The 56,035-nt window shown below is 67.3% G+C and carries 53 protein-coding genes and 1 tRNA gene (1 of these 54 cut by a window edge); 38 read left to right on the top strand and 16 right to left on the bottom strand.

Translation table 11 applies throughout. The annotated features are described in order from the left end of the window. On the top strand, positions 1–1,097 hold the 3' portion of the coding sequence (locus A3ES_RS0133490) for an MFS transporter (RefSeq protein ID WP_020391217.1). The gene continues 55 nt to the left of window position 1, outside the view; 1,097 of the gene's 1,152 nt are visible here — the last part of the coding sequence; the start codon falls outside the window, past its left edge; the stop codon is at positions 1,095–1,097. A gap of 27 nt (positions 1,098–1,124) precedes the next feature. On the opposite strand, the gene A3ES_RS0133485 is transcribed toward A3ES_RS0133490, so the two are convergent. Genes A3ES_RS0133485 through A3ES_RS51780 form a run of 7 tightly spaced genes read right to left on the bottom strand, consistent with a single transcriptional unit; the run spans position 1,125 to position 9,277 of the window. After that, a complete protein-coding gene (locus A3ES_RS0133485) occupies positions 1,125–3,311 on the bottom strand; it encodes a putative PEP-binding protein (protein ID WP_157630886.1) in 2,187 nt (728 codons plus the stop codon). Beyond that, on the bottom strand, positions 3,304–4,593 hold the full coding sequence (locus tag A3ES_RS0133480; RefSeq protein WP_020391215.1) for a methyltransferase domain-containing protein: 1,290 nt from the start codon (positions 4,591–4,593) through the stop codon (positions 3,304–3,306). The genes A3ES_RS0133485 and A3ES_RS0133480 overlap by 8 nt, the downstream gene beginning before the upstream one ends. Next, positions 4,590–5,234, bottom strand: a complete 645-nt coding sequence (locus tag A3ES_RS0133475; RefSeq protein WP_157630885.1) for a dTMP kinase — start codon at positions 5,232–5,234, stop codon at positions 4,590–4,592. Before A3ES_RS0133475 ends, A3ES_RS0133480 begins: the two co-directional genes overlap by 4 nt. Positions 5,235–5,241: 7 nt before the next feature. Next, the gene (locus A3ES_RS49320) at positions 5,242–6,435 is read right to left on the bottom strand and encodes a cysteine desulfurase family protein (RefSeq protein WP_020391213.1); all 1,194 of its coding nucleotides are present in this window, start codon (positions 6,433–6,435) and stop codon (positions 5,242–5,244) included. Next, positions 6,422–7,333 (bottom strand): hypothetical protein, encoded by a 912-nt coding sequence (locus A3ES_RS49315; RefSeq protein ID WP_020391212.1) that lies wholly within the window; start codon positions 7,331–7,333, stop codon positions 6,422–6,424. Before A3ES_RS49315 ends, A3ES_RS49320 begins: the two co-directional genes overlap by 14 nt. Beyond that, positions 7,320–7,958 (bottom strand): hypothetical protein, encoded by a 639-nt coding sequence (locus A3ES_RS0133460; protein ID WP_020391211.1) that lies wholly within the window; start codon positions 7,956–7,958, stop codon positions 7,320–7,322. Before A3ES_RS0133460 ends, A3ES_RS49315 begins: the two co-directional genes overlap by 14 nt. Beyond that, positions 7,955–9,277, bottom strand: a complete 1,323-nt coding sequence (locus A3ES_RS51780) for a YqcI/YcgG family protein (RefSeq protein WP_020391210.1) — start codon at positions 9,275–9,277, stop codon at positions 7,955–7,957. Before A3ES_RS51780 ends, A3ES_RS0133460 begins: the two co-directional genes overlap by 4 nt. A 608-nt stretch (positions 9,278–9,885) precedes the next feature. Here A3ES_RS51780 and A3ES_RS0133450 point away from each other — a divergent pair. Next, the gene (locus A3ES_RS0133450) at positions 9,886–10,554 is read left to right on the top strand and encodes a dTMP kinase (protein WP_020391209.1); all 669 of its coding nucleotides are present in this window, start codon (positions 9,886–9,888) and stop codon (positions 10,552–10,554) included. Between the two features lie 10 nt (positions 10,555–10,564). Next, positions 10,565–11,761, top strand: coding sequence for a hypothetical protein (locus tag A3ES_RS0133445; RefSeq protein WP_020391208.1), 1,197 nt, complete (start codon positions 10,565–10,567; stop codon positions 11,759–11,761). Between the two features lie 6 nt (positions 11,762–11,767). Here A3ES_RS0133445 and A3ES_RS0133440 read toward each other — a convergent pair whose 3' ends face one another. Next, entirely contained in the window at positions 11,768–14,023 is a 2,256-nt protein-coding gene (locus A3ES_RS0133440; protein WP_020391207.1) for an FdhF/YdeP family oxidoreductase, read from the bottom strand. 165 nt (positions 14,024–14,188) lie between these two features. Between A3ES_RS0133440 and A3ES_RS56835 the strand changes: the two genes are divergently transcribed. The 15 genes from A3ES_RS56835 to A3ES_RS0133365 all read left to right on the top strand — a co-directional run bounded on the left by A3ES_RS56835 (position 14,189) and on the right by A3ES_RS0133365 (position 31,678). Further along, the gene (locus tag A3ES_RS56835) at positions 14,189–16,462 is read left to right on the top strand and encodes a rhamnogalacturonan lyase (RefSeq protein ID WP_020391206.1); all 2,274 of its coding nucleotides are present in this window, start codon (positions 14,189–14,191) and stop codon (positions 16,460–16,462) included. A 75-nt stretch (positions 16,463–16,537) separates the two neighbouring features. Further along, entirely contained in the window at positions 16,538–17,266 is a 729-nt protein-coding gene (locus A3ES_RS0133430; protein ID WP_020391205.1) for an SDR family NAD(P)-dependent oxidoreductase, read from the top strand. Between the two features lie 14 nt (positions 17,267–17,280). Continuing rightward, positions 17,281–18,585: an MFS transporter gene (locus A3ES_RS0133425; protein WP_020391204.1), complete on the top strand. Its 1,305-nt coding sequence runs from the start codon at positions 17,281–17,283 to the stop codon at positions 18,583–18,585. A 27-nt stretch (positions 18,586–18,612) separates the two neighbouring features. Continuing rightward, positions 18,613–20,433, top strand: a complete 1,821-nt coding sequence (locus A3ES_RS0133420; RefSeq protein ID WP_020391203.1) for a helix-turn-helix domain-containing protein — start codon at positions 18,613–18,615, stop codon at positions 20,431–20,433. Positions 20,434–20,623: 190 nt separating this feature from the next. Continuing rightward, positions 20,624–21,385, top strand: a complete 762-nt coding sequence (locus A3ES_RS49305; RefSeq protein WP_020391202.1) for a CpaE/TadZ family protein — start codon at positions 20,624–20,626, stop codon at positions 21,383–21,385. A 52-nt stretch (positions 21,386–21,437) separates the two neighbouring features. Further along, complete coding sequence (locus A3ES_RS51775) at positions 21,438–21,788, top strand: type II secretion system protein (protein ID WP_020391201.1); 351 nt, start codon at positions 21,438–21,440, stop codon at positions 21,786–21,788. A 90-nt stretch (positions 21,789–21,878) separates the two neighbouring features. Next, entirely contained in the window at positions 21,879–22,973 is a 1,095-nt protein-coding gene (locus A3ES_RS0133405) for a type IV pilus twitching motility protein PilT (protein WP_020391200.1), read from the top strand. Further along, on the top strand, positions 22,970–24,607 hold the full coding sequence (locus A3ES_RS0133400) for a GspE/PulE family protein (protein WP_020391199.1): 1,638 nt from the start codon (positions 22,970–22,972) through the stop codon (positions 24,605–24,607). The genes A3ES_RS0133405 and A3ES_RS0133400 overlap by 4 nt, the downstream gene beginning before the upstream one ends. Position 24,608: 1 nt before the next feature. Continuing rightward, a complete protein-coding gene (locus tag A3ES_RS0133395) occupies positions 24,609–25,814 on the top strand; it encodes a type II secretion system F family protein (RefSeq protein WP_020391198.1) in 1,206 nt (401 codons plus the stop codon). Beyond that, positions 25,814–26,278: a type IV pilus modification PilV family protein gene (locus A3ES_RS0133390; protein ID WP_020391197.1), complete on the top strand. Its 465-nt coding sequence runs from the start codon at positions 25,814–25,816 to the stop codon at positions 26,276–26,278. Before A3ES_RS0133395 ends, A3ES_RS0133390 begins: the two co-directional genes overlap by 1 nt. Further along, positions 26,275–26,898, top strand: a complete 624-nt coding sequence (locus A3ES_RS0133385; protein WP_020391196.1) for a PulJ/GspJ family protein — start codon at positions 26,275–26,277, stop codon at positions 26,896–26,898. Before A3ES_RS0133390 ends, A3ES_RS0133385 begins: the two co-directional genes overlap by 4 nt. Next, positions 26,895–28,979: a pilus assembly PilX family protein gene (locus A3ES_RS0133380; RefSeq protein ID WP_020391195.1), complete on the top strand. Its 2,085-nt coding sequence runs from the start codon at positions 26,895–26,897 to the stop codon at positions 28,977–28,979. The genes A3ES_RS0133385 and A3ES_RS0133380 overlap by 4 nt, the downstream gene beginning before the upstream one ends. Before the next feature lie 163 nt (positions 28,980–29,142). Next, complete coding sequence (locus A3ES_RS0133375) at positions 29,143–29,796, top strand: response regulator transcription factor (protein ID WP_020391194.1); 654 nt, start codon at positions 29,143–29,145, stop codon at positions 29,794–29,796. A gap of 265 nt (positions 29,797–30,061) precedes the next feature. Continuing rightward, positions 30,062–30,475 (top strand): type II secretion system protein, encoded by a 414-nt coding sequence (locus tag A3ES_RS49295; RefSeq protein WP_020391193.1) that lies wholly within the window; start codon positions 30,062–30,064, stop codon positions 30,473–30,475. Between the two features lie 108 nt (positions 30,476–30,583). Further along, a complete protein-coding gene (locus tag A3ES_RS0133365) occupies positions 30,584–31,678 on the top strand; it encodes a type IV pilus twitching motility protein PilT (RefSeq protein WP_040456173.1) in 1,095 nt (364 codons plus the stop codon). Positions 31,679–31,714: 36 nt separating this feature from the next. Here A3ES_RS0133365 and A3ES_RS0133360 read toward each other — a convergent pair whose 3' ends face one another. Further along, positions 31,715–32,911 (bottom strand): RNA-guided endonuclease InsQ/TnpB family protein, encoded by a 1,197-nt coding sequence (locus tag A3ES_RS0133360; protein WP_020391191.1) that lies wholly within the window; start codon positions 32,909–32,911, stop codon positions 31,715–31,717. A gap of 104 nt (positions 32,912–33,015) precedes the next feature. Between A3ES_RS0133360 and A3ES_RS0133355 the strand changes: the two genes are divergently transcribed. From A3ES_RS0133355 to A3ES_RS0133325, 7 genes are read left to right on the top strand one after another with little or no spacing between them, the layout of a single operon-like run. Further along, positions 33,016–34,338, top strand: a complete 1,323-nt coding sequence (locus A3ES_RS0133355) for a GspE/PulE family protein (RefSeq protein WP_020391190.1) — start codon at positions 33,016–33,018, stop codon at positions 34,336–34,338. Then, on the top strand, positions 34,335–35,540 hold the full coding sequence (locus A3ES_RS0133350) for a type II secretion system F family protein (RefSeq protein WP_020391189.1): 1,206 nt from the start codon (positions 34,335–34,337) through the stop codon (positions 35,538–35,540). The genes A3ES_RS0133355 and A3ES_RS0133350 overlap by 4 nt, the downstream gene beginning before the upstream one ends. Then, the gene (locus tag A3ES_RS0133345) at positions 35,540–35,989 is read left to right on the top strand and encodes a type IV pilus modification PilV family protein (RefSeq protein ID WP_020391188.1); all 450 of its coding nucleotides are present in this window, start codon (positions 35,540–35,542) and stop codon (positions 35,987–35,989) included. Before A3ES_RS0133350 ends, A3ES_RS0133345 begins: the two co-directional genes overlap by 1 nt. Next, entirely contained in the window at positions 35,980–36,612 is a 633-nt protein-coding gene (locus tag A3ES_RS0133340; RefSeq protein ID WP_020391187.1) for a PulJ/GspJ family protein, read from the top strand. Before A3ES_RS0133345 ends, A3ES_RS0133340 begins: the two co-directional genes overlap by 10 nt. Continuing rightward, positions 36,609–38,540, top strand: coding sequence for a hypothetical protein (locus tag A3ES_RS0133335; RefSeq protein WP_026163445.1), 1,932 nt, complete (start codon positions 36,609–36,611; stop codon positions 38,538–38,540). Before A3ES_RS0133340 ends, A3ES_RS0133335 begins: the two co-directional genes overlap by 4 nt. A gap of 46 nt (positions 38,541–38,586) precedes the next feature. Further along, a complete protein-coding gene (locus tag A3ES_RS0133330; protein WP_020391185.1) occupies positions 38,587–39,225 on the top strand; it encodes a response regulator transcription factor in 639 nt (212 codons plus the stop codon). 58 nt (positions 39,226–39,283) lie between these two features. Continuing rightward, positions 39,284–39,895 carry a DUF2064 domain-containing protein gene (locus tag A3ES_RS0133325; RefSeq protein WP_040456172.1) on the top strand — a complete coding sequence of 204 codons (612 nt, stop codon included), beginning with the start codon at positions 39,284–39,286 and terminating at the stop codon, positions 39,893–39,895. Positions 39,896–40,071: 176 nt separating this feature from the next. Here A3ES_RS0133325 and A3ES_RS0133320 read toward each other — a convergent pair whose 3' ends face one another. Together A3ES_RS0133320 and A3ES_RS0133315 are read right to left on the bottom strand one after the other, a co-directional pair. After that, positions 40,072–40,614, bottom strand: coding sequence for an NUDIX hydrolase (locus tag A3ES_RS0133320; protein ID WP_020391183.1), 543 nt, complete (start codon positions 40,612–40,614; stop codon positions 40,072–40,074). Further along, positions 40,611–41,906 carry a zinc-dependent metalloprotease gene (locus A3ES_RS0133315; protein ID WP_020391182.1) on the bottom strand — a complete coding sequence of 432 codons (1,296 nt, stop codon included), beginning with the start codon at positions 41,904–41,906 and terminating at the stop codon, positions 40,611–40,613. Before A3ES_RS0133315 ends, A3ES_RS0133320 begins: the two co-directional genes overlap by 4 nt. A gap of 161 nt (positions 41,907–42,067) precedes the next feature. Between A3ES_RS0133315 and A3ES_RS0133310 the strand changes: the two genes are divergently transcribed. The 6 genes from A3ES_RS0133310 (at position 42,068) to A3ES_RS0133285 (ending at position 48,140) form a co-directional block, all read left to right on the top strand. Beyond that, positions 42,068–42,493, top strand: a complete 426-nt coding sequence (locus tag A3ES_RS0133310) for a molybdenum cofactor biosynthesis protein MoaE (RefSeq protein WP_020391181.1) — start codon at positions 42,068–42,070, stop codon at positions 42,491–42,493. Positions 42,494–42,523: 30 nt separating this feature from the next. Then, positions 42,524–42,763, top strand: coding sequence for a hypothetical protein (locus A3ES_RS0133305; protein WP_020391180.1), 240 nt, complete (start codon positions 42,524–42,526; stop codon positions 42,761–42,763). Continuing rightward, positions 42,760–43,797 (top strand): YlbL family protein, encoded by a 1,038-nt coding sequence (locus A3ES_RS0133300; RefSeq protein WP_020391179.1) that lies wholly within the window; start codon positions 42,760–42,762, stop codon positions 43,795–43,797. Before A3ES_RS0133305 ends, A3ES_RS0133300 begins: the two co-directional genes overlap by 4 nt. Next, positions 43,785–44,396, top strand: coding sequence for a PPA1309 family protein (locus A3ES_RS49290; protein WP_020391178.1), 612 nt, complete (start codon positions 43,785–43,787; stop codon positions 44,394–44,396). The genes A3ES_RS0133300 and A3ES_RS49290 overlap by 13 nt, the downstream gene beginning before the upstream one ends. Next, a complete protein-coding gene (locus tag A3ES_RS0133290; RefSeq protein ID WP_020391177.1) occupies positions 44,393–47,344 on the top strand; it encodes a UPF0182 family membrane protein in 2,952 nt (983 codons plus the stop codon). The genes A3ES_RS49290 and A3ES_RS0133290 overlap by 4 nt, the downstream gene beginning before the upstream one ends. Positions 47,345–47,540: 196 nt before the next feature. Then, the gene (locus A3ES_RS0133285; protein ID WP_020391176.1) at positions 47,541–48,140 is read left to right on the top strand and encodes a hypothetical protein; all 600 of its coding nucleotides are present in this window, start codon (positions 47,541–47,543) and stop codon (positions 48,138–48,140) included. Positions 48,141–48,360: 220 nt separating this feature from the next. Here A3ES_RS0133285 and A3ES_RS49285 read toward each other — a convergent pair whose 3' ends face one another. After that, complete coding sequence (locus A3ES_RS49285) at positions 48,361–49,425, bottom strand: hypothetical protein (protein ID WP_020391175.1); 1,065 nt, start codon at positions 49,423–49,425, stop codon at positions 48,361–48,363. Between the two features lie 103 nt (positions 49,426–49,528). Continuing rightward, a complete protein-coding gene (locus tag A3ES_RS0133275; protein ID WP_063746026.1) occupies positions 49,529–50,494 on the bottom strand; it encodes a GNAT family N-acetyltransferase in 966 nt (321 codons plus the stop codon). Positions 50,495–50,598: 104 nt separating this feature from the next. Between A3ES_RS0133275 and A3ES_RS0133270 the strand changes: the two genes are divergently transcribed. Together A3ES_RS0133270 and A3ES_RS0133265 are read left to right on the top strand one after the other, a co-directional pair. Continuing rightward, a tRNA-Met gene (locus tag A3ES_RS0133270) sits at positions 50,599–50,672 on the top strand. Positions 50,673–50,993: 321 nt separating this feature from the next. Then, the gene (locus tag A3ES_RS0133265; protein ID WP_020391173.1) at positions 50,994–51,359 is read left to right on the top strand and encodes an alkylmercury lyase family protein; all 366 of its coding nucleotides are present in this window, start codon (positions 50,994–50,996) and stop codon (positions 51,357–51,359) included. Positions 51,360–51,371: 12 nt separating this feature from the next. Here A3ES_RS0133265 and A3ES_RS0133260 read toward each other — a convergent pair whose 3' ends face one another. Further along, entirely contained in the window at positions 51,372–51,671 is a 300-nt protein-coding gene (locus A3ES_RS0133260; RefSeq protein ID WP_020391172.1) for a hypothetical protein, read from the bottom strand. 62 nt (positions 51,672–51,733) lie between these two features. On the opposite strand from A3ES_RS0133260, the gene A3ES_RS0133255 reads away from it, so the two are divergent. The 4 genes from A3ES_RS0133255 to A3ES_RS0133240 are packed head-to-tail and all read left to right on the top strand — an operon-like array spanning position 51,734 to position 53,837. Then, complete coding sequence (locus tag A3ES_RS0133255) at positions 51,734–52,075, top strand: ArsR/SmtB family transcription factor (protein ID WP_026163443.1); 342 nt, start codon at positions 51,734–51,736, stop codon at positions 52,073–52,075. A gap of 57 nt (positions 52,076–52,132) precedes the next feature. Then, complete coding sequence (locus A3ES_RS0133250) at positions 52,133–52,489, top strand: rhodanese-like domain-containing protein (RefSeq protein ID WP_020391170.1); 357 nt, start codon at positions 52,133–52,135, stop codon at positions 52,487–52,489. Then, positions 52,480–52,806, top strand: a complete 327-nt coding sequence (locus tag A3ES_RS0133245) for an ArsR/SmtB family transcription factor (protein WP_020391169.1) — start codon at positions 52,480–52,482, stop codon at positions 52,804–52,806. The genes A3ES_RS0133250 and A3ES_RS0133245 overlap by 10 nt, the downstream gene beginning before the upstream one ends. A gap of 14 nt (positions 52,807–52,820) precedes the next feature. After that, positions 52,821–53,837, top strand: coding sequence for a permease (locus A3ES_RS0133240; protein ID WP_202806651.1), 1,017 nt, complete (start codon positions 52,821–52,823; stop codon positions 53,835–53,837). Positions 53,838–53,847: 10 nt separating this feature from the next. Here the strand turns inward: A3ES_RS0133240 and A3ES_RS0133235 are convergent, their stop codons facing one another. Both A3ES_RS0133235 and A3ES_RS49280 read right to left on the bottom strand, forming a co-directional pair. After that, positions 53,848–54,645, bottom strand: a complete 798-nt coding sequence (locus A3ES_RS0133235) for an ABC transporter permease (protein WP_020391167.1) — start codon at positions 54,643–54,645, stop codon at positions 53,848–53,850. Beyond that, positions 54,645–55,628 carry a daunorubicin resistance protein DrrA family ABC transporter ATP-binding protein gene (locus A3ES_RS49280; protein ID WP_020391166.1) on the bottom strand — a complete coding sequence of 328 codons (984 nt, stop codon included), beginning with the start codon at positions 55,626–55,628 and terminating at the stop codon, positions 54,645–54,647. Before A3ES_RS49280 ends, A3ES_RS0133235 begins: the two co-directional genes overlap by 1 nt. 58 nt (positions 55,629–55,686) lie before the next feature. On the opposite strand from A3ES_RS49280, the gene A3ES_RS0133225 reads away from it, so the two are divergent. Continuing rightward, positions 55,687–56,031 carry a PadR family transcriptional regulator gene (locus A3ES_RS0133225; protein ID WP_020391165.1) on the top strand — a complete coding sequence of 115 codons (345 nt, stop codon included), beginning with the start codon at positions 55,687–55,689 and terminating at the stop codon, positions 56,029–56,031. Positions 56,032–56,035: the final 4 nt, after the last annotated feature.

Here is a 56,035-nt window from a genome sequence, read left to right as displayed (position 1 = left end):
TGGCGGTGCTGGCCGCGACCGGCTCTGTCGCAAGTTCCATCTTCACGGTGGCTTTGCGCGGCGTGGCCTACGCCGGGTCACCCTTGATCGGCTCAATGATCGACCGCTTCGACCGGCGGACGGTGTACTTCGCCTCCCAGGTGCAGCAGGGCACGTGTATCGCCGTCGCGGCGGTGTTTCTCGATCAGCAACTTGTCGTGGCGCTGATGCTGCTGCTGTCCGGGTTCGGTGGTGTCGCCAGCACGATCACCGGACAGTTCGTACTGATCCCGCAGTTGGTCAGCAGCGAGCGACGGACCGAGGCTGTGGCCAGCGTCGCCTCGGCGATCGAGTTCGCCAAGGTGGCCGGTTTTCTCGGGGCGGGCGCGGCACTGACCGCCGTACGGCCGGGGATCTCGGCCGGACTGGTCGCCGCGACCTACTTCGCCGCCGGGCTCATCAGCCTCCTGCTGCCGACCGTGCGGCTGCAGCGGGATCGTAGTGGGGTCTGGGCAGACCTGAAGATCGGCTTCGCCTGGCTGGCCAAGCCCGATATCGCCTGGCTGGTCACCACCATGGCCGTGTCCAACCTCGCTCTGGGCGGGCTCGGTTCGGTCCTGGTGACGACGATGGGCGATGACGGCGCAGAGCCGCTGACCATCTCAGTGACGCTGACGCTCGGCTTGCTGCTGGGTGCCTTCGGTGCCAAGTTGGCCCCGCGCACGCTGGCCGGTTGGAGCCTGCGGCAGCGGATCCTGGTCTTCCAGGTGGCGGCCGGCATCGGTTTCGCCGTCATCACACTGGAGCTGGGGCACTGGGTGCTGATCGCCGCCTACGCCGTGATGTCCTATGCGCTGGGCCTCAGCAACGTGGTGTCGATCTCGTTCCGGCAGGACGTCATCCCCTTGCCGCTGGCCGGTCGCGTCAACAGCGTGATCCGGATGTTCATCGCGGGTGCGAACCCCCTGTCCGGCCTCATCTACGCGTTCGCCGTGAAGAATCAGCTCTGGATCTGGCTGCCCGCCCTGGTGCTGGAGATCGCCAGCCTGCTGATCTGGGCCGCCTACACGATGATGAACCGGAACGAGCACGAGGACGTATCGCAGCCGAGTCAGTGACCGCGCACCCGGCCGGTCACTGACCGATCAGCTGCGATCCGCGGCGGACTGGTTGCCGTACCAGATCACCTGCTCCGTGAACCCTCCACGCCGGCTGCGCTTGTCGGCCGCGATGGCCAGCAGCGCGTCCCGGTCGACGCCTTGCTGGTCTGCCGCGGCGAAACAGACCTCGACGAGATCTGCCAGTTCCTCGACCTTGCCGGACTCGAGGAACTCACCGAGTTCTTCGGAGAGTTTCGCCTCGAGATAGCCGCGGTAGCGATCTCCAGCCACCTTCTCGGTCAACGGCTCCAAACCGGCCTTCCGGATGATGGCCGGAATGTGGTCGCGGACCAGCTTGCCGGTGGTGGGTGGCGCAGCTACAGGCGTGGTAGCAAGGATCGCCTGCCGTCCGGCGACGAACCGCGCCACCGCCACTGCGTGCGGCGAGCAGGACACATAGGTCAGGCCGAGCTCGAGCAACGCCGCCAGGGATCCGGGATCACCCGTGTGCTCACCGCAGACCGCGATAGGAATGTCTGGACGAGCCGTCCGGGCCAGCTCGACGCAGAGCCGGATCAGGCGGCCGACTCCGGCGTCGTCGAAGTCGACGAAGGGGTCGGTGCCGAGGATGCCCTCCTGGCGGTAGTGCTCGAGGAAGCCGGCGTGGCCGTCGTCGCGGGACAGGGCAAGGGTGAACTGGGTGAGATCGTTGCTGCCGATGCAGAGGAAGTCGGCGTCGGTGGCCAGTTCGGCCGCGCCAAGGGCGGCGCGAGGGATCTCGATCATCGCGCCGATGGCCGGACGCGTGCCGTGGCCACCGGTCTCGTCGGACCAGGCGTTCTCGATCAGTTTCCGCGCCCGCCGGAACTCTTCCGGGAACGAGATCATCGGTACCAGAATGTTGGGCGGGTTCGTCGGTGATCCCGCCCTGATGATGGCCCGTACCTGAGCGCTGCCCAGGTCGCGGTCCACCAGCAGGTCACGCACCCCCCGGGCACCCATCACCGGGTTCACCTCCGGGCCGTCGCCCGGCCGGCCGGCGCGGTCGTCCTTGGGATCCAGCAGTTCGTGCTGAGCGATGTCGAGGAGCCGGATCGTCACGGGCTTGCCGCCCGCGGCGGCGACAACCTCGCGCAGTCGGTCCGTGAGTACATCGGTCAGCTCGCCGATCAGCGCTGTGCGCTCCGACGGGTCGGTCGCCGCGGAGACCCGGCGCAGCAACGGGAGATGGCCACCCGTGGTCAGCACATGCTCGATCCGGCAAAGCCCGACGCCGGCGGCACCCGCCCGCATCGCCGTGGCCACCTGATCGCCGCTGTCGGCGTTGGCCAGCACGGCCACGTCCGCGGCTGCGTCCGCCCATTCCAGTAGATCGTCGAGAACTGGCAGCTCCTGGGTCGTGACGGCGACCTCACCCGCTAGCAAGAGGCCGCCGCGGCCGTCCATGGTGATCCGGTCATGTCGGGCCACCGCCGTGTCGTTGATCCACAGCACTCCGGCGGCCGGATCCAATCGGGCATCACGCAACCCGGCGATCATGGGGATGCCCAGTCCCTTGGCCACCACCGCGGCGTGCGATGTCGCCCCGCCTCGCAGGGAGATCAGACCGGTGAGCTGCAGACTCACCGCGATGTCCTCCGGCCGGAGATCGTCGACGACCAGGATGCACAGCTCGCCTTCAGCGCTGACCCGGGCCGCCTCCTCGGCGTGGAACACCACCTTTCCCCGACCGATTCCTGCCGAGACGCCCAGGCCGGTACCGAGCACGGTGTGTGCGGTGGGGTCCAGAGTCGGCACCAGGCAGGCTTCCACCTCTGCCGGATGGACGGCCCGCATCGCCTCGACCGTGGTGATGACCCCCTGCCCGGCGAGGGACTGAACAGCGACCAGATGTGCCCGCGGCTGAAGCCGGGCCGGTCGGGCGCGAACCACCCGTACCTTCCCGTCGGTCGCCTCGAACAGAAATTCAACTGGAGCGCTGTGTTCGGTCTGCAGCTCGACAGCGGCGTCGACCAGCCCCTGCCACAGGCCGGGGGCCCGGGTAGACAGCCCGTGCAGAGGTGCTGCCTCGTGCCAGCCGGCGACGTCCTCGCTGAACGGAGCAGCCAACCAGCGCCCGGTGAGCCCGGCCGCCCCGGTTTCGACGTCGTGACTGGCACACCAACCGCTGATCATGACAAAGCCTTCATCCGACGACTTCTCCTCTGGTGTGGGTGGGAATGTCTCAGCCACGGAACGCACTCTGCCGGCTCACCAACAAGGCCGAGGCGCCCGCAGTACGCGGCGGTGTGGGCCCGTCCGTCACCGGGACCAGGCCGGCGCAGGCCGCTAGGTGCCGAAGTTCCTCGCTGTCGATGCCGCGCTGGAAGGTGCGGCGGCCCGGATGGGACCAGTAGCCATCACCGACCGGGGCCCAACTCTTCGCCTTGGCTTTGGCCTCGATCTCAGCCACCGATCTGGTGACGAGCAGCAGCAGTCCGTCGCCGGCGAGCCGCTCGGCCGCCCGCCGGACTGCTTCGAGGCGTTGAGCCGCACCGGTGATCGTGTTGAGGACGAAGACCATCGTGACGATAGCGAACTCTCCGGCCGGAGCCGTGGCCGCGCCGAACTCGGGTGCCGGGTCGTAACCGACGGCGGGAACGTTGCCGGCAGCGTAGTACCGGACGTCCTCGCCGTGTCCACAGCCGAAGTCGAGGATCGGCCCCGGCCGGTCCGGGCCGATCAGGTCGTTTCGTACCCACCGGGCCCACGGGGAAGCGGTGCGGCGCCGGATTGCTGTGCGGGCAGGTATTGCCGTCGGCGCGACGTCCGACGCGACACCTCCGGCCGGCCCGGTCAACGGCACGCTGACGACGACAGCAGAATGATCGGTGAAGGCTGCCCGCGGCCGGTGGTCGTAGGTCGCGAAGGTCCAGCCGGCTCGCTTCCGCTCGACCAGCGCGAGGTCGCAGCGGAAGGCAGACCGACCGGCCGGCAGTTGCCGCTCGAAGGTGAACTCCGGCGGATCCGTCGCCAGCAGGTCGACCAGATCGGCCTTGCCCAGGAGTCCGGCCAGCGCGGCTCGCTCAGCAGCGCTGGTGAACTTGCTCGGTTGGTCGCCATAGCGGCCGTCAGCCGGTCGAGGAGCCAGATTGAAATCGCCCATCACCACATCGGCTCCCGGTGCCGCCGTCATCGCCGCCAGTTGCCGGGCCCGCTCCTGACCGGACGACGGGGCGAGGTGGACGTTGCGCAGCCTGGTTCCGCGTACGTCGACCGTCTGCTGCCAGGTGTCCAGATCGGTGACGGCCACCCCGCTCCGGTCCCGGGTCCACACAGTGAGGGATCGCTCGCCCGTCACCTGGTGATAGCCCGACACAGCGGCGGGCTCACGTCGCTGTGGTGCCACTGTCTCCTGCAGCAGCAGGACGTCCGGGCTCAACGCGGCCAGCCAGGTGTGGAAGGCCGCTCGCCGGGCTGGGACCGCCAGTCCCCGGTTCAGGTTGAGGCTGGCGACCAGAAGGCGCGAGGTCACCGCCAAGCCAACTGGTCGACAACCTTCGCCGCCAGTTCGGCCGGAGTGAGGGCACCGGGCTGGATGCAGCGCCATTGCCCGTCGGCCGCCAGTTCACGGTAGAAGGCAGCGACCTTCGACTGGTACCCGACGAAGCCATCATTGGCGCCGTCGCGCTGGTGTTCGCCGAGCTCGCCACGAGTGAAAGTGCCCTTGCGAGCCGAGGCGACGGCGGGATCGACGTCGAGATAGACGACCTCGGTCGGCTGGCCGACGCCGCCGAACACCTTCTCGAAGTCCTCCAGCCGGTAGCCGGTGTTGATCGTCATCCGGGCGAAGAACTTGAAGTACCAGTTGTCGGTGACGACGGTGCGACCCGACTGGACCGCGGGCTGGATGACCGCCTCGTGCACGGCGGCGAAGTAGGCGGCCATCAGGCGGACCCAGTGCTCGTCGCCGAGCAGGTGGATGGGCTGCTGATCGGCGTCGTCCCAGATGAGCCGCCCCAATGCCGCCAGATGATGCTGGACGTAGGGATCGGCATCCACCGGAACGGTCTTCTTCTGGAACAGCACCACGTCTGCTCCGCGGTTCCGCAGTTCCTGCGCGACCGCCCCGGACAGCGTGGTCTTGCCGGAGCCGTCGATACCCTCGAATGACACGAACACGTTATTCCGTTCCTCTCAGCGGCCCGAAGCGGTGCTGCCCCACGGCCTTTCTCTGGCCCCGCTCGACCAGCGGTATCAGGCGATCGAGGCAGCGCCGGCAATCATCCCAGCTGGTCTCCCGGCCGAATCCGATGCGCATCGTCGACCGGCTCTGGGTGCGCGAGAGACCGATGGCGATCAGGACGTGCGAAGGTTCGGAGCGTCCACTCGTGCAGGCCGAGCCCATCGCCAGCCCGAGCTCGGGATCGGCTCGCAGGATCTCGTCGACCTCCACCCCCGGAAAAGTGATGCTCAGGTTGCCTGGCAACCGCAGGCTCGGATGCCCGTTGACGATGCTATCCGGGAGGGCGGTCCGGACCTCGCTGACGAACCGGTCCCGCAGTGCGGCTACCTGGACCGCATCCGTACTGCGACGGGCCCGGGCCAGTTCGGCGGCGGTGCCCAGACCGACGATCCCCGGAACGTTCACCGTTCCCGGACGTAGGCCCGACTCACCCGATCCCGGCCCGTTGCGGAGGCTGCTGGACTGCCGCACGTAGAGCGCGCCGACTCCCTTGGGACCGTAGAACTTGTGCGCCGACAGGGAGGCCAGGTCGACGCACAGCGCCTCGACGTCCACCGGCAGGCTGCCGGCCGACTGAGTCATGTCCGAGTGCAGCAGCACGCCCCGGACCCGGCAGATCCGGCCGATCTCGCCGATCGGCTGGACAGTGCCGATCTCGTTGTTGGCGTGCATCACGGAGACCAGCCGGGTCCGCGTGGTGATGGCTGCTGCCACCGCCGACGGATCGACCAGGCCGGTCGAGTCGACCGGAAGCCGGGTGACGTCATGGCCTGAGCGTTCGAGCTCCGCGGCCAGGTTCAGGATCGACGGGTGTTCGATGGCCGAGATGATCAGATGAGCCGGCATCGGACCGCTGAACAGGGTTCGCAGGACGAGAGCGTTGCTCTCGGTTGCCCCCGAGGTGAACGCGATCTCCCCTGGCAAGGCCGCCCCGATGAGAGCGCCGACTTGGTGCCGGGCGGTCTCGACCGCAGCCGCCGCCGTCCGGCCGTGGACATGGCGGGAGCCCGCGTTGCCGAAGTGATCGGAGAAGTAGGGCAGCATCGCGTTGAGGACCCCGGCGTCGACCGGAGTCGTTGCCTGGTAGTCGAAGTACAGTGCACTCTGCTGTTCCAGATCAACCACGGCCATATTTGTGACTCCCGTCGACGATGTCCCAATAGATCTGCCGACCGGTGCCCAGGTCGGACCAGCCGGTGGCCACGCAGTTCCAGTCCTCTTGTGGCAGGGCAGCCACGATCGAGAACGCGTCCCGGTGCCAGTCGGGCAGGCACCGCAGCGCCGAGGCGAGATCGAACGGCTCGAAGAGATCGCGATAGCCCTGGTCCCAGAGCCAGGCCCTCGCCCGTTCTGCTGCCGTGCCGGTGCCTGACCGCGCGTCGGCCGGCAGGCAGTGACGCCCGACGAAGTCCAGCCGCCGCTCGATGCGGTCGTCGTCGGACAGCGTGACCACGGTGACCGTGACGTCGTGCGGCCAGAGTGGTTCGGGCCGGTCCCAGTCGATGTTGCGCACTTCGACCCGCGCGTGCGGCTGCAGCCCGGTGCGGGCCAGGTCGGCCAGGTCGAATCCCGCACCCAGCAGTTCGACAGTCAGCTGACCGCCGTCCGGGCCCTTACCGATCGACCGGTCGATCCTGATCATCGCCGTCGACGCGTTGGTGAAGCGGTTGGTCGGTTCGAGCAGCAGCACGGCCCGGCCGTCGGCCAGGGCCGGCTCCGCCCAGGCGATCGCCTCGGGAACCGGCAGGGTGAGGCCGCCCCGGCGGTAGGACACCGCTTCGACCCCACCGTCCGACCGGACCATCACTGACTCGGTACCGAGCCGCCGCGCGAAGCTGTTGACGACGGAGGCAAGCTGGTCTCGGTCGGCCGGAGCGATCAGGCAGGCGTTCAGCACCGGGAGACCCAAGGACCGCATGAAGCACTGGGTCGACCACTTCGGCCAGCGCCGGTCCTGCCCCAGCCGCCGGCACTTGGCCAGGCTGAGCTCGGACAGCACCGGAGCGGCCAGAACCTCAGCGGTCGCCATCACTGCTGTCGGCCGAGGCCAAGGTCACCTGACCGACCAGGGCGTCATAGGTCTGCTTGCGCTCGGCTTCGAAGGGGTGATCCCGCCAGTCCCACTCCTCGGGGCGGCCGTGGATGTCGGCGCAGACCCGACGGACCCACTGCCTCGGGAAGCCCACGGCCGGCCAGGCGTAGTGAACGTCGGGTGCCGGGGAGACGTAGACGTACGCCTCCTCGACGGAGGCCAGACAGTCGGCGAGGTTGTCGAAGGCCAGCCGCGGCCCGCCCACCTCGACATACTGCTTCACCACCAGATCGGGATCAGGCACCGGGATCAGGTGAAGGTGGGCGTGGTCGCAGCAGCCGGCCCCGAGGTCGCATTCCCGCGGTCCGTGCTCGGCCACGATCATCGGGCCGTAGCGGTCGTTCAGCGACCTCCGCAGCTCGTCGATGTCCGCCGAGCAGGAATCCAGCGCCTTCGCCTCGAGATCGGCGAAAGCCAGTGTGTGCTCTTGCGGCATGTAGAGCAGGTAGCCCTCGGTCAGGCAGCCGATCGTCGGCAGTACCACCCGGTCTGCCGTGCGGCCGACGATCCAGGTCTTGGCCGTCGGCTCGGCGAACTCGTCACAGAACGCGCAGTCGATCACTTGGCACTCCCCACCACGGCCCGGCCGAAGAACTCGGCTGCGTACTGGCTGCCGATGTGCTCCTCGGCGCCATAGAAACGATGGTTGTACCGCTCACCGATGGACCCGTCGCCCACCTGGTACAGGATCACTTTCGCGACCGGCATGCCCGGCCGGAGTACAACGTCGCTGGGGCCGGCGTTGAACATCTCGACGGTCAGTACGCCGTTGAAGCCGGAGTCGACGATCGGGGTGTCCAGATGGACGGTGAGGCCCAGCCGTGCCATGTGGCTCAGACCGCCGATGAAGCCACCGACTCCCTCGGGCAGTGCCATCGGCTGGCTGGCATGGAACAAGGCGAGCTCGCCGCGCCGCAGCGTGAAGGATTCCCAGCCCACCTGGGTCTCGCCGTACATCGCGTCGATCTGTGCCTGGTCGGTCAGATCGACGACCGCGGGCGCGGTCGGTGCCATCGGCTGTACCCGGTCGCCCAGCCGCAGCAGCAACGAGTCGCGCCGAAGCTCTCCGGCCCACCCCAAGCGACCCTGGTCGATGTAGGTCCGCACTGTCGATCCGTCGAGGAACACTGTCTGCCGCTCCCTAGCGTTGTGGTCGTCGGTCGTTGACTCGCCCTTTTCGGGGCGTCGGTTGCCGCGGATCTGCTCGGCGGTCAGCAGTCGGTGGATCGCTTGGTCGTCACCCAGGAAGTACTGGTCGATCTCCCGGTTCTCGGCGCTGCCGAAACTGCCCAGCGCCTGGTGCACCCGCACGTCGTCGAACTCCTGGATCCGGCGCCGGATGGCGGTCCTGGCCTTGAGGCCGCCGCGGTCCGGAGCGTCGAAGGTGGCCCGCGCCTGGGCCACGACGGTCAGGACCGGACCGAGGTTGCGGCTGTTGCGCCGGACGTGGTGCGGGGAACTGAAGTTGAAGAAGAAGCCCACGCCGGCGAACCAGAAGTTCCAGTCCGGGTGATCCGGGTCGGTCGGTGCGTCGGCCGGCCAGGGCTGCGGATCGATCTGGCGTAGGTGCAGGAGCAGATCCGTGGCGAATCCCCGATCGGCGTCGAGGTCGTCGAGGCCGGGACAGTCGACGAAGACGATGCCGATGGCCTCCGGGTCGGCCTGGATCCGTTCGGCCAGGTCGAGCAACGCGGCACCGGCCCCGGCCAGGCACTCGGCCCGGTCCCCGCGGGCCACCGCCAGCAGCAGTTCGCCACGGTCCAGCGGCTGCCGGGCGAAGATGCACGGGAACCCGCGATCGCGCACGGTCTGCGCCAAGGTGTTCACCAGGGACCGCAGCAACGGATCGGCGTGGCCTGAATCGTCGACGATCTCTGCCACCGAGCAAAGCGGACCCGGTCGTGCCAATGGTGTGCTGTTGATCACTGTTTGAATCGCCTCACTAACTCAGATCATCAACCCGCTTCGGACCTGGCCGACGACACCGCGGTGTATTCGGCGGAGCCGAACCTGAAAACGCCCACACGTCGATCGCCAGGTGCGCAGGGGGACTTGTTTCACAACGATCCAGTGAGTTGGGCGGCGCGCCGAAATGATCGGTGCACGAGCATTCCGGCCGATTTCCCCGGTCTACCGCAGAGCCCCCGACAACGCCTCACGACCCCTGCCTCTGCGAGTCCGTTAGGCCAACGTGTGCAAACGAATTCTCGTTCGGCGACGGAGCTTACGAAGCTGTTTGCGACCCCGTCAACACCAATTCACTTGCAGGTTGTTGCAGTAGACTCCTCCGGGTGGCTCGGCTACAGTCCTCGACCAACGCGCTCGGTCCGGGGAGGAAATCGTGAGAACGCAGTGAAGGCGGCATCGCCTATACGTCACCGGGTCGGCATTTGGCATTTCACTGAGGAAAGCGATTGTCAAACGCCGCGCATTGGCAAGTCGCCAGTGGATCGGACCGGACTGATCGCCCCGCAGCCGGGAGGCAGGCCGTGCTGATCACCTTTGAAGGCGTCGACGGCTCGGGCAAGACGACGACCGCGTCACTGGTCGCCGGGCGGCTGACCAGCGCCGGGGTGCCGACCAGGTTGATGGCCAAGCGGACACCCCTGCTGCAGGACGAGTTCGCGCGCGTGCAGTTGACCGCCCTGGCCCGGCAGATCTGGGGTCGTCCGAAGAATGCACCGCTCGTCGACCTCGGACCGGACTACTGGCTGCACCTGAACGCGGCCTATTTCGCCGGCCTCCATCGTGCGCTCACCACCGAGCTCGGATCGGCCGGCGTCGCCGTGTACGACAACTGGATCCACAAGTTCGTCGCCCGCATCGCGACTGGCGACGATCTGCCGCTCGATCGCGCGCTGACCGTGCTCGACGCGCTTCCCCGCCCGGATCGGGTCTTCCTGCTAGATGTACCGCCGGCCGTGGCCGCCGCGCGTAAACCCGTGATCACCCTGGCCGAGCGAGGCGGACTGCAGCCCGGCGACTGGACCTTCGAGAGTTTCCAGAGCGCGGTCCGCTCGAATCTGCTGCGGATGGCCGACCACCTGGGCTGGACGGTCATCGTCCCCGGACAACGAACGCCCGATGAGATCGCTGACGAGGTAGCAGCGGATGTCATGTCGATGGTGAGCCAGCGGCTCACCATCAGCAACAGCTGAGAGGAATCACATGAACGCCGATACAAGCAAGACCACCTGCTACCTCGTGCTGGGCGACGCAAGCCGGCAGTACGCGCTCCGCCCGCGGCCCGAAGTGCCGCTGGTCGTGGCGGAACTCATGACCCGCGCGGAAGGTCCCGCAGCCGTCGAGTATCTGTCCCGGGGCGAGACGCGCACCGACCGAATCGCGGTGCTGTCGGACGATTTCACGGTGCAGGACATCGCTACGCCGGATCAGCCGGTGCCGATCTGGGACGGCGTGATGCTGGCGGACGAGTTCTGCCGCCTACTGCCGTCCGGGACCGCGGCCGGCTGGACGTCCGACCTGGCGCCCATCATGGTGGTGCGGATCCCGGCCGACGATCTGGTCGAGGTGCTGATGTCCACTCGCGTCCGGGCGATCGGGACCACCTTCACCCGCGTCGGACGCCTGCCCGCGGCCGGCGCGAGCTTGAGCGAGCTGGTGCGAGCGGCCTTCTCGGTGGCACCCCAGTTCCACGGCCAGGTGGCGACGGAGTGGCAGGACTCCACCCGGTTCGAGGAGGAGACCGAGATCGAGGTGAAGTTCACCCTGCGTTCCCCAGTGTCGATCTGGGGACTGGCCTCGGACCTGACCACCCAGGTCGGAGGTGTCGAGCTGCCTGGGTTCATCCCGGACGTCGGCAACGAGTTGCAGCGCTGGGAGGGAGCTCTGCAGCTGTGTGAAGTACTGGCACCTGCGTCCCAGGTCGGGTACGTGGCTCTCCAGGAGCAGCCCACCGGCCATTATCTGAAGTACAAGGTGTTCGACGAAGACTCCCTGCGCCGACAGGAGACCTCGGTCCGGCTGGACACGATCCCGACCGACGTCCTGGTCGAGTTGCTTGCCCAGCGGCACCCGGAGTACGAGGTGCGTGCACTCCCTAGCTACACCCGGACGAAGTTCGACGTGAATGTCGAGTCGTCGGCGACCGGGCACTTCTTCGGGATCGAGGTCGACGAGGTGAATCTGGTCGACAGCGATCACCAGCTGCGGCAGCTCGAGATCGAGTACCACCGGTCGCGCGTCCACGACGGCCTCGACAGCTCATTGATCATCCCTGAACTGATGCGTCTTGCGACCCTGGTGGAGTCCTACCTGCGGCGGCGGGAGATCACCTTCGACCGCACGTTCTACTCGAAACTGTCCTTCCTGCGCGACTGCGTCACGGACAGCGCTGCCGTGTAGAAGTGCCTAGGTTGTAGGTTCCAGGCGTACTGTCAATCCCTTGGCTACTGGGGTGTTGCTGCCCTTGGCGACGTCGTCGGCTGACATCAGGACGTTGGTTTCGGGGTAGTACGCCGCGACGCAGCCGCGGGCGGTGGGGTAGGAGACCAGGCGGAAGCCGGCGGCCCGGCGTTCGACGCCGGCGAATTCGCTCACGATGTCGACGTGTTGCCCGTCTTCGAGGCCCAGCTCCGAAAGGTCCTCCGGGTTCACGAAGACGACCTCGCGGGTGCCGTGCACGCCGCGGTAGCGATCTTCAAGCCCGTAGATCGTCGTGTTGAACTGGTCGTGGCTGCGCATCGTCTGCAGGAGTAGCCGGCCGGGCTCGGTCGGCAGCCAGGACAGGTCGTTCGCGCTGAACTGCGCCCGCGCGTCCGACGTCTTGAACTCGCGCTTGTCCCGCGCCGCATGGGCGAGCAGGAACCCGCCCTTCACCTGCAGCCGCTGCTCGAAGTCCTCATACCCGTCGCACACCCGCCCGATCCGCTGCCGGATCAAGCTGTAGTCGTCGGCGAAGTCGACCCAGGGAATCTGCCCGACCTCCGGCACCACCAGCGCCGCGAGCCCACAGACGATGCCGACCTCCGACTTCAATTCAGGTGCCGGAGGCAACAAGTTCCCGGTCGACAGGTGCACCGCACCCTGCGAGTCCTCGACGGTGACCGACTGCGGTCCGGCAGCCGTGTGGTCATGATCGGTCCGGCCGAGCGTCGGCAGGATGAGCGCCTCCCGCCCGGCCACGGTGTGCGACCGGTTCAGCTTGGTCGACACATGCACGGTCAGGTCGCACCGCCGCAGCCCTTCATGGACGACGTCCGTGTCCGGCGTCGCCATCGCGAAGTTCCCACCCATCGCGATGAACACCCGTACTGCGCCCGCGCGCAACCGGTGCACCGTGTCGGCCGCGTCGATGCCGTGCTCGCGCGGCGACACGAACGAGAACTCCCGATCCAGCCGGTCCAGGAACGGGTCGGGCATCTTCTCCCAGATGCCCATGCTGCGATCGCCCTGCACGTTCGAGTGACCGCGGACCGGGCAGGGGCCGGCGCCCGGCTTGCCGATGTTGCCCTGCAGCAGCAGCACGTTCACGATCTCGGTGATGGTGGCAACCGCCTCGCGGTGCTGGGTGAGGCCCATCGCCCAGCAGATCACTGTCGCCTTGGACTTGATGAACCGCTGGGTGAACTCCTCGATCTCGGCCCGGGGCAGCCCGGTCGCCAGCTCGACCGCCGGCCAGTCCAGCTCGGCGTTGTGCTTGGCATAGAGCCCGTACCCACTGGTGTGCTGCTCGATGAAGGACTTGTCCAGCACGGTCCCGGGCGCAGCCGCCTCGGCCTCCAGCAACAAGTGGCCGACGGCAAGGAACAGCGCCTGGTCGCCGCCGATCCGGATCTGCAGGTGCTGGTCGGCCAGCGCGGTGCCCTTGCCGATCCAGCCGGACGGGCGCTGCGGGTTCTTGAAGTTCATCATGCCGGGCTCGGGCAACGGGTTCACCGAGACGATGTCGGCACCGTTCTTCTTGGCGATCTCCAGATGGCTGAGCATCCGCGGCGCGTTGGTTCCCGGATTCTGCCCGACGACGACGATCAACTCTGCCTCTTCGAGCATCTCCAGCGTGACCGCGCCCTTGCCGCTGCCGATCACCCGCGTCAGCGCAGTACCGGATGACTCGTGGCACATGTTGGAGCAGTCGGGCAAGTTGTTCGTGCCGTAGGCGCGGACGAAGAGCTGGTAGAGGAAGGCAGCTTCGTTGCTGGTCCGGCCGGAGGTGTAGAAGACGGCGTCGTTCGGATCGGCGAGGGCCTTCAGGTGGCGGGCCACCACGTGGAACGCCTCGTCCCAGCCGACCGGCTCGTAGTGCGAGGCGCCGGCCCGGAGCAGCATCGGCTCGGTGATCCGGCCGAGCTTGCCGAGCTCAAACTCGGAGATCCTGGCCAGGTCGTCGATCGAGTTCTCGGCGAAGAAGGCCCGCGGTACCCGCTTGCGGGTCGCCTCCCAGGCGACGGCCTTGGCCCCGTTCTCGCAGAACTCCGCGGAGTGTTTACGCTTGCTGTCGGGATCCGGCCAGGCGCAGGACGGGCAGTCGAAGCCGCGATCCTGGTTCATCTTGAGGAACACCTTGCCGGTCCGCACCGGTCCCATCTCGCGGAGACCGAACTTGAACGACGAGAGCACGGCAGGCACGCCGGCGGCCTTCTTCTTCGGCTGTTCGATGTCGACCATGGTTCAACTGTAAATCTGCCTATCACCGCAGGCAGGGTTGATAGCTGTCGCCGATGTCACGATTCGTCGCGACCGGTTACGGACAGAACCGTCGACACAGTGCGTTGGCCGCGCTAGCTTCGCGAGGAAAGCGTTTGCCACCATCCTCGCACCGAAGGATCCGCCATGACCTTCCGCCGAGCCGCAGCCCTCGTCCTCGCAGCCCTGCTGGCGACCTCAGCCACCGCCGGTACTGCGTACGCGTACCCGTCCCCAGCCGGTACTGCGTACCAGCACCCAGCCGGTCCCCAGCTCGAGAAGCTCGATCGCGGCCTGGTCGCGACCACCACCAGCGAGGGCGTCTTCCTCAGCTGGCGGCTCCTCGGCAAGGAGGCGACGAGCAGGACAGACCACGGCCTGGCCGGAACCGACTTCGCTGTCTACCGCGACGGCAAACGCCTAGCCACAGTCACCGACAGCACCAACTACCTCGACAAGACCGGTACGCCGACCGCGCGCTACCGCGTCGTCTCCCTCGTCAACGGCCGCGAGCAAGACCGCAGCGACTACGCCACCCCGTGGTCCGGCGGGTACCGCGACCTCCCACTCCGCAAGCCCGCCGACGGCGTCACTCCGGCAGGGGAGGCGTACACCTACTCCGCCAACGACATGAGCGTCGGCGATGTGGACGGCGATGGTCAGTACGAGTACGTCGTGCTCTGGAATCCGTCGAACGGCAAGGACGTCTCCCAGATCGGCTACACCGGCAACGTCTACATCGACACCTACAAGGCCGACGGCAGATTGCTGCACAGGCTGGATCTAGGCGTGAACATCCGGGCCGGAGCGCACTACACGCAGTTCCTGGTCTACGACTTCGACGGCGACGGCCGGTCCGAGCTGATGCTGAAGACCGCGCCCGGCACCAAGACGACCCGGTACGCCAAGTCAGGGCAGGTGAGGTCCGAGCGCTACATCACCATGCCGGCAGAGGATCGCCGGGCCGGCTACAGCAACCAGGACGACTATCTGGTCAGCAAGACCGGCTACTACAACCACCTGGTCACCATGTTCGAGCAGTGGCACGACCAGCCCGAGGTGAAGAGCGGACAGTGGCCTGCAACGCTCGAAGCAGCCTTCGGTATCCCCAAGCGCTACGAGTATCCGCTCAACCGCACGGACGCCGCCGCACTCGTGGACTACTTCATGGACGTGTACGCGCCCAGTCGGAGCACGCGCAACCAGCTCCGCACCTTTGAGGGCTTCATCCTCAAGGGCCCGGAGTACCTGACTGTCTTCGACGGCCTGACGGGCAAGGAACTCGAGACGACCCACTACGAGCCGGGGAGAACAGACGACGGCCTCCGCTGGGGTGACTACGCAATGGCCCGGATCGAACCCGGCAACCGCATGGACCGCTTCCTGGCCGGCGTCGCCTACCTGGACGGGTCTAGCCCGTCCGCAGTCTTCGCCCGCGGCTACTACACCCGTACGACGATTGCCACGTACGGCTGGAACGGCAGGAAGATCACCAAGCGCTGGGCGATCGACAGCGGCTGGACCCCGATGACGAACCCCTTCAACGACGGCCCGCACGGCCGGGACGGCACCGACCCGCAGTACGGATCCATTACGACGCAGGGGTTCCACTCGCTGAGTGCCGCCGACGTGGATGGCGACGGGAAGCAGGAGGTCGTCTACGGCTCCGCCACGATCGATGACGACGGCAGCGTGCTCTACAGCTCGAAGGATGTACTCCCACCGGGCAGTGCGGACCCGGGCGCGACCGCAAGGCTTGGGCACGGCGACGCCATGCACGTGACGGACATCGACCCGCAGCGGCCCGGCCAGGAGATCTTCACTGTGCACGAGGGCGGGACCTATGCGCCGTACGGCAACGCCTTGAGAGACGCTGCTACAGGCCAGGTCATCTACGGCGAGTACTCCGGGCGCGACACCGGTCGCGGCATGGTCGGCGACATCCTCCCGGAGGAGCCGGGCCTGGAGACCTGGGCCATGGGGTTGCGGGCCGCGGACGGCGACGTGCTCGGCACTGCGCAGCCGGGGACCAACATGAGCATCCGCTGGGCAGCGGACATGACTACTCAGATCGTCGACGGCGCCCTGACAGTCACCCCGACCATCAAGGACTGGCGCCGCGGCACGCTGCTGACGGCCACTGGGACACTGACCAACAACCACACCAAGGGCAACCCGTCGCTGGTGGCCGACATCCTCGGTGACTGGCGGGAGGAGTTGCTGGTCCGCACTGCCGACAGCAGCGCGATCCGCATCTACCTGAGCACCGAGGTGACCGACCGCAAGCTCTACACGCTCATGCACGACCCGCAGTACCGCGTAGAGGTGGCGCGGCAGAACACGGCGTACAACCAGCCGTCGTACACCAGCTTCTACCTGGGTTCGGACCTCGACTGGACGAAGGTTCCGCTGGTGAGGTGAGGCCACATGGCCGGCGGTGCAGGTGTGTGCCGCCAGACCATGGCTCGTGCCTGTTGAGATTTCTATGGTCTCCGCATGACCCGAGCACTAGTCACCGGAGCTGCCTCCGGCATCGGCGCGGCCTGTGTGCACCGCCTCGCCGCGGACGGCGTACAGGTTGTCGCGGTCGACTATGACGCCGAGGGGCTTCGTGAGCTCGCCGGACCGGGCATCGAGACGCTGATCGCCGACCTGGCCGATCTCGACTCGTTGTCCGAGCTGCCGACCGACATCGACATCCTGGTGAACAATGCCGGGGTGCAGCATATCGCTCCGGTCGAGCAGTTCCCGCCCGAGCGGTTCGGTTACATCCTGCGGCTCATGCTCGAGTCGCCGTTCCGGCTGATCCGGCAGACCCTGCCGCATATGTACGGCCGCGGCTGGGGCCGGGTCGTGAACATCTCGTCCGTGCACGGCCTGCGCGCCAGCCCGTTCAAGGCGGCGTACGTCGCGGCCAAGCACGGGCTCGAAGGCCTGAGTAAAGTGGTGGCGCTCGAAGGTGCCGCGCACGGCGTGACGAGCAACTGCGTCAACCCGGCATACGTCCGCACTCCGCTGGTCACTGCCCAGCTCGCGGACCAAGCCTTGAGCCACGGACTGACCGAGGCCGAGGTACTGGACAAGGTCCTGCTCGAACCGCTCGCGGTGAAGCGGCTGATCGAGCCGGCCGAGGTGGCCGAACTGGTTGCGCTGCTGTGCGGTCCGGCGTCAGCCTCACTCACGGGGAGCTCACTCGTCCTCGACGGTGGCTGGACCGCCCACTAACAAGGAGCCCGCCCATGGCAACATCAACTGAACCCAGCAGGACGAAGACCCCGATCGGCAGGGTCGTCGGCGCGAGTCTGGTCGGTACCACGGTCGAGTGGTACGACTTCTTCCTGTACGGCGTCGCCGCGTCCGTCGTCTTCGGGGATCTCTTCTTCCCCAAGGGCGAGGAGCTCACCGGCACCCTGCTCAGCTTCGCCACCTTCGCCGTCGGGTTCTTCGCCCGGCCGATCGGCGGCATCGTGTTCGGGCACTTCGGCGACCGGCTCGGCCGCAAGAACCTGCTGGTGCTGTCGCTGCTGATGATGGGGGTGGCGACGTTCGCGATCGGCCTGCTCCCGACGTACGCGCAGGTCGGTGCGCTGGCGCCGATCCTGCTGACCGTGCTGCGACTCATCCAGGGCTTCGCGCTCGGCGGCGAGTGGGGTGGCGCAGTACTGATCGTGTCGGAGCATGGTGATCCTGCACGGCGTGGGTTCTGGTCGTCCTGGCCGCAGGCGGGTGCTCCGGCCGGGCAGTTGATCGCGAACGGCGTACTGGCTGGGCTTGCGGCGTTCCAGAGCGATGCGGCGTTCGACAAGTGGGGCTGGCGGATTCCGTTCCTGCTGTCCGCGGTCCTGGTGCTGGTCGGGCTGTGGGTGCGGTTGCGGATCGAGGAGTCGCCGCTGTTCCGGGAGGCGCGGGCCAAGCAGGAGCCGACCGGCAAGCTGCCGTTCGTCGAGGTGATCACGAAGTACCCGCGGGAGGTGCTGACCGCGATGGGCGCGCGGATGGCGGAGAACGTCAGCTACTACATCTTCACCATCGTGATCGCGACGTACGCCAAGGAACACCTCAAGCTGGACAAGTCGTTCGCGCTGAACGCGGTGCTGATCGCGGCGGCGGTGCACTTCTGCGCGATCCCGTTGTGGGGTGCGTTGTCGGACCGGATCGGGCGGAAGCCGGTCTACCTGTTCGGCGCGATCGGCGTCGGCGTCTGGGGGTTCGTCTTCATCATCTTGGTGGACACGAAGAACTTCGGCCTCGCCCTGCTGGCGGTCACCGTGGGTCTGATCCTGCACGGCGCGATGTACGGGCCGCAGGCATCTTTCTTCACCGAACTGTTCGGCACCAGGGTCCGGTACTCCGGGGTCTCGGTCGGCTACCAGCTGGCCTCCATCTTCGCCGGTGGCCTGGCGCCGTTCATCGCGGTCGCGCTGCTGAAGGCGTACGACTCGGGGATCGCGATCTCGGTCTACGTCGCGGTCTGCTCGGTGATCTCGATCATCGCGGTGGTCAGCTACGGCGAGACCCGCCAGCGCAACCTGGCCGAGCTGTGATCGTGCCAGCGGTGACATGATCCGTTGATGGAGGAGTTGCTGCGACTGCTGGCGGAGGACGCGCCGGGCAGCGAGTTGGCGCGGGCGGCCGGATCGAACCAGGCCGCCCGCGAGCTCGCGCTCCGGATCCGCGCCGGGATCGACGCGAGCAAGAAGCGGGAGGCCGAGCTGTCCGCGCTGGTCGACGTCGCGCGCGAACTCGCCTCGGCGCGCGACCCCGGCAGGGTCCTCGACACCATCGTCCACCGCGCCCGCACGCTGATCGGTACCGACGTCGCCTACCTCACCCTGTACGACGCGGCGCGCGGCGACACCTTCATGCGTGCCACCGACGGCTCGGTCTCAGCCGCCTTCCAGCAACTCCGGCTACCGCTCGGCAGCGGTCTCGGCGGGCTGGTCGCCGAGACGTACAAGCCTTACTGGACAGCGGACTACCCGGGCGACCATCGCTTCAAGCACATCTCGTCGATCGATCACGCGGTCGGGGAGGAGGGCCTGGTCGCGATCTGCGGTACGCCGCTGATCGTGGACGGCGCCTTCGTCGGGGTGCTGTTCGCCTCCAACCGCACCCGCCGGCCCTTCAGCCGCGACGAGGTCTCGCTGCTCGGCTCACTCGCGACCCTGGCAGCCGTCACCCTCGTCCAGGTCCGAGCCGCCGCCGAAACCGCAGCCGCGCTGGAACAGCTCTCGGCAGCCCACGCCGGCGCCGAACACGCCGCCGCAGCCCACGACCGCTTCGCCGAGATAGTCCTCTCCGGCGGGGACGTCGAGGCAATCGCTGCCGCATTGGCCGAGCTGCTGGCCGTCTGGGTAATCCTGGTCGATGCCACCGGCAACGAGTTGGCCCGGGCCGGCGAGGTGGACCGCGATCCCCTGGCCGGTCCTGGTGGTCCGCCGTCGTCGGGTCGTCTGGTGCCTTGGGCCGCGTCGCCGGAGTCCGGACGGCTGAGGCGAGTCGGCGACTGCTGGGTAGTCGCCGCGACTGCCAAGGGGGAACGGCTGGGAGCACTGGTGATCGGAGGCGTCGGCGAACTGTCCGGCGCCGATCAGCGGATCGTTGAGCGTGCCGCAGTGGTCACGGCACTCGTACTGCTGTTCCGTCGTCAGGCGGCCGAGCAGTCCCAGCGCGCTCAGGCCGACATCCTCGCCGACGCTCTCAGTGGCACCACTGACCCGCGAGCACTTGCCGACCGCTTTCGCCTACTGGGCAAGCAGATGGAGCTCCCCAAGCAGGTAGTCGTCGCAGTCTGCAGGGGCGACCACTCCGGAGTACTGGCGCGGTTGGCGGCGCCACTGGAAGACAGGCTTGCCCTGGTAGGCCCGTACGCCGGCGACCTCGTCCTGCTGATCGCCGACTCCGACCCTGTGAGGGTTGCGGGGGAGCTGACCGACGTAGCCCGGCGTACCGGCGTCACCATCGCAGTGGCCGGCCCTGCAGCTTGGGGAAGCGAAGTCATCACCATGCACCGCGACGCCACCCGGCTCGTCGCCACGATGCTGCGCCTCGGCAGGACCCGGCAGTCGGCAACCAGGGACGACCTAGGCCTCGCTGGCCTCGTCGGCGCCGCACAGGTCGACGTCGCTGCCCATGTAACCCACGTACTGGGTGCCGTCATCCAGTACGACGTACAGCGCGGTACCGACCTCATCGGCACTCTCCGGGCGTACTTCGCGGCCGGCCAGAGTCCGACCCGCGCCGCGGAGGCTCTTCACGTCCACCCCAACACGGTCCAGCAACGCCTGGACCGGATCACCGTGCTGCTGGGGCAGGGCTGGCTGGAGCCCGACCACGCCCTGAACGTCCAGGTGGCCCTCCAGTTGCTGACGACGCTCCCCGACTCCAAGTAGCCCGCCCTGCGGTTGTCTGTAGGTCGTTCGGAGGACAAGCGTGGGCTGATCAGCCCACCCGGTCGTAGGCCCTCTGTCGCCCGTTCACCCGCTGTGACGACGAAGCCGTCGCGCCCACTCTGTAGGCGGGATCGGCGCCGAAAACGGTGACACAGAGTGCTGATCCCTTCGTCCTGACGGGGGGTGTGAGATGGCGGACTGCCGGATCGTCACGGTCTTCGCGGCCAAAGGTGGCTGTGGCAAGACGACCGTGGCGACGAATCTCGCTGCCGTCCTGCACGACCGTGGCGGGCACCGCGTCTGCCTGGTCGACCTCGATCTCGAGTACGGCGATGCCGCCAGCATGCTCGGTCTCCGCCCCGAGCGCAGCATGGTCGACGCGCTCGCGGTGGCCGATCAGCTGACGCCGGAAACGGTCGCCACGCTGATGACGAACTACCTGCCCGGCTTCGACTGCCTGCTGGCACCGACCCGGCCAGGGGAGGCCCGGCTGATCCCGGCCACGCTCGTCAGCCGGCTGCTGGCCGTCCTGCCGCTCAGCTACGACTTCGTGGTGGTCGACACCCCCAGCCACTTCACCCCGCACGTGCTCGCCGCCCTCGATGCCGCGGACCACCAGATCCTGGTCACGACGCCGGAGCGGCCCGCGCTGAAGAACCTCCGCGCGACGCTCGACATGCTCGACCTGCTGCCGTACGACCGGGCCGCGCGATCCATCGTGGTCAACCGCTCCGATGCCGGGTCGGATCTGCCTGCTGGACTCCTGGACGAGCTGATCAGGAGCCCGATCGCCGGCCGGCTGCCGGCTTGGGACGACGTCCCCGCCTCGATCAACCGCGGCGAACCACTCGCGGCGGCCCAACCAGACCACGCGGTCAGCCAGGCGATCCGGCAACTGGCCGCGGCCTTCCTGAGCGACGGGAGGTGCAGCCGCGATCCGCCGGCCGGCTAGCGCGTCTCGCAGTACCAGCCATCAAATCCTTGACAGAGAAAGAGAAACCATCATGCTTCACAATCTTCGCCAGGCTCGCCGTAACGAGTCCGGCTTCACCCTGATCGAACTGCTCATCGTCATCGTCATCCTGGGCATCTTGTCCGGCATCGTCGTCTTCGCGGTCTCGGGCATCAACGACCGTGGTGTCTCGGCAGCCTGCAAGTCCGACGTGGCCACGATCGCAACTGCCCAGGAAGCCATGTACGCCAAGAGCAACCCCGCTGCGTACGCGGCAAATGTCGCGGGGCTGAAGGCCGCCGGCCTGATCCGGGATGTGCCGGCCTCAACGCACTACACGATCGAGACCAACTCCGCGGGCCGGGTTCTCGTCAACGGCGTTGTCGACGCCCCCTGCCCGTAAGCCTGCACCCCACCGAGCGCACTGCCGGGGAGGGCTGTCCCCCAAGAGCTCTTCCCGGCAGTGTTCCAAACCATCCAGCGGAGGAACGTCATGAAAGGTCTTGCTCGCGGTAGCCGCGTCGACGTGCTGCTGGAGGAGCTTTGGACGGCCGGCGGCACCGACCTGCTGCTGACTGTGGGCATGCCACCGCAGCTCCGCGTCCACGGCGACCTTCACCCGGCCAACGGCGCCACGGCACTGACCCACGACGACACCGACCAGCTACTCACCGAGCTCCTCACACCGGTACAGGCCGAAGCCTGGTGCAACACCTTCGAACTCGACTTCTCCTTCTCCTGGCGTGACACCGCCCGGATCCGCGGCAACGCGTTCAGCCAGCGCGGCGACAGCACCGTCGCGCTCCGGATGATCCCCCGCAACATCCCGACCATGGCCGAGCTGGGCCTGCCGCCGATCCTCGGCCAGTTCGCCCGGCAACATCAGGGCCTGGTCCTCGTCACCGGCCCGACCGGTTCCGGCAAGTCGACCACGCTCGCGGCCGTGATCAACCAGATCAACACCGACCGGGCCTGCCACATCATCACCATCGAGGACCCGATCGAGTACGTGCACGACCATCGACGCTCTGCCGTGAACCAGCGCGAGGTCGGCAGCGACACCGCCTCCTTCGCCGACGCACTCCGGGCGGCCTTGCGCGAGGACCCCGATGTCCTGCTGGTTGGCGAGATGCGTGACCTGGAGTCGATCCGGTTCGCACTCACCATCGCCGAGACCGGCCACTTGGTTTTCGCCACCTTGCACACCAACGACACCGCGCAGTCGCTGGCCCGGATCATCGACGTCTTCCCGGCCGAGCAACAGTCGCAGGTCCGCGTCCAGCTGGCCGCCGCCCTGAGTGGCGTCGTCTACCAACGCCTGATCCCGCGCGTCGGGGGCGGCCTGATCGCGGCGTACGAGGTGATGGTCGCGAACTCCGCGATCCGCAACCTGATCAAGGAAGGCAAGACCCACCAGCTGCGCAACTCACTCGTCACCGGTCAGCGCGAAGGCATGCTCACCCTCGAACAGTCGCTGTCCGAGCTCGTCCAGGCCGGGACCGTCTCGTACGACGACGCGGCCGCGCGCAGCCTCTATCCCAAGGAAATCGAGACGCGGCCGAGGCTGCGGGCAGGAGCGCCGGCATGAGGCACCGCAAGCGTGATCAGGCCGCGGACACTGTCACCCTCACCGCGCGGCCCGAAGTACTGCCGGCCGCGTCCCAGGACGACCTGCAGATCGAACGCAACCGGGCGCGGCAGATCGCCGAGCAGCACGGGCTCGCCCAGGTCGATCTCCGGACGGTCAGCCCGGATCCAGCCGCCGCGGCGCTGATCGACGAACAGACCGCCCGCGCTCTCACCGCGGTCCCGCTGACCATCGACGCGGACAGCATCACCGTCGCGGTCGCCGATCCAGAGGTCGAGGCCGACCTGCGGGCCGTACTCGATCGCAGAGTCGTACTGCGGATCGCGGCGCCGACCGACATCCTCACCGCCATCGGCAACAGCTTCCGGGCGCTGACCGGGATCGACACCCGCCTGAAGATGTTCGAGGCGCGCGACGTGATCCGCAAGGACTCCAGCCGGGTCGAGGTGGCCGCCGCGAACGACGAGGCTCCGGTCGTCCAGGTCGTGCAACTCATCATCACGCAAGCCCTGCGGGATCGTGCGTCCGACGTACACATCGAACCGCACGACGACCGGGTCCGAATCCGGTTCCGCGTCGACGGCGCCCTGCACGACCAGCTGGAGCTGCCCGGCTCGATCGGCCCGGCGGTGGTCAGCCGGATCAAGATCATGGCCGACCTCAACATCGTCGAGCGGCGCCGCCCCCAGGACGGCCAGATCAGCATGGACGTCGAAGGCCGCGAGGTCGACATCCGGGTCTCCACGACGGCAGTGGTCGGTGGCGAGAAGGTCGTCCTGCGGCTCCTCGACAAGAGCCGCCCGCTGTTCAAGCTGGAGCAGCTAGGGATGCCGCCCGAGATGGCCAGGCGCTACTCCAGCCTGCTCAGGTCGCCATACGGGATGGTGATCTGCGCGGGGCCGACCGGCAGTGGCAAGACCACCACGCTCTACGGCTCGCTCGGCGAGATCAACACTCCCGAGCGCAACATCATGACGATCGAGGACCCGGTCGAGTACACGTTCTCCTCGATCAACCAGATCCAGATCAACTCCTCGGCCGGGATCACCTTCGCCGGTGGGCTTCGCTCGATCCTGCGGCAGGACCCCGACGTGATCCTGGTCGGCGAGGTCCGCGACGTGGAGACCGCGCGGATCGCGGTCCAGTCCGCGCTGACCGGTCACTTCGTGCTGTCGTCCCTGCACGCGACCGACGCGGCGACGGCGCTGCATCGCCTGCTGGACATGGGAATCGAGAACTTCCTGATCGCCTCCTCGATCAGCGCGGTCGTCTCCCAGCGGCTGGTCCGCCGGATCTGCCACAACTGCCGGGAGACCTACCAGCCGCCGGCCGAGGAGCTGGCGTTCCTGGACACCTTCGGTGGCCAGGTCCCGGTCGGCGGGCTGGTTCGGGGCGTGGGCTGCAACTTCTGCTCGCACACCGGCTTCCTGGAGCGGACCGGTGTCTACGAACTGATGCCGGTGACCGACGCCATCCGCGAGCTGATCGTCGACCGGGCGTCCCACGACGAGATCCGCAAGGTCGCGCGGTACGAGGGCATGCGCACTCTGCAGGAGGAAGCGGTCCGGCTGGTCGGAGCGGGAGTCACGACAGTCGCCGAGGTCGTGCGTTCCATCTACGTGGTCGGGAGCTGAGATGACCAGGTACGCGTACGTCGCCCTCGCGCCCGACGGTCAGCGCGCCAAGGGGATCACCAAGGCGGACACCCGCGAGGAAGCCGAGCTGGCCCTGTACGAGCGGGAGCTCCGCGACATCCGGGTGACCGAGAAGCCGGGTCTGCTCCAGCTGGAGATCACCGCCCGGCGGGTCAAGCGCGAGGAGGTCATGCACCTGTCCCGCCAGCTCGGCGCGTTCATCAAGGCTGGTCTGCCCCTGATCGACGCCGTCCACAGCCTGGGCCAGGAGGCCGACAACACCTCCGTACGCCGGATGATGGCCGAGGTCGAAGCGGGACTCCGGGGTGGGGACAAGCTGTCGGACTGTTTCGACCGGCATCCCAAGATCTTCCCCGAGTTCTATCGGGGCATCCTGCGTTCGGCGGAACTCAGCGGCCAGCTCGACACGGTGCTGTCCCAGCTGGCGAAGTACCTGGAGCGTGATCTGGAAGCGCGGCGCAAGATCAAGCAGGCGATGATCTATCCGGCCATCGTGGCGCTCATGTCGCTGGTCACCGTCGTGGTGCTGGCGGCGTTCGTGTTGCCACGGTTCAAGGAGTTCTTCGCGAGTCTGCATGCCGAGCTGCCACTGCCGACGCGGATGCTGCTCGCCGTCACCGACTTTCTCACCGCTTGGTGGTGGGCCATCGGCATCGGCGCGGCGGCGCTGGCGCTGATCGTGTTCGCGATCACCAGGACCCACGGCGGCCGTTACGCCCGGGACCGGCTGTTTCTGGCGCTCCCGGTGATCGGTGGCACCATCCGGTTCGCTTTGGTGGAACGGTTCTGCCGGATCCTCTCGTCGATGGTCGGCGCCGGTGTCCAGCTTCCCGAGGCGCTTCGGGTCGCGACCGGCTCCTTGCCGAACCTGGTTTTCCGGCATGCGCTCGGCGGAGCGGGTGAGGCGCTGCTCGAGGGCGAAGGACTGGCCCGGCCGCTGGCCGCCACCGGCCTCTTCCCGTCGACCGCCGCACAGATGATGCGCGTCGGCGAGGACACCGGAACGCTCGACACCCAGCTCGAGGTCACCGCGGAGTACTACGAGGGCGAGCTCGAGTACAAGCTGAAGAAGCTGATCGGCTTGTTCGAGCCGGCCGTCATCATCGCGATGGGGGTTGTCGTCGGCTTCGTCGCCGTGGCGCTGGTGTCCGCGATGTACGGCATCTTCCGTCAGGTCCAGGGCTGATGTCTCGCCGCCGTCAGGTCGCCGGCGAACAAGGGGAGACCCTGGTCGAGATGCTGCTGGCCGTCGCGGTCATGGGCATCGTCGCGGTGGCACTGATGGCCGGTTTGACCACGAGCGTGCTGATGTCCGACATTCACCGCAAGCAGGCCACCGCCGGTACCACGGTCCGCGACTACGCCGAGGCGCTCCAGAACTACGTTGCCGACGGCCACTATGTCGACGGCTGCGCCTCGCCGTCGCCCTACGCACTTGGCTCCTTCACAGTGCCGGCGGGCTTCCAGCACTCAGTCGTCCCAGGGTCGATCCGGTACTGGGACGGTACGGCGTGGCAGCCGGCCTGCGGTCCGGACAAGGGCTTGCAGAAGCTGACCGTCAAGGTCGCCAGCGCTGACGGGCGGGCCAGCGAGCAGCTGGTCGTAGTACTGCGGAAGCCTTGTGGACTGGGTGAGGACCTATGCGGATGAGAAACGATGGCGGCTTCACGCTGGTGGAGCTGCTGGTGGCGATCGTCATCCTCGGCATCATCACGGTCCCGCTGTCCGGCACCGTGATGAGTGCCCTGAGGAACACCGGCAGCACCCAGGAGCGGATGGACTTGTCGCACGACGCGCAGCTCAGTTCGTCGTACTTCGCCCGTGACGTGGCCGGCGTCGGTATCCGCGACTACGACAACGTGAGCGGCAACTCGTTGCCCTTCAAGCCATCGGTCCAACTGGATGCCGCCTACAACCAAGACGGCTACACGTGTGGAGGAGCCGGTACTCCGGTCGCTGTGCTGCGGCTCCTGTCCGATGCTTGGGATCCGACGGACTCGATGACGACTCCGAAGAAGGTTGTCGTCGCCTACTACCTGAAAACGGTTGCCGGCAGCACCGAGTTGCATCGGCTGAAGTGTTCGGGCAGCGATACGCCGGTCGACGTACTGGTCGCCCACAACGTGAAGCCTGGCAGCGTCACCGTGGGCTGCTCGTCGGCTTGCGAGGTGGCGGCGGTACCGAACGAGATCACCCTTCGCCTGGTGGCGACGAAGCCGCTGGCCGGCGAATACCCGATCACACTCAACGGTCAGCGGAGGCAGTCATGAAGTCGCGCGCCCACTCCGAGCAGGGTGCCGCGCTGGTCCTGGTCATGATCCTGGTCACCGTGATCGCGCTCGGCCTGGCGGCCCTGCTGACCAGATCGGACACCGGCATCCGGGCGACGGTAGGACTCCGCGACCAGGCGGCTGCGACGTACAACGCGGACGGTGCCCTGCAGGCCTCGATCAACAACCTCCGCAACAGCACCTTCAACGATGCCGCCGGCCAGAAGTGCTTCGGCGGCTCCAACACCCTGCAGCTGAACGGTTTCTACGGTGCCGACTCGGCGGCGGTCACCTGCGAGGCCGACCCGAAGAAGGTGCTGATCCAGTGCCCGTCGCTGTCACAGTGCAACCGGCCTGGCAACGCCATCCTGACCCTCGGTGAGGTCAGCGGTGAGGACGGTCTCAACATCCGCCAGAACACCGGATCGACCTTCCGGGTCCGGGGCAACGTGTTCTCCAACTCGAACATCAACGTCGTCAATGGCGCGCTGAACACCAACGCCTCGACCTGGGCCCGGACGACTTGCACAGGAACGATCCAGAGCACTCCGGCGCCGTCCTGCAACTACGGCAGTACGCCGAACGTCCTCGGCGACGACCCCAACTACCCGCCCTCGGCAACGGAACCGCCGGTGCACCGCAACCTGCCGGCCTGTACGACGCCCAACTCGGTGGTGACCTTCCTCCCCGGTACCTACGACGACGTGTACGGGCTGAACGACATGATGAAGGGCAACAGCGCCTGCAAGAACAGCACCTGGTGGTTCAAGCCGGGGGTGTACTACTTCGACTTCCGCAACAACGGGGTAAACGCCAACCCGCTGCTGACGGCTGGACCTGACGGCAACACCTGGTCGGTCAACGACGGCTACCTGGTCGCCGGTACGCCGGTCAACGCGGCGGGCGCGATCATCGCCAGCCCGCCGGTACCGGCGTTGATCCCGGGGTCCTGCGACAACCCGATCAAGAACGCGAGCGCGGTCGGCGTGCAGTTCATCTTCGGTGGGGACAGCCGCTTCGCGATCAAGGCCGGTCAGGCCGAGATCTGCGGAACCTACCGGGTGGACAGGTCCCCGGTCGCGATCTACGGCCTCAAGTCCGGAACCGATACGACGACGGCCTGGACCGGTGATGGCAACTCCTTGAAACTCACCGGCGTGACGGCTGCGGGTGAGTTCACCAATGCGACGACCGCAAGCCTCGCAACGGCCGGCGGCACCCCGATCGCGTCCTGGAACAGCACGAAGAAGAACGACTCGACCGTCCTCAGAGTGCAGGGCTTCGCGCCGACCGAGGCGATTCCTGTGGGGTCGGTGCTGACGTCCGCCGAGGTCAAGATCCTGCACCGGCATACCGACATCACGGCGGCCGACTCCTTCGACGTCTCCTTGACCACCGGAGGCGGCCCGGCCCTGACCGGGTCGACTTCAGGCCAGCTCGGCAGCACGATCCTGAAGGTCGACACGATCCCGCTCGACACAGCGCGGACCGGAGCGCTCGCCAAGGCTGTGAACGCCGGGACCTACAGCGGCTCGACCATCGAGCTCAAGACAAATCTCGTCAACAGTCCCAAGGCTGACACTGAATACATCGACTCGATCCAGCTCGACCTCACCTTCGTCCCGCCGGCGTTCCGTGCAGGCAGCGGCTGTGTCACCAGCGGCCCCTACACCGGCGGCGGCGAGGACGGCGCCAACTGCTCCCTGGTCACGGCGGTCAACAACTCCGGCAACCAGTTCTACGTCCAGGGCACGACGTACGCGCCGAAGGCCGCGCTCGACATCACGCTCAACAACGCGGCCGAGCAGGTCTTCCGGTTCGGCGTCATCGCCCGCTCCCTGTGGGTCAAGGAGACGGGCAGCTTCGCGTACACAGGTGTGGTGATCGAGGTCCCGGACGACTCGCCGGGATTCGTCTTCAGCATGTACCTGTCCGTCTATATCTGCCCCAAGGCAGCGACCTGTGCCCCGGCCGGCTCGCCCGTACTGCGGGCCAAGGTGGCACTGGTCGACAGCGACCCCACCACCCCGCAAGCAGGAGCCCGCCAAGTAACAATCCTGAGCTGGTCCCGCCCGGGCTAGGTCTGGCCACCCCTTGGGCACCGGGTCACACGATCGGCAAGACAAACGGTTGAAAGCACCCCCGCCAACACCGTAACAAGTGCTGTACGTTCAACGATCAAGGTTACAGAAGGTAGTTTTCATCGTCATTTGTCACGGAACGTAATATCAGCGGGGGGACCGCATGACAGATTCGATTGGTGTGGCCGTCATCGACGGACACACGCTAACGAGGTACGGCCTGGTGAGCCTGGTGAGCTCGGCCGCTGACATCCGGATCGTGGGGGAGTGCGGTTGCGCCGCGGAGGCCGCCGCCGTCGTGGCGGCAGCCGCACCCGACGTGGTCGTGCTCGACGTCGCGCTCCCGGACGGCGACGGGCTGCGGGTCGCCCGCGAGTTCCGGGACCGCTATCCGGACCTCGGCATCGTCCTGCTCACGTCCGCCACCGAAGACGATGTCCTCTTCCGCGCCCTGGAGACAGGCGTGTCCGCGTTCGTCTGCAAGACGGCGCCCAACGCGGAAGTACTCGCCGCGATCCGGCACGCCGCGGTAGCGGCCGCGTCCTTCACGGCCACAGGCCTTGCGCTGGCCCTGGGCCGGCGGGCAACAGTGGCGACCGGGCTCGTGCTCAGCCCGCGCGAGCGAGAGGTGCTGTCGCTGTTGGTGGACGGATTGTCGGTGCCGACCATCGCCAAGTCGATGTACGTCAGTCACTCGACAGCCAAGACCTACGTTGCGCGGCTCTACGAGAAGCTCGGCGCCTGCAACCGCGCCCAAGCCATCATGGGCGCCCTACGCCTCGGCCTGATCGAGCAGAGCCTCTCGGTGCCTGCCTAGCCGTCGCACCCTGACACCTGTCGGCCGATCGGCTGACAGGTGTCAGCTGAGTGGTCAAGAACGTCGGGCGTTCGCCCGCTGTGACGCGGGCCTTGCAGAGACGAGTGTTTGTCGCGGCAGCAACCGGCATCTGGGGGATCAGCGTCGGCTTCGTGCACTGGATCCAGGGGTCGGATCTGCAGTGCTCCGGTCGATCCGCCGCGTGCGGCCGCGCCTGGAAGACCCTGTCTCCGTCGCCTGCCGGAGCATCTGCAAAGGAAGCACCATGGAACACCGCCTTCGGGCCACCGTCCTGGCCGCCCGAACCGTCCACCGCGCCTCGAACCAGCAACCAGCCCGCCGAGTCCACGCGCACAAGAGCGAGTCCGGCTTCACCCTGATCGAACTGCTGATCGTGATCGTGATCCTCGGCGTGCTGTCCGGCATCGTCGTGTTCGCCGTCAGCGGTATTCAGGATCGTGGCAACGTTGCCGCATGTAAGACCGACAAGAAGACCGTGCAGGTCGCCGTCGAGGCGTTCTACGCCAAGAACGGCACCTACCCGCCGGCCGGAGACGCAGGCTGGCTCGCCCTCACCGTCGGCATCGACCAGCTCCTCCGCGACCGCCCCGTCGGTACCGGCTACACGATCACCCTCGGCGTCAACGGCCTGGTCACCGCGACCGGCGCCTGTACCTGATCGATTCCCGCCCCTCCCCGCGCCCCTCACGGCGCGGCAGCGGGTGGACCGGCTCGGAGGAGTGCCGGTCCACCCGTTGAGCGGGGCTCAACGGGTGGAAGGGTTTCGATGAAAGTTCCCGTGCCTGGCGGCAGGGTGGACCTGTTGCTCGAAGAACTCTGGAACGCCGGCGGCACCGACCTGCTCCTGACAGTGGGGATGGCGCCGCAGTTGCGCGTTCACGGCGTACTGCGGCCCGTCGCCGACCGTACGCCGCTGACCAGGATCGACACCGACAACCTGCTCGCCGAGATGCTCAACCCGCACCGGTCGAACGTCTGGCAGACCACCTACGAGCACGACTTCTCGTTCTCGTGGCGGCAGAACGCCCGGATCCGCGCGAACGCCTTCACCCAGCGCGGCGACACCGCCCTCGCGCTGCGGATCATCCCGCGCAGCATCCCGGCCATGTCGGAGCTCGGCCTGCCCGAGGTGATCACCAAGTTCGCGCAGCTGCACCAGGGCCTCGTCCTGGTCACCGGCCCGACCGGTTCGGGCAAGTCGACCACGCTCGCCTCGGTGATCCACCAGATCAACACCGACCGGGCCTGTCACATCATCACCATCGAGGACCCGATCGAGTACGTGCACGAGCATCGCCGCTCGGCGGTCAATCAGCGCGAAGTGGGGAGTGACACGGCATCGTTCCCAGACGCGCTCCGGGCGGCGTTGCGGGAGGACCCGGATGTCTTGCTGGTCGGCGAAATGCGCGACCTGGAGTCGATCCGGTTCGCGCTGACGATCGCCGAGACCGGCCACCTCGTTTTCGCCACCCTGCACACCAACGACACCGCACAGTCGCTGGCCCGGATCATCGACGTCTTCCCAGCCGAGCAACAGGCCCAGGTCCGGGTCCAGCTCAGCGCGGCGCTCAGCGGTGTCGTCTACCAGCGACTCGTACCGCGGACCGGCGGTGGCATGGTCGCCGCCTTCGAGGTGATGGTCGCCAACGCCGGCATCCGCAACCTGATCAAGGAAGGCAAGACGCACCAACTGCGCAACGCGCTGGTGACCGGGCGCCGCGAAGGCATGATCACGCTCGAGCAGTCGCTGTCGTCGCTGCTCCAGGCCGGCGAGATCTCGTACGCCGATGCCGTCTCGCGCTGCTCCCATCCGAAGGAACTCGAAGTCAGACCGAGGACAGGAGCGGGTAGCAGACCTTGACGTCCTCCCCGTCCTGAAGGGCGGGGATTCCAACTACTACGTGGAGGTAGCGAGTTGAGGTTCACGCTTCAGCGAGACCCGTACCGGCGTCTCTCGGCGTGCGCTGACGGCCCGTCCGGCCGCGATGTTCACTGCCGCGTTCACATCCGCGTTAGCCCGATGCCCGCAGGCTACGCACCGGAACACCGCTTGGTTCTCGCGGTTGTCCGGTGTGCAATGCCCGCAGACGCTACAGGTCTGCGACGTGTACGCGGCCTTCACCTTCTCGACCCGCCCAGCCGCCTTGTGCTCCAGCCGGGTCACCAGGTCGCCCCAGGCGTTGGCCAGGATGCCGCGGTTGAGTCCGGCTTTGGCGCGGCGACGGTTCGGCAAGTACCTGCCTGGTTGTTCGGGATCGGGTTTGGGTTTGGGCCGCCTGGTCATCTGGGCAATGCGCAGGTCTTCCACCCGGATGACGTCGAACCGCCGTGCAAGGTCGGTGCTGGTCTTCTCCACCCAGTCCTTGCGGCGGTCACCGGAGCGGGCATACAGCTTCGCGATCGCAGCCTTCACCCGCCGGCGGCGGTTGGAGCCGCGGCGGCAGCGGGCCAGGCGACGTTGCAGGTGCTTCAGCCGTTCCTGCTCGCGGTCCGACAGACCCGGACAGGTCAGGAGTTCACCGGTGGACAGGGCCGCCGACACCGTCACGCCCCGGTCCACACCGACCACCTCACCCGTACCCGGCGCGGGGATCGGCTCCGGGACGACGGCGAACGCGAGATGCCAGCGACCCACCCGGTCACGGGTGACCCGGTACGACTTCGCTACCGGAACGGCACGCGACAGCCGCAACCGCACCCAGCCGACCTTCGGCACGTTCACCGCGGCCCACTTCCGATTCAGCTTCAGCACCCGGGACGCCTGACTACCGACGATGCGGAACCCCTCATGCAGCCCGGCTTTGCGCCACCTCGGCCGCCGGTGAGTCCCTGCGTAGAAGTTCCTGACGGCCTGGTCGAAGTCTCGCAGCGCCTGCTGTTGCACGGTCTGCGACCCGGCCCGCAGCCAGCCAAACACGGCCCGCGCCTCGGTCAGCTGCTTCGCCTGCTTGACGTAGCCAGGCGACGCGCCGTTGTCGCGGGTCCACATCGACCACTGCTCAAGAGCAAGGTTCCACACATACCGGGCATGCCCGCAGTGCCCCAGCAGCGCGGCTTGCTGCGTTTGAGTCGGGTACATCCGGAACCGGGACATGCCATTGATCCAATCAGCCGGGACCGACAGTCCCCGATCTCCGAAGGGAGGGGGTCGCGGTTACTCTCCGCCCTGAAGGACGGGGAATCCCCGCGACCAATCCGATGAAACATCGCGGACGGGGGACCGCGCCCCAGGCGCAGCAGGCCGCATCCGACCCACTGGAACACAATGCGCTGGCCGGTGTCGCTGAGCGCGTGAAGGCGTTCCAGGCAAGGCATCTGACGCCGGACGACGTCGCCGTCGAGAACGAGGACGCGCCGGTCGTCCAGGTCGTCCAGCTGATCATCACCCAGGGCCTGCGCGACCGCGCCTCGGACATCCACCTCGAACCGCACGGCAAGGTGGTGCGGGTCCGGTACCGCGTCGACGGCGCGCTGCGCGAGCAGATCGAGTTGCCGGGCGCGATCGGGCCGGCCGTGGTCAGCCGGATCAAGGTGCTCGCCGACCTGAACATCATCGAGCGCCGCCGCTCCCAGGACGGCCAGATCCGGATGCGGATCGAAGGCCGCGAGGTCGACATCCGCGTCTCCACGGTGGCGGTGGTCGGCGGTGAGAAGGTCGTCCTGCGGCTGCTCGACAAGAGCCGCCCGCTGTTCCGGCTGGAGCAGCTGGGGATGGCCCCGGAGCTGGCCGAGCGGTACGCCGCGCTGCTGCGTACGCCGTACGGGATGGTCATCTGCGCGGGGCCGACGGGGAGTGGCAAGACAACGACGCTGTACGGGTCGCTGAGCGAGATCGACAGTCCGGAGCGCAACATCATGACGATCGAGGATCCGGTCGAGTACTCGTATGCCTCGATCAACCAGATCCAGATCAACGAGGCCGCCGGGATCACCTTCGCCACCGGGCTGAAGTCGATCCTGCGCCAGGACCCCGACGTGATCCTGGTCGGCGAGATGCGGGACGCCGAGACGGCCCGGATCGCGGTCCAGTCCGCGCTGACCGGGCACTTCGTGCTGTCGTCGGTGCACGCCACCGACACCGCGACCGCGCTGCATCGCCTGCTGGACATGGGGATCGAGACCTTCCTGGTCGCCTCCTCGGTGAGCGCGGTGATCTCGCAACGGCTGATCCGCCGGATCTGCCTCAACTGCCGCGAGTACTACGAACCGCCCGCGCCCGAGGTCGCGTTTCTCCGCAGTACCGGGGCAGCGGTGCCGTTGGGCGGACTCATCCGCGGCGCCGGCTGCGACCAGTGCGCGCAGACCGGGTACCTCGAGCGGACCGGCGTGTACGAGCTGATGCCGGTCAGTGACACGATCCGTGAACTGGTGGTGGACCGCGCGCCGCTCGCCGAGATCCGCAAGACCGCTTGCTACGAAGGGATGCGGACCCTGCAGGAGGAAGGCGCGCGACTGGTCCAGGCCGGCGTCACGACGGTCGCCGAAGTCGTCCGCTCGATCTATACGGTGGGGATGCAATGACCCGGTACGCCTATGTCGCGGTGGAGCCCGGCGGCAAGACCAAGCGCGGGACGACTCGCGCCGACACGCGTGAGGACGCCGAGCTGGCACTGGCCGAACGCGAGCTGCGCAACATCCGGCTGACCGAGAAGCCGGGCCTGCTGAAACTGGAAATCACCGCTCGAAGGGTGAAGCGGGAAGAGGTGATGCACCTGACCAGGCAGCTGGGCGCCTTTGTCCAGGCCGGCATGCCGCTGACCGAATCCGTCCACACTCTCGGCCGGGAGTCGGAGAACATGACCGTGCGCCGGATGATGTACGAGGTCGAGGACGGCCTGCGGGACGGCGAGAAGCTTTCTGACTGCTTCGACCGGCATCCGCGGATCTTCCCGGAGTTCTACCGCGGCATCCTGCGGTCGGCCGAGCTGAGCGGTCGCCTCGACACCGTGCTGGCGCAGCTCGCCCGGTACCTCGAACGCGATCTGGAGGCCCGGCGCCGGATCAAGCAGGCCCTCATCTACCCGGCTGTCGTCGCGGGGATGTCGCTGGTGACGATGGTCGTGCTGGCCGGGTTCGTGCTGCCGCGGTTCAAGGAGTTCTTCGACAGCCTGGGCGCTGAGTTGCCGCTGCCGACCCGGATTCTGCTGGGGATCACGGATTTCCTCACGCAGTGGTGGTGGGCGCTGATGATCGCTGCCGGGCTGGTGATCCTGGTGCTGGTCTATCTGCTCAGTACGACGCCGGGCCGCTATCTGCGCGATCGGTTGTTCCTGGCGCTGCCTGTGATCGGCGGGACGGTTCGCTTCGCCTTGGTGGAACGCTTCTGCCGCATCCTCTCCTCGATGGTTGCCGCGGGCGTCCAACTGCCGCAGGCATTGCGGATTGCCACCGGGTCACTGCCCAATCGCGTCTTCCGGCGCGCGCTCGGCGGTGTGATGGCGTCGATGCTCGCGGGAGAAGGGCTCGCAAGGCCGCTTGCTGCGACTGGGCTATTCCCCGGCACAGCCGCGCAGATGCTGCGGGTTGGGGAGGAGACCGGGACGCTGGATCGGCAGCTCGAGGTGACGGCGCAGTACTACGAAGGCGAACTCGACTACAAGCTGAAGAAGCTGATCGGGTTGTTCGAGCCGGCGGTGATCATCGTGATGGGTGCTGTGGTCGGGTTTGTCGCGATCGCTTTGGTGTCGGCGATGTACGGGGTGTTCCGGCAGGTGCAGGGCTGATGCGCGGGCACGGGGATCGCGGGGAGAGTCTGCTGGAGTTGGTTGTCGCCATCGCCCTGATGGGGGTGGCGATCGTGGCGGTGATGTCCGGGCTGACCACGACCGTGCTGCTGTCCGACGTCCAGCGCAAGCAGGCGACGGCCGGCACGGTGGTGCGCAACTACGCGTCGGCGCTTCAGCAATTTGTTGCTAGCGGCCACTATGTCGCCTGCGCGAATGCCGGCTCGTACGTCGTACCGGGGTTCGCGCCGCCCGCGGGGTTCACTGCGCGGATCGTCTCCGGATCCGTGCGGTACTGGACCGGGGTGTTGTGGTTGCCGCTGTGCCTGCCGGATCGTGGCCTGCAGAAGCTGCGGATATCGGTGGAGAGCGCGGACGGCCGGGCTTCGGAGTACCTGGACGTCGTACTCCGGAAGCCTTGTGGCGTGGAGGACCCGCCGTGCACCTGAAGCGCTCGGAGCGAGGCTTCACCCTGATCGAGGTGCTGATCACGATGACCTTGATGGGGGTGGTGTCGCTCGCGCTGTCCGGCCTTGTCATCACCGCACTCAAACAGATGAGTGCGACGTCGGACCGGCTCGATCTGTCCCAGGACGAGCAACTCGGCGCGGTCTATTTCGCCCGGGACGTTGCGGCCGTCGGATTGCGGGACTACGGTGCGGCGATCGGCGGGGGATCCCTGCCGTTCAAGCCGTCGATCCAGCTGGGCGCGGCCGATGACTCTGGCGGCACGACCTGCGGCCCGCTTCCCGATTCTGTCCTGCGCCTGCTCTCGGACGACTGGGATCTCACCGCCGCTCCGCCAGCACGCCGTACCGCCGTCGTCGCGTACTACCTCAAGCCCGTCGACAGGGTGTTCGAGCTGCACCGAGCGAGGTGTGTCGGCTCGAGTACTCCGTCGTCGGATGTCCGGCTGTCCGAGAACGTCAAACCCGGGAGCGTGTCCGTGAGCTGCTCGACACCGTGTACTGCGGTCGTCGCGCCGCTGTCGGTGACGCTGCGGTACATGGCGACCAAGCCGTCCAGCGGTGACCATGAGGTCGTGCTGACCGGCCTGCGGAGGCAGTCATGAGGAGGCGCGACGAGCGCGGATCGTCTCTGCTGATGGTGCTGGTGGTGATCACTGTCGTGGCGTTGGCGCTGTCCGCGTTGCTGACGAGGTCGGATGCGGCGCAGAAGGTGACTGCCTCACTGCGGCAGGAGGCAGCCGCGGCGTCCACGGCTGATGGGGCGATGCAGGCGGCGATCAACAACCTGCGCAACAGCAGCTACAACGGCGAACCGGGGCAACGCTGCTTCGGCCTGTCGGACACGCTGTCCCTGCTCGCCTTCGACGGGCTGAGCCCGGTCGCGGTGAAGTGCCAGCCGGACCCTAAGCAGGTCGTGGTCCAGTGCTCGGGTGACACTGACTGCAACCGTCCGGAGAACGCCATCCTCGCGCTCAGCACGATCCCGGGCGAGGCGGGCATCTCTGTGTCGCAGCCGGCCGATGCGACCTTCCGCGTGCACGGCAAGGTCTTCTCCAACTCCAGCATCGACCTCACCGCAGGCAGTCTCTCGGCCAGCGAGAGCCTCTCCGCCCGCGGCATCTGCTCAGTCGGCGTTCTGGCTCCTCTCTGCGGCCTGGCGGTCGCGCCTCAGTCCGCTCCTGCCTATCAGCCGGCGGTAGGTACCGTCCCGGCCCACCGCTCCCTACCGGCCTGTACTACGCCCAACTCGGTCGTCAGCTTCATCCCCGGCTACTACGACGACGCCGAGGGCTTGTCCACGATGATGAGCGGCACCAGCCCTTGCCGCCACAGCACTTGGTGGTTCAAGCCGGGGGTGTACTACTTCGACTTCCACAACACGTCGAACCCGCTGTTGTCCGGCGACAACACCTGGACCGTCAACAGCGGCACCCTGGTCGCAGGGACTCCAGCGGGTGGCTCTTGCGTCAGCCCGATGGCCGGCACCGCGCCTGGCGTGCAGTTCATCTTCGGCGGCTCCAGCCGTCTAGCGGTTGAAGGTGGACAGGCGGAGATCTGCGGCACCTACTCGGCCAGCAAGCCGCCTGTAGCCGTCCACGGGCTCACCATTGGGTCGGAGACCTCTACTGGTGAGGTGCTGCGGCCGACGGCGGTCTCACTGCTCAGCAAGTTCGGTCTGTCGGCAACACCTAGTCGCCTCAGCACAGTGGATGGCGTTGCTGCGACCTGGAAGAGCACCACGGCTAACGACACCGCCGGCCTGACCCTGAACGGCTACAACCAAGCAGGCACGATCCCTGTCGGCTCCGTGCTCGAATCGGCCGAGTTGCAGATCACCCACCGCCATAGCGACCCGCTCACCACCGACAAGCTCGACCTCTCGCTGGACGTCGGCCCGGGGGCGCCCCTTGCCGTCACGGCTACCGGGAGGCCAGGCGGATCGGAGTACGGGGTGACAACGATTCCACTGGACGCCTCCCGGACTGGCTCGCTGGCCAGAGCCCTGTACGGCGGTGCGTTCACCGGCGCGACGATCTCGCTCACCGCCGGTCTCACTGCCACGGGCGACACCGAAGACATCGATGCCATTCGGCTGGAACTCAGGTATCGCGAACCAGCCTTCCGCGCCGGCAGTGGTTGCGTCGTCGAAGGCCCCTATCCAACCAGCGGTTGTGCCCTGATCTCGGGCAACGTGCATGTCGACGGCACCGTTTCCGCCCCTGAAGCCGCGTTGGATCTCAGCATCGCGGGCGGCAGCCGCCCGCTCGTGAAAGCCGGTGTGGTGATTCGTGCTTTGCGAGTTTCGATAACGGGCAGTCTCTCTGGTGTGGCGATCGACCTGCCGGACGTTTCACCGGGATTCACCTTCGGACTGCACTTGTCCGTCTACCTGTGTCCGGGCGCGCTCGTCTGCCTGCCCAGTGGCCGCCCGGCACTGCAGGCCAAGATCGGCCTCGTCGACGCCGACCCGTCCTCGCCTGATCCGGGTCGGCGAAAAGTCACCGTGCTGGGTTGGTGGCGTCCTGGCTGATGGGGGTTCGAGCGCGGTCGTGGTGCACTTCGGGTGGGGGACAGTGATGAGTGAGCAGATCAAGGTTGTCGTCGTGGACGGCCATACGCTGGTGCGGTTCGGCCTGACCGGACTGGTCGGACAGGAACCGGACCTGGAGATCGTCGGCGAGACAGCATTCGGCGGTGAGGCAGTGGGGATGGTGGCGACCACTCAACCCGACGTACTGGTCTTGGACGTCGCCCTGCCCGACCTAGACGGTCTACAGGTCGCCCGCGGGCTCCGCGACCGGTACGCCGAGCTCGGGATCGTCCTGCTGGCGTCGGATGGTCAGGATGACATCCTCTTCCAAGCGCTCGATTCAGGCGTCTCTGCCTTTGTCACCAACACAGCGCCGACCGAAGAGGTGCTCGCGGCGATCCGGCATGCGGCAGTAGCGGCCACTAGCTTCACTGCAACCGGCCTGGCTCCTGCGATGGCCAGACGTGATCAGCCACCTGCCCAGCCGCTGTTGAGTCCACGGGAGGCCGAGGTGCTCTCGCTACTGGGCCAGGGGCTCTCAGTACGCGCGATCTCCACCGCCTTGTGCGTCAGCCTCTCCACAGCAAAGACCTACGTGGCACGCCTCTACGAGAAGCTCGGCGCCTCGAACCGCGCCCAGGCGATCATGACGGCGCTCAAGCTCGGCCTACTCGAGTCGTCCTAGCCCTCGGAGAGCTAGTCTCTCCAAGGAACTGCTACCGAGTTTTGGGAGAGCCCTGTCAGTGAACGACCGTCGCGTCGTAGTACTGGTCGTCCCGGCCGCCGGCACCTGGGCCCCACCCGGCCGCACCCCCGACGCCTGGCGTCTGGCACTAGCCGAGGACACATACGAAGTACTGGCCTCCCTAGACCGAGTAGAAGTAGCAGTAGCCGTCACCGGCGGAGACAAGGCAGCCCTATCCCAAATAGCCGCCCTAACCTGGCCCGAGACTCCCGTGTACTCCGTCGACTCGCCGCGCCCCGTGCTCGACGCAATAGAGCAGGCCGGCCCCGCTGCCGCCGTAGTAGCTGTCAGCTACGACGTACCAGACCTCCCCGGCCTCCTGATCGGCAAGCTGTTCCGCGCCCTCGGCTCAGCCGACCTGGCAGTGACTCCAGCAGAGGACGGCTCACTAGCCGCCATCGGCGTAAGCCTGCCCCTCGCCACCTGGATCACCAACGCCGCACCAACCTTCGACACCCCGCTGGCAGACCTAGAGCAGCTCAAACCCCGCCGCCACGCAATCGCCACCGGCCCCGGCTGGCACCGCCTCCGCTCCGCCGCCGACCTGGCCCGCCTGGACCCAGGCCTTGAAGGCTGGGACGCCACCCGATCACTACTTCGGGGTGCCTGAGCCGTCACCTTCTGCGCGCTGGCTCGTTTCACCAGGCAGCGGGGACATGGGGGAATTTAGTCACGGGGACCTCAGTGGCCGTCGTCGCAACCGATCTGCCGGTGCCGTTCAGGGGCGGTGCTACCGACAGCCCGGTGAAGGGGGGAGCGACGACGGCCCACCGACCCAAGCCACGATCAAGTGGCCGGTCGGAATGCCCGCCTCACCAGCTCCTCGACACTGTGATCGACCCCGTCCGGAAGCGCTTCGACCCCGAACCAGGCCAGATCGTGCGACTCCTCACTAACCACATGTTCAGTCCCCGCCGCAGCCGTCACCCGGAACTGAACATCTAGGTGAAAAGCACCTTTGCACCCACCGGCGGTGAGCTCATGCCGCGACAGCTGCAGCGGTTCCAGATCGATCTCAAGACCCGCCAGACCAGACTCCTCGGTCGCCTCACGCAGCGCCGCCCCAGCCAACGTCGTGTCGCCCATCTCACAGTGCCCGCCAACCTGTAGCCACCGATTCACAACGGCATGCAGCGTCAGCAGCACCCTGGGCGCGGCAGGATCCACGACCAGGGCACTCGCCGTCAGATGCTCCGGCCGGCTGCTCCGCCACATCCCGTCCTCGTGCCCGGCGAGGTACTTCAGGTAGTACTCACGCAGCTCGGCCTGCTCGGCGTCCGGCGGTTCCCAGCTGGTGAGTACGGCGGTGGCGTCAGCGTGCAGCGTCACTTGTCGGCTGAGCCGTCGCCGGTGCCCTTGTCCCCGTCACCCTCATCAGTCAGGAAGTCGGTGATGTCGATGTCAGCCAGCTCACCAGCGTGCTGCGCGAAGCCGATCGGGTCGTCGAGATCAGCAGCGCTCGGCAGCAGATCCGGGTGCGACCACAACTCGTCGCGCCCATCGACCCCACGGGCATCCCGTACTGCGGCCCACAGGTTCGCCGCGTCCCGCAGTCGCCGGGGGCGGAGCTGCAGCCCGACCAGAGTGGCGAAGGTCTGCTCCGCCGGACCCCCGGCCGCGCGGCGACGCCGTACGGTCTCGGCGAGCTGTACTGCGGCCGGCATCCGGTCCTTGGTCGCCTCGCGGACGACGTCGTCGACCCAGCCCTCGACCAGCGCGAGCGCTGTCTCCAGCCGGACCAGTGCTGCCTTCTGCGCCTCAGAGTCCTCCGGCTCGAACAGGCCACCCGCCAGGGCTTCCTGCATCGCCTCCGGGTTCTGCATGTCGATGTCGGCCATCGCGCGCTCGATCTTGCCGCTGTCGACCTCGATCCCCGAGGCGTAGTCGGCGACGGCGGCGAACAGGTGCTGCCGCAGCCACGGCACCCCGGCGAACAGCCGCTGGTGCGCGCACTCGCGCAGCGCGAGGTACAGCCGGACGTCCTCGTCGGTGAGGCCCAGACCCTCGGCGAACTTCGCCACGTTGTCCGGTACCAGTACCGCCTGGCCGGCCGGGCCGAGCGGCAGACCGATGTCGGAGGCGCTCACCACCTCGCCGGCGAGCTCACCCAGCGCCTGACCGACCTGGGCGCCGAAGATCGAGCCGCCGAGCTGGCGGAGCATGCCTGCCATCGGGCCGGCCAACTGCTGCGCCTCGGCCGGCAGCGCGCCGCCCATCGCGCCTGCGACGTGCTCGGCGACGGGGTCGACGACTGTCTGCCAGACCGGCAGGGTGTTCTCCACCCACTCGGCCCGGCTCCAGGCCGCGGACGTGGCTGAGGCCTCAGGCAGTGTGGTCGCGAGGTCGAGCCAGTGCTCGGCCAGCCGCACCGCGTCGGCGACACGCTCGTTGTCGGTCGGCGTGACCGAGCGGTCCCCGGCAGCGGAGACGGTCTTGCGTGCGATGTCCTTGGCGAGTTCCCAGTTCACTGGCTTGCCGTCGCCCGAACCGCTGAGCAGCTGCTGGACCTGCGCGAAGATCGCGTTCAGGTCTACGCCACCAGGGCCGGCCGCACCGGAGAACTGCTGGAACATGGCCTCGAACGGAGTTCCCTTGAACGGGTTGTCCGGTTCGTCGCTCATCGGAGTGGGCCTTCCTGTGCAGTGGGGCGTACTACTCCAACGTACTGGCTGCCCGGCTCCGTTCCTCCACAGGCGAACGCATTACGGTAGTACTGCGGGCTTCGCGCCCTTGGCGCAACCATGTAGACAGTATGGTGCGCGCAGAGAGTAAGGGACCGATCATGACTGAGGCGATCAGGCTGCTGGACATTCGCGACTCCGCGCTGTCCAGCGACGAGGTGCTGGCCGCGATCGCCGATCCGAGCGCGGGCGGTACGGCGCTGTTCATCGGCACCGTCCGTAACCACGATCACGAGCGCCCGGTCGACGAACTGCGCTACGAGGCGCACCCGGAAGCGCTGAAACACCTCCGCGCGGTCGCCGAGCGGGTCTGCGAGAACCCCGCCGTGACCGCTCTGGCGGCGGTGCATCGCACCGGCGTACTGGCCATCGGCGACGCCGCCGTGATCGTCGCGGTGGCCGCCGCGCACCGCGATGTCGCCTTCGCCGCCTGCCGTCAGCTGATCGACGACCTCAAGGCGGAGGTTCCGATTTGGAAACACCAGCACTTCACCGACGGTGCGAGCGAGTGGGTAGGCGCTTGTTGACCCGTACGCTGGGCGCATGAAGGTGGCCGGATGAAGGTCTTGGCGTGGCTGGCGTTCCCGCTGGTCGCCACCGCCCTGGCGATGTGCTGGGCGGCTTGGCGTGGGCGGAGTCGCGGTCCCCGCCGGTCCGGTGGCGCCTTCGCGTCGGTGGAGGACTTCCGCCGCTTCAACGAGGCGATGGCCGCACCCGGTCCCAGCGCCACCCCTGAGCCGCGCCGCGGGCTGCGCGGTCTCTTCCGGAAACTCAAGATCGCAGGGCAGGGTTCGTGACACGTCGTACCGCCACGCTGGTCACCTCGATCGTCGTGCTGATCCTCACGCTCGGACTGGTCACCGTCTTCCCGGTGCCGTTCGTCTCCTTCAGCCCGGGCCCGGTGAAGAACACCCTGGGCGAGTCGAAGGGCAAGCCGGTCATCGAGATCGCCGGTCACCCGACCTTCCCGACCACGGGCGAGCTCGACCTGACCACCGTGTCGGTCACCTCGCCGGACCGTGAGCTGACCCTGCCGCAGGCGATGCGCAACTGGCTCGACCCGCACCACGACCTGTTCCCGCGCGACATCATCTACCCGCCGGAGCAGAGCGCCGACGAGGTGGAGCAGCAGAACACCGCCGAGATGACCGGTTCGCAGGACAGCGCCGTGGCGGCCGCGCTGCAAGAGGCGAAGGTGCCGTTCAAGCCGAAGGTCTCGACGGTGTCCAAGGGCAGCCCGGCCGACGGCAAGCTCAAGCCCGGCGACATCGTGCTGGAGGTCGACGGCACCACCCCCAGCCAGGTCCCGCAGGTCGGCGAGCTGGTCCGCAAGCACAAGGTCGGCGAGGACGTCAGCTTCCTGGTCAGCCGCGGCGGGACGCGGCAGACCGTCGTGGTGAAGACCGCCGCCACCCCCGGCGACACGGACCGGCCGATGGTCGGCATCACGATCGGCGTCGACTCGCAGGTCAAGGTGACCGTGAACCTCGGCCAGGACATCGGCGGCCCGAGCGCCGGGACCGCATTCGCGCTGGCCATCTACGACAAGCTGACCGATGGAGCGCTGCTCGCCGGCAAGCACGTAGCCGGTACCGGCACCATCGACGCACTCGGCCAGGTCGGCGCGATCGGCGGCATCCAGCAGAAGATCGCCGGCGCCAAGGAAGACGGCGCGACGGTCTTCCTGGTACCGGCGGCGAACTGCGACGCTGCCCTGCACGCCGGCGTGGACGGCATCCGCCTGGTGAAGATCACCACGCTGCACGAGGCGATCGGCGCACTCAAAGCACTGGCCAGTGGAACTGGAGACGTCCCGGCATGCACGAAGTAGGTCCTGACAACACAGCATCCGCCAACGCGCTCGGCCAGGCGGTGATCGAGATCGAGCGGCACGTCAGCAGCGCGGGCTGGGACCAGCCCGCGCAACTGTTCGCGCTGGTTCCGACCGACGAACTGCTCGCCGCCGAGCCGCGACTGGCCGCCGAGCTGGGTGCCGACGACGCATCCCAGCCGCTCACCCCGGTCGCCCAGGGCGAGCTGCCCGGCGGCATGGACGACGAGCACCTCGCTGACGCGCTGGCCCGGATCGAATGGCCGGACGGAGTGAGCGGCTGTGCCGTCGCGGTCGAGCGGATCGTGCTGCCGGCCACGGCCGAGTCCGGTGCCGATTCCGATGCCGAACTGGCCCGGCTGGCGGGCAGTGACCCGCGCCGGCACGAAGTACGGATGGTGGCCGCGGTCCTGCGTGACGGGGACCGGTTCGGTGCCGTCCGGCTACGCACCCACGACGAGGACAGCGCGGTACTCACCGGCGTCGACTTGGTCCCTACGCTCTGCCAAGTACTGTCATTGACATTCGAGCCTTCGACCGCGGGTGGTCCTGGCTCTGTGCAGGGCGGTACGAGTGACAACGAGGAGAAGCTGCCATGAGTGACGGCGTCTACGACATGCCGGAGGAGCCGAGGCGATCCAGGCGAACGCCCGGCCAGCGCCCGCGGGCTCTACTACCCACGATCGCCACCCTGATCGTGCTACTCATCTTGTTCAGCGTCTTCACCGACGTCTGGACCCAGCGGCTCTGGTACCGGTCGGTCGATCTCGGCTCGGTGTTCAGCACCGTGCTCGGTACCCGCGTGCTGTTGTTCGTGGTGGTCGGTCTGCTGATGGCCGGCGCCGTCGTGGCGAACGTGATCGTCGCCTACCGGACCCGACCGCGGGTCCCCCTCGCCCCGTCGCCGAGCCCCGGCTTCGAGCGGTACGGCGACCTGCTCCAGCAGCGCGGCAAGATCGCCATCGGAGTGCTGGCGGGCCTGATGCTGGTCTTCGGCGGCTCGGCCGCGTCGGGGGAGTGGAAGGTCTTCCTGGCCTGGCGGAACCGTACTTCGTTCGGCGTCACGGACAAGCACTTCAACATGGACATCTCGTTCTTCGTTTTCGAGTACCCCTGGCTGCGCGTACTGCTCGGCTTCGGCTACTCGATCGTCCTGCTGTCCCTGGTCGCCGCGATCGTCACCCACTACCTGTACGGCGGCTTCCGTCCGTCGGCGAAGGGGCAGAAGGCCTCCGGCGCCGCGCAGGTGCAGTTCTCGGTGCTGCTCGGCCTGCTGGTCCTGCTGAAGGCCTTCAGCTACTGGCTCGACCGCTACGGGCTGGCCACCTCTGACGCCAAACTCTTCACCGGTATCTCCTACACGGGAGACAACGCGATCTTGCCCAGCAAGGAGATCCTGGCTGTCATAGCCGTGCTCTGTGCCGTGCTCTTCTTCGCGAACGTGGTCCGCAAGACCTGGCTGCTGCCGGGCGTCGGCACCGTAGTACTGGTTCTGTCGGCCATCCTGCTCGGTGCGCTGTGGCCGGCTGCCCTTCAGCAGCTGCGGGTTCGCCCGAGCGAGCCGGTGAAGGAAGCGTCGTACATCACCAAGAACATCCAGGCGACTCGGATGGCCTACGGTCTGGAGACGACGAAGGTCATCAACTACGAGGCCGAGACGACGGCGAAGCCGGCCGAGCTGGCCAAGGATGCCGAGCTGCTGCCGGGCATCCGGCTGATCGACCCGAGTGTGGTCGGCCCGACCTTCGAGCAACTGCAGCAGGTCCGTGGCTTCTACTCGTTCCCGACCGATCTGGACGTCGACCGGTACAAGATCGGCAACCAGGTTCGCGACACGGTGATCGCGGTCCGCGAAGTCCAGGTCGACCGGCTGCCGGCCGGCCAGCGCAACTGGAACAACGACCACACCGTCTACACCCACGGTTACGGTGTGGTCGCCGCCAACGGCAACCAGCGCGCCTCGGACGGTACGCCGGTGTGGTCCTCCAAGGACCTGCCGCCGACCGGTGACCTGGGCGACTACGAGCCGCGGATCTACTTCGGCGAGCAGTCCCCGGACTACTCGATCGTCGGCGGTCCCAAGGGCAGCCCGGCGGTCGAGCTGGACACACCGGAGGGCAAGAACGGCGGCGACCCGACGCTGAACACCTACCAGGGCAAGGGCGGCGTACCGATCGGCTCGTTCGGGAACAGGTTGCTCTACGCCACCAAGTTCCGGGACGCGAACCTGCTGCTGTCCAGCCGGGTGAACACCGACTCCAAGATCCTCTACGACCGCAGCCCGCGCGAGCGGGTCGAGAAGGCCGCGCCGTGGCTGACCCCGGACGGCGACCCGTACCCGGCCGTCGTCGACGGCCAGGTCGTCTGGATCGTCGACGGCTACACCACGACGGCGAACTACCCGTACTCGCAGAAGGTCGCGCTCGACGACAGCACCCGGGACACCACCACCGGCCGCGGCACGGTCGCGCAGCAGCCGAGCGAGAAGATCAACTACATCCGCAACTCGGTCAAGGCCGTGGTGAACGCCTACAGCGGGGCGGTCGACCTGTACGCGTGGGACGAGAGCGACCCGCTGCTGAAGACCTGGATGAAGGCCTTCCCGGACACGGTCAAGCCGCGCTCGGAGATCTCGCCCGATCTGATGTCGCACCTGCGCTACCCCGAGGACATGTTCAAGGTGCAGCGCGACCTGCTGGCGAAGTACCACGTGGAGGACTCGACCACCTGGTACCAGAACAGCGACCTGTGGCGCGTGCCGGCCGACCCGACCGTCGGGCCGAACAGTGGTGGTTCTGACGCGCAGACGCTGGACCAGCCGCCGTTCTACCTGTCGCTGCGGATGCCGGGCCAGACCGAGTCGAAGTTCTCGCTGACCTCGGTCTACGTGCCGAACGCCCAGCGGGAGAACCTGACCGGCTTCCTGGCTGTCGATGCCGAGGCTTCGTCGCCGGACTACGGCCAGTTCAGGATCCTTCGATTGCCGGGTAACGTGCAGATCCCAGGTCCTGGCCAGGTGGCGAACAAGTTCCAGACCGACGAGGGCATCAGACAGGCGCTGCTGCCGATCAACCAGCCCAGCAGCGGCGCCAGAGCCCAGTTCGGCAACCTGCTGACGCTGCCGCTCGGCGGTGGCCTGATCTACGTGCAGCCGGTCTACTCGGTCCGCACCAGCGGGCCAGGTAGCTATCCGGTACTGCGGTACGTGCTGGTCGGATTTGGAGACCGGGTCGCCTACGGCACCACGTTGCAGGACGCCTTGGGGAAGGTGTTCAACACGAGCGTGGAAACCGAGGAGGAGCCTGGCAAGCCGACGCCGACACCGTCGAACCAGACGATCAAGCAGGCGCTCGCTGAGGCACAGGCGGCGTACACGGCGGCGACGGCGGCGCTGAGAGCCGGCAACCTGGCCGAGTACCAGGTGCAGGTCAACAAGATGAAGGCGGCGATCGACCGGGCTGCCACGGCCGGGGCGACGACACCGACGCCGACCCCGAACCCGACTCCGACGCCACCGGCGACTCCGCCGAGTTCACCAACCGGCTGACCTCGGCTGCTCTTCTGATCCGGGCGGCGACACCCTTGGGTGTCGCCGCCCGATCCTTTTCCACAGGACAGAAACTCGTCGCCGGGATCGGGAAGTTCCGGTGCATCTTCCCTGGTGAGAACCCCATCACCCGCGGCCATCGAGGCCGACAGCGCAGCTCGCGCTCATGCCGGGTGTTTCGCCTGAGGAGGCAGCTATGTCGTGTTCTTCGTCCTGGTCCCTGGTCCGGCCCGCCACCCGCCGTATCGTGATCGGCGGCGCGATCGCCGTACTTGCGGCACCGGCCGCACTGGGTGTCCTGACCGCGACCGCCGCGGCGGCAGGCCCCGTTCCATCGTCAGCGTCCGGTTCGCACCGGACGTCCCAATCGACCCAGCAGAGGGCGTGCACCTTGGACGGATTCGCCATCGACCACCTGCCTGGCGGCATCGGCTCGCCGAGCGACTTCGAGTACGAGTGGGAGGACGTCGTCTTCCACAGCCGGGTCTGGGAGACCGGGCCCGACCCGGAGGGGGCGACGAAGGTCGACCTGACCGTCAAGACGATCCGGGGCGAGAAGGTGATCGACCTCGAGACGCTGCGCACCTTCCTCACGGAGTACCACGAGAAGGATCCGGAGAGCTGGGAGCTGACGGCCGTCGACGTGGGCGGCTACGGCGGCTATCGCGCCGAGGACCAGGTGTTCTTCTTCGTCTCACCCGGCGTCGCCGCCGAGGTGTCGATCGATCGCACCCGATTCAGCGAGGAAGACCTGCTGGCGACGGCCGCCGGCTTCCATCCGGAGAACTCCGCCTGACCTGGCTAGTGCGCCGTGTCGGGAGTTGCGTTGCGCTACCGGCGCCCAGGCACGCACCTCGCGGCAGCGGAGAAACGGCCACGATGGAAAAGCATCGAGGCCGCTCCTCCGCCACCGCGAGGCACGCACCTGGACACCGCTATCGCTAACGCAACTCCCGACACGGCGCACTAGGGCCCACACCGCGCGTTGTGGTGTGGGCCCCTCCGGGTTGGCCTGCTCAGAGGATCGAGTTGGCGCTGACCGTGAAGCCGGTGTTGACGGGTGCTCCGGCGTTGGTGAAGCAGTTGACGTCACGCACGAACAGATCCGGACCCGAGCTGCTGTTGGTCCAGAACGTGTTGAGCCCGCAGAAGTTCGAGTTCGGCCCGTAGGCGGTCACCTGCACCGTGTTCTGGGTGAAGGCGATCCGCGGGAATGTGACCAGCGACAACCCGGGGCCGGCCGGCATGATCGTGTTCGCGCCGAGCCCGAGCGCCGAGTTGAGATTGGTGGTGGGCGGTCCGGCCGGCGGCTGGTTGAGGAAGTAGCCGTAGTACTTCGGCGGGATCGCGGCGCCGTACAGGGAGACCTTGTACTGGTAGGTGAGGGTGAAGCGGGTGTTCAGCAAGGCGCCGGCCGAGTTGAAGCAGAGCACCTTCACGTCCTGACCGGCGCCACTGGAAGACCAGCCCGAGACTTTGCAGCGAGCACCTGTTGCCGCGTTCACGGCCGTGGCTTGCAGGTTGCCGTCGAGACTTCCACCAGCCACCAGACCGGGGAACCTGACGTGCCACTGACCGACACCGGTCGGCGTCGAAGTGTTGGCGGCGCCGGCTGAGTTGTACTGGCTGACGAGTGCGCCGGACGCGGCGGAATCGACATACCCGTACAGACCTGGCGCGGGACCACCAGAGGCACGAACGAAGAAAGCGCTGAAGCTGGTCGGGTCGAGAACGCCGCCGACGCGATAGCAGCGGATGTTGACGATCTCGTTGGCGCCGGACTGGAACCAGCTTTCCGCCTGGCACCAGTGCGGTGCGCTGTTGATGGCCGTGACGTGCACGACCCCGTTAGGCGCGCCCTGTCCCGGGAACGTCACCCGGTACCGACCTGGCCCCAGCACCACCACGGTGGTGTTGGCCGGCCAGGTGCCGGTACCGATGGTGGCGCCCGAGGTTTGGTTCCACAGCACCCAGCCCTTGCGGTCGGGTACGGCGGCGTCCGCGGGCCGGACGATGGTGAGGAACGTCGCCAGCATCAACAGGCAGGCTGCGAGGCGGGCAGGCAAAGACAGTCGTGGCATCGGAATCCCCCCTTGAGAAACGATTACTGGGGAGATGCAAACATGCGCACTCAGCGATGGCAATAGCTCACAGTGATGCGTTGTATACAGAGCGTTTGATTGATCAGTGCCCGATCATCCGATGCAAACGATGGAATGTCTGCACGAATCCCAGCCGTGGCCACGCCCTGGAGGACTGCAGATTCGTCACCCGCCAATCCGTCACCACGGAGGTGTATCCGACCCCGGCCGCCCAGTTCAGCACCGCCTCACCCAAGGCGCGCCCGGCGCCAAGACCACGCGCCTCGGGGAACACTGCCGCATACCCGAGGAAGCCCGCGTTGTCCGGCCGCGCCAGCCCGCTGTGTGCACTGGACTTCTCGATCGAACAACCGACCGAGGACCCGATCACCTTTCCGTTGCGCTCGGCAACGAACGTGACGTAGTCCCGATCGTCGATCGACTCCTCCCAGTCGGCCAGCGCCTCCTCGAGAGTGGCGACCTCCCCGGAGCTGAACACCGGCGACAGCCCTTGATGCTGCGGCAACACCAGATCCAGCTCGGCCAGCACCTGGATATCGCCACGGTTCGCGGCCCGCACTGTCAGACCGGACCGTACAGGCAGGACCTCGGTCGGCACCGGGCGCACCGCATGCGCATGCTGCGACCCGAATCCCAACCGGAACCAGGCATCGAGCAACTCTGCATCATCGGGCACCAGCACGTACTGCGCTGTCTTCCCGTCCGCCACCCACTTGGTTGCTGCCACCCCGTAGAGATCCCGGATGCGCTCGGCCTGGCGAACAGCCTGCCCAGCCCGCTCGACCCAGACGTTGTCCCCCCACACCGGCGCCGGCTTAGGGGCCCCAAGCAAGTACCCGGTGACCTCACCACCCTCCACCAGCACCGCACCCGACGCGCCCTCGGTCTCCCAGGCAGCAGTCACCTCCACCTGTGCGAGCTGCGGATCCTCATACTCCGCCGGCAACATCGGATGCCGCACCCGATGCCGCACCTGCCGCTCAGCCAGCAACCGCCCCGCCGCCACCACATCAGCCGTCCCAAACGGCCGAATCTCCAAACCACCCATACCCGGACGCTACGCCGCCCACCCCACCCACGACACACCTTTTCCCCCTCGCCCCCCTCGATTTGGACTACAGCCCCACATCCCCTAAACTAAAGACACAACGACGCGGGGTGGAGCAGCTCGGTAGCTCGCTGGGCTCATAACCCAGAGGTCGCAGGTTCAAATCCTGCCCCCGCTACTTGAAAGGCCCTCTGACCAGGGGAAACCCTGGTCAGAGGGCCTTCGTCATTCGCTCTGGATCAGGTCGGCTACGGTCTAGCCTACGGTCTGGGAATCGCGTTACTGGTCCTCACTGGGCTGATCTGAGGTCACTCGCATACGGTTTACCGGCTCCATCGGTTTCCAGCATGCAGCCAGGTGGCCGAGCCTCAGTTAAGCCGAAGAGGTTCACTGCCCAGTACCAGAGGTACTGCAGGATCGGGGGTAGGGGTCAGGCGGTGCTTTCCGGGCAGCCGAATCACGGGGCCGTGGGCGTGACTAGATCAGCGAAAGCTGTTCGGTGTCGAGGAAGTCGAAGAACGACGTCTACGCGATGTGCGCGATCGATTCCCTCGGCATTGCGCCCATGCTCGGACGAGACACCCGGATCGAGTCCGTCGACGTCACGACCGGCCAGCCGATCACCGTCACCACCATCGGTGGGCGCACCACCTGGCAGCCCGCGACGGCGGTCGTGTTCATCGGCGCTGACGCCGGCGGCGGCCCGTCAGCCGACTGCTGCTGCGACTACCTCAACTTCTTCGCAGACCACGCCGCAGTGGAGGCCTGGACCAGCGCCCACCCCGGCATCCCCGGACAGATCCTCAACCAGCCCGAAGCCGAGCAACTCGCCACCCGCCTGTTCCAGCCACTCCTCGCGACCTGACGGCCGGTCGGGTCAAGGCAGGTGCCGATCGATCCGCCGCAGCAGCCGGCCAACGACCGGCAGTTCGTGCCAGCCTCGACCGACCACCCACTCACGCACACGTCGGACGGCGTCCCGGACCCGCGCGGCCCATGACGGTCGCAGCTTGTCCTCGCGCTGGGACGCGCGGCGCTGCAGGTACTTCGCGCACCCGATACAGACCCCGACCTCCGGATGAGCCCCCAGCCGCACCAGATCACGGTCCTCGAACTCGCCACCGCAGCACCAACACACCGGCGCCGACGGTTGGAACGTTTCCTCCGCAACGGTCATACGCCAATCATCACTCCCCGGGGGCTGTTCACTATTACACGGTCTTGTGTAATAGTGGGGTTATGAGTGAGCAGGCGGTGGGGTCCCGGCGGCCGGCGTTGGCGGCGCGGCCTTTGATCGGGGCGGCGGATGCGGCTGAGCTGGAGGGTGTGTTCAAGGTTCTGGCGAACGACACCAGGTTGCGGTTGCTGCACGCGTTGGTGCGGGACGAGGAACTGTCGGTCAGTCAGTTGGCCGAGGCCGCCGATCTGCGGCCGCAGGCCGTGTCGAACCAGCTTCAGCGGCTGGTCGACAAGGGCATCTTGGCGACCCGCCGCGACGGTAACCGGGTCTTCTACCGCATCGAGGACCGCTGCGTCGTAGGTCTGCTCGACCTCGCCTGGTGCCTGTCCGAATCCACCTGAGCCAGGCCTGACCGACTCACCGTTTCACCACACCAGCGACACCTGAGGAGTTCCGTCATGCCCATTTCCGAGATCCAGCATGCCGAAGTGGCTGATCTGATCGCCAGGGGCGAGGCCGTCCTGGTCGAAGCACTACCCGAAGAGGTTTATGCGGAAGGGCATCTGCCGGGCGCGGTGAACATCCGGCCCCGACGCGTGGTCGAGCTGGCCAAGACGTTGCTGCCGAACCTGGATGAGCGCATCGTCGTGTACTGCGGCAGTGCGGAATGTGACAGCTCTCTGCGGGTCGCCCAGCGATTGGTCGACCTCGGTTACCGCGACGTGCACCGCTATGTCGGTGGGAAGCAGGACTGGGTCGATGAGGGTCGGCCGATCGAGATACCCATCCGGCCTTCGCTCGACTCATGCTGTTGATACCGGCCGACCCGATCGGCGTCGCGCCGATCGATACAGCCGCGGCAGCCCTGGCTGCGGATGGTTTCAAGGCGCTGGCCGACCCGGTTCGACTTCGTCTGCTGTCGGTGATCGCTTGCTGTGGAGATCAGGGCGGGTGTGTTTGCGACCTCTCGAGCGGGTTCACCGTTACCGGCCCGACCATCAGTCACCACCTGAAGGTTCTGCGTCGCAGCGGCTTGGTCCGCACCGACCGGGCGGGAAATCGAATCAACTATCGCGCCGACTTCGCGGCCTTGAACGGTCTTGGCCGGCTGCTCATCCACTCCGCTGACTGAGGGAGCAAGTGATCGTGGTCGGTTCTGTGCTGGATCTGCTGGGCCGTGTCCTCGGCGACGTATGGTCCACCTTCACCCATGTATGGCCGTTCCTGGTCGCGAGTATCGTCATCGCCTCTGCGTTGGTCGTCTATATCGGCACTGACCGGTTGGCGGTCTGGCTACGCAAGAGCACACCGATTGCTGTCGTCGGCGCGGTCGCCCTGGGTGCGGCGACGCCGTTTTGTTCCTGCGGCACCACCGCTGTCGTGTTGGGGGCGTTGGCCTCGCATGTGCCGTGGGCGCCAGTGGTGGCGTTTATGGTCTCCTCGCCGTTGACCAGCCCGGAGGAACTCGTACTGTCCACCGGCCTGTTCGGCGCACCGTTCGCGCTGACCTTCTTCATCGCCGCGATTGTGCTCGGCCTGGTTGCCGGTCTCGCCACGTTCGCGATCGAACGCACCGGCTGGCTCGAAGGTCAGGCCCGCATGACCACTCCAGCCGGAGCCGCCACGTCCTGCACTCCAGCGCCGTCCGGACAAGCTGACGCCACGACGGCGTACTGCGACTCCGGCACTGGAACCTCGCAAGGACCCGTCACGGTTCTTGCGCCGGTCGGATCGCGTGCCGGGCTGGTCGCCCGGCTCAAGTTCCGCGAGCTGGCGCGTGAAATCCTCACCACCGGTCGGCGTCTGGCCTTGTTCTTCTTCGGTTTCGCCACCCTGGGCTATCTGCTCATCGAGGCTGTACCCACGCGGTGGCTCACCGACTACCTCGGCGGCGACTCGTTCCTCGCGGTACCGCTGGCCGCGCTGCTCGGCATCCCGGTCTACCTCAACACCGACGGATCGCTGCCGCTGGTCGCGACCTTGATGGACGGAGGCATGGGTACGGGTCCGGCGCTCGCCTTCCTGGTGACCGGCGCCGGTACCAGCGTCGGTGCGATCAGCGGCATGCTGCTCATCGCCCGCCGACGCGTGGTCGCGTTGGTCGTCGGATCCCTGTACCTCGGGGCCGTCGTGCTCGGCTGGCTCGCGCCGCTGTGGCTCTGAGCATGCCCTGTCAGTCGGTGGTGATGTGGCGGTAGCGGAGTACGGCAATCGGGACGGTGACCACGAGCAGCCCGACGATCCAGGCGATGGCCTGCCAGACGTGCTCCGCTGTTGGGCCGCCGAGCACCAGCGCGCGCAACGCATCGACCGTGACGGTGACCGGGTTGACCTTCGCGAAGGCCTGCAGCCAGCCCGGCATGGTGGCGATCGGGACAAAGGTCGAGCTGGTGAACACCAAGACAATCACCGGCATCAGCCCGACCAGCCCGGCAGTCTCGGCGTCGTGCACCAGCAGACCCACCAACGCATTGATCCAGGAGAACGCGACACCGACCAGCAACGCCAGCCCGATCGCGCCACCAGCCGCCGCGCCACCGGCGTGGAAGCGGAACCCGATCAGATGCCCCACACCCGTCATCAACACCAAGACGAACAAGTTGCGCACGGCATCGGCCAGTGTCCGCCCGGCCAGCACCGCGGACCGGGTCATCGGCAACGCACGGAAACGGTCGATCATTCCCGTGGTCAGATCGTCGGCGACGGCCACGCCGGTCTGAGAGGCGCCGAACGCGATCGCCAGGACGAAGATCCCGGGCAGCAGAAAGTCGACGTACCGCTCCACCCCTGGCGGGCTGATCGCCCCGCCGAACACAGAGGTGAACAGCAACACGAACAACACCGGCTGCACCGTCGCGAACGCGATCAACGTCGGCACCCGCACCAGCCGCCGCAGATTCCGCCCCGTCATCACCCAGACATCGCTCAGGAGCCACCGCAACCCACGCGAGGTTCCCGGCCCGGCGGCCATCACGAGCTCCGCGTTTCGGCTGGATCCGACGCAGTACCGGCGGATGCCGCCTGACCGGTGAGAGCCAGGAACACATCGTCCAGCGACGGCCTCCGCAACGCCAGTTCGGTAACTCGCACACCGTCGGCCGCCAACCGGACCACCGCGTCGCCGAGCACCTTGGGCCCGTTGACCACAGGCAGCATCACCCGGCCGTCATCGGTGTTGACGACTGGTGGTCCGGAGCCGAGGTGCGCGACGGCCGCAGCCACTGCGGCCGGATCGACGCCCGGCTCCGCGCGCAACTCGAGCCGATCGCCACCGACCTGCGCCTTGAGCTGGTCGGACGTTCCGGCCGCGATCACCCGGCCGGCATCGAGGACCACGATGGTGTCGGCAAGTTGATCAGCCTCCTCCAGGTACTGCGTGGTGAGCAGGACCGTCGTGCCTTGGGCCGCCAGCGCCTCGATCGCGCGCCACAACCCGATCCGCCCTCGGGGATCCAGCCCGGTAGTCGGTTCGTCCAGGAACAGCACCGACGGCTGGGCGACGAGGCTGGCTGCGACGTCCAGGCGCCGCCGCATACCTCCGGAATAGCCTCGAAGAACCCGATCCGCTGCCACGGCCAGGTCGAACGAATCCAGCAGTTGGTCGCCACGCCGGCGGGCAAGGGTGCGGCTCAGGCCGGACAAGCGCCCGATGAGCTGCAGGTTCTCTCTGCCTGTGAGGTACGGATCGACCGCCGCGTACTGGCCCGACAGACCGACCTGCCGCCGCACTGCTGCGGCTTGCCTGACGACGTCCAGGCCCACCACCCGGGCAGTGCCCGCATCCGGTCGCAACAGTGTCGTGAGAATCCGGACCACGGTCGTCTTGCCTGCCCCGTTCGGCCCGAGCAATCCCAGTACTGTCCCGGCCCGCACCACCAGGTCGACGCCGCGCAGAGCCTCGATCGATCCGAACCGCTTCGCGAGTCCGGTGGCCACGATCGCAGGTTCGCTCATCACGACACCGCCTATAGCTAGGATTACTACCTATTCGCTTGTTGTAGGATAACTACTTATGAGGGCGGATGCGCAAGCCTTGAAAGGTCACCTCGACGTTCTGTTGCTGGCCACGCTGACCGACGGGCCGCGGCACGGCTATGCGATCAAGGAGGCCTTGCGTGACGGCAGCGGCGGCCGCTTCGACCTGCCGACCGGCACGGTCTATCCGGCGCTGCACCGGCTCGAGCGCGCTGGACTGATCAGCGGGTCCTGGTCGGTCGTCGACGGGCGTCGCCGGCGCAGCTACCAACTCACCGCCGATGGCCAGGAGAAGCTTGCCGGTGACCGAGCCAACTGGCGCGAGTTCGCCAGCGCCGTGACGACACTTTTGGAGCCGGGCCCATGGCCGGCCGTGACCTGATCGA

Origin of the sequence: Kribbella catacumbae DSM 19601 (assembly GCF_000372465.1) — a bacterium.
Classification (GTDB): Bacteria; Actinomycetota; Actinomycetes; order Propionibacteriales; family Kribbellaceae; genus Kribbella; species Kribbella catacumbae.
Note: the sequence above shows the minus strand (reverse complement) of the source record. Positions and strands in the feature narration are given on the sequence as shown.

What these genes read in the sequence shown, in the direction of transcription:
- A3ES_RS49320 (WP_020391213.1), bottom strand. Translation starts at nt 6,435, where the DNA reads ATGGCCGTGGTTGATCTGGAACAGCAGAGTGCACTGTACTTCGACTAC.
- A3ES_RS49315 (WP_020391212.1), bottom strand. Translation starts at nt 7,333, where the DNA reads ATGGCGACCGCTGAGGTTCTGGCCGCTCCGGTGCTGTCCGAGCTCAGC.
- A3ES_RS0133445 (WP_020391208.1), top strand. Translation starts at nt 10,565, where the DNA reads ATGAACGCCGATACAAGCAAGACCACCTGCTACCTCGTGCTGGGCGAC.
- A3ES_RS0133440 (WP_020391207.1), bottom strand. Translation starts at nt 14,023, where the DNA reads ATGGTCGACATCGAACAGCCGAAGAAGAAGGCCGCCGGCGTGCCTGCC.
- A3ES_RS56835 (WP_020391206.1), top strand. Translation starts at nt 14,189, where the DNA reads ATGACCTTCCGCCGAGCCGCAGCCCTCGTCCTCGCAGCCCTGCTGGCG.
- A3ES_RS0133430 (WP_020391205.1), top strand. Translation starts at nt 16,538, where the DNA reads ATGACCCGAGCACTAGTCACCGGAGCTGCCTCCGGCATCGGCGCGGCC.
- A3ES_RS0133425 (WP_020391204.1), top strand. Translation starts at nt 17,281, where the DNA reads ATGGCAACATCAACTGAACCCAGCAGGACGAAGACCCCGATCGGCAGG.
- A3ES_RS0133420 (WP_020391203.1), top strand. Translation starts at nt 18,613, where the DNA reads ATGGAGGAGTTGCTGCGACTGCTGGCGGAGGACGCGCCGGGCAGCGAG.
- A3ES_RS49305 (WP_020391202.1), top strand. Translation starts at nt 20,624, where the DNA reads ATGGCGGACTGCCGGATCGTCACGGTCTTCGCGGCCAAAGGTGGCTGT.
- A3ES_RS51775 (WP_020391201.1), top strand. Translation starts at nt 21,438, where the DNA reads ATGCTTCACAATCTTCGCCAGGCTCGCCGTAACGAGTCCGGCTTCACC.
- A3ES_RS0133405 (WP_020391200.1), top strand. Translation starts at nt 21,879, where the DNA reads ATGAAAGGTCTTGCTCGCGGTAGCCGCGTCGACGTGCTGCTGGAGGAG.
- A3ES_RS0133400 (WP_020391199.1), top strand. Translation starts at nt 22,970, where the DNA reads ATGAGGCACCGCAAGCGTGATCAGGCCGCGGACACTGTCACCCTCACC.
- A3ES_RS0133395 (WP_020391198.1), top strand. Translation starts at nt 24,609, where the DNA reads ATGACCAGGTACGCGTACGTCGCCCTCGCGCCCGACGGTCAGCGCGCC.
- A3ES_RS0133390 (WP_020391197.1), top strand. Translation starts at nt 25,814, where the DNA reads ATGTCTCGCCGCCGTCAGGTCGCCGGCGAACAAGGGGAGACCCTGGTC.
- A3ES_RS0133385 (WP_020391196.1), top strand. Translation starts at nt 26,275, where the DNA reads ATGAGAAACGATGGCGGCTTCACGCTGGTGGAGCTGCTGGTGGCGATC.
- A3ES_RS0133380 (WP_020391195.1), top strand. Translation starts at nt 26,895, where the DNA reads ATGAAGTCGCGCGCCCACTCCGAGCAGGGTGCCGCGCTGGTCCTGGTC.
- A3ES_RS0133375 (WP_020391194.1), top strand. Translation starts at nt 29,143, where the DNA reads ATGACAGATTCGATTGGTGTGGCCGTCATCGACGGACACACGCTAACG.
- A3ES_RS49295 (WP_020391193.1), top strand. Translation starts at nt 30,062, where the DNA reads ATGGAACACCGCCTTCGGGCCACCGTCCTGGCCGCCCGAACCGTCCAC.
- A3ES_RS0133365 (WP_040456173.1), top strand. Translation starts at nt 30,584, where the DNA reads ATGAAAGTTCCCGTGCCTGGCGGCAGGGTGGACCTGTTGCTCGAAGAA.
- A3ES_RS0133360 (WP_020391191.1), bottom strand. Translation starts at nt 32,911, where the DNA reads ATGTCCCGGTTCCGGATGTACCCGACTCAAACGCAGCAAGCCGCGCTG.
- A3ES_RS0133355 (WP_020391190.1), top strand. Translation starts at nt 33,016, where the DNA reads ATGAAACATCGCGGACGGGGGACCGCGCCCCAGGCGCAGCAGGCCGCA.
- A3ES_RS0133350 (WP_020391189.1), top strand. Translation starts at nt 34,335, where the DNA reads ATGACCCGGTACGCCTATGTCGCGGTGGAGCCCGGCGGCAAGACCAAG.
- A3ES_RS0133345 (WP_020391188.1), top strand. Translation starts at nt 35,540, where the DNA reads ATGCGCGGGCACGGGGATCGCGGGGAGAGTCTGCTGGAGTTGGTTGTC.
- A3ES_RS0133335 (WP_026163445.1), top strand. Translation starts at nt 36,609, where the DNA reads ATGAGGAGGCGCGACGAGCGCGGATCGTCTCTGCTGATGGTGCTGGTG.
- A3ES_RS0133330 (WP_020391185.1), top strand. Translation starts at nt 38,587, where the DNA reads ATGAGTGAGCAGATCAAGGTTGTCGTCGTGGACGGCCATACGCTGGTG.
- A3ES_RS0133315 (WP_020391182.1), bottom strand. Translation starts at nt 41,906, where the DNA reads ATGAGCGACGAACCGGACAACCCGTTCAAGGGAACTCCGTTCGAGGCC.
- A3ES_RS0133310 (WP_020391181.1), top strand. Translation starts at nt 42,068, where the DNA reads ATGACTGAGGCGATCAGGCTGCTGGACATTCGCGACTCCGCGCTGTCC.
- A3ES_RS0133305 (WP_020391180.1), top strand. Translation starts at nt 42,524, where the DNA reads ATGAAGGTCTTGGCGTGGCTGGCGTTCCCGCTGGTCGCCACCGCCCTG.
- A3ES_RS49290 (WP_020391178.1), top strand. Translation starts at nt 43,785, where the DNA reads ATGCACGAAGTAGGTCCTGACAACACAGCATCCGCCAACGCGCTCGGC.
- A3ES_RS0133290 (WP_020391177.1), top strand. Translation starts at nt 44,393, where the DNA reads ATGAGTGACGGCGTCTACGACATGCCGGAGGAGCCGAGGCGATCCAGG.
- A3ES_RS0133285 (WP_020391176.1), top strand. Translation starts at nt 47,541, where the DNA reads ATGTCGTGTTCTTCGTCCTGGTCCCTGGTCCGGCCCGCCACCCGCCGT.
- A3ES_RS49285 (WP_020391175.1), bottom strand. Translation starts at nt 49,425, where the DNA reads ATGCCACGACTGTCTTTGCCTGCCCGCCTCGCAGCCTGCCTGTTGATG.
- A3ES_RS0133275 (WP_063746026.1), bottom strand. Translation starts at nt 50,494, where the DNA reads ATGGGTGGTTTGGAGATTCGGCCGTTTGGGACGGCTGATGTGGTGGCG.
- A3ES_RS0133260 (WP_020391172.1), bottom strand. Translation starts at nt 51,671, where the DNA reads ATGACCGTTGCGGAGGAAACGTTCCAACCGTCGGCGCCGGTGTGTTGG.
- A3ES_RS0133255 (WP_026163443.1), top strand. Translation starts at nt 51,734, where the DNA reads ATGAGTGAGCAGGCGGTGGGGTCCCGGCGGCCGGCGTTGGCGGCGCGG.
- A3ES_RS0133250 (WP_020391170.1), top strand. Translation starts at nt 52,133, where the DNA reads ATGCCCATTTCCGAGATCCAGCATGCCGAAGTGGCTGATCTGATCGCC.
- A3ES_RS0133245 (WP_020391169.1), top strand. Translation starts at nt 52,480, where the DNA reads ATGCTGTTGATACCGGCCGACCCGATCGGCGTCGCGCCGATCGATACA.
- A3ES_RS0133235 (WP_020391167.1), bottom strand. Translation starts at nt 54,645, where the DNA reads ATGGCCGCCGGGCCGGGAACCTCGCGTGGGTTGCGGTGGCTCCTGAGC.
- A3ES_RS49280 (WP_020391166.1), bottom strand. Translation starts at nt 55,628, where the DNA reads ATGAGCGAACCTGCGATCGTGGCCACCGGACTCGCGAAGCGGTTCGGA.
- A3ES_RS0133225 (WP_020391165.1), top strand. Translation starts at nt 55,687, where the DNA reads ATGAGGGCGGATGCGCAAGCCTTGAAAGGTCACCTCGACGTTCTGTTG.